The sequence below is a fragment of the Porphyromonas uenonis 60-3 genome (genome assembly GCF_000174775.1).
In the GTDB taxonomy this organism is placed as follows: Bacteria; Bacteroidota; Bacteroidia; order Bacteroidales; family Porphyromonadaceae; genus Porphyromonas; species Porphyromonas uenonis_A.
Genome location: NZ_ACLR01000111.1, coordinates 1 through 57,671, shown reverse-complemented (window position 1 = coordinate 57,671; position 57,671 = coordinate 1). Strand labels below are relative to the sequence as shown.

44 protein-coding genes and 3 tRNA genes (1 of these 47 running past the window's edge) are annotated in these 57,671 nt (G+C 54.6%); 37 read left to right on the top strand and 10 right to left on the bottom strand.

Going from position 1 to position 57,671, the window contains the following annotated elements; translation table 11 throughout:
- Nucleotides 1–139, bottom strand: partial view of an NADH:ubiquinone reductase (Na(+)-transporting) subunit B gene (locus PORUE0001_RS02975; RefSeq protein ID WP_007364978.1) — the beginning only. Its footprint begins 1,085 nt before the window's first position; only the first 139 of its 1,224 coding nucleotides appear in the window; it begins with the start codon at nucleotides 137–139; its stop codon lies off the left edge, out of view.
- Between the two features lie 71 nt (nucleotides 140–210).
- Entirely contained in the window at nucleotides 211–1,566 is a 1,356-nt protein-coding gene (locus tag PORUE0001_RS02970; RefSeq protein WP_007364958.1) for a Na(+)-translocating NADH-quinone reductase subunit A, read from the bottom strand.
- A gap of 348 nt (nucleotides 1,567–1,914) precedes the next feature.
- Between PORUE0001_RS02970 and PORUE0001_RS02965 the strand changes: the two genes are divergently transcribed.
- A tRNA-Met gene (locus tag PORUE0001_RS02965) sits at nucleotides 1,915–1,986 on the top strand.
- Nucleotides 1,987–2,207: 221 nt separating this feature from the next.
- Here the strand turns inward: PORUE0001_RS02965 and PORUE0001_RS02960 are convergent.
- Nucleotides 2,208–2,471 (bottom strand): type B 50S ribosomal protein L31, encoded by a 264-nt coding sequence (locus PORUE0001_RS02960; RefSeq protein WP_004330764.1) that lies wholly within the window; start codon nucleotides 2,469–2,471, stop codon nucleotides 2,208–2,210.
- Between the two features lie 237 nt (nucleotides 2,472–2,708).
- Nucleotides 2,709–4,637 (bottom strand): InlB B-repeat-containing protein, encoded by a 1,929-nt coding sequence (locus tag PORUE0001_RS02955; protein WP_007364971.1) that lies wholly within the window; start codon nucleotides 4,635–4,637, stop codon nucleotides 2,709–2,711.
- Between the two features lie 585 nt (nucleotides 4,638–5,222).
- On the opposite strand from PORUE0001_RS02955, the gene PORUE0001_RS02950 reads away from it, so the two are divergent.
- The 5 genes from PORUE0001_RS02950 (at nucleotide 5,223) to hemG (ending at nucleotide 12,262) form a co-directional block, all read left to right on the top strand.
- Complete coding sequence (locus PORUE0001_RS02950) at nucleotides 5,223–6,332, top strand: DUF4831 family protein (protein WP_232501404.1); 1,110 nt, start codon at nucleotides 5,223–5,225, stop codon at nucleotides 6,330–6,332.
- A gap of 39 nt (nucleotides 6,333–6,371) precedes the next feature.
- Nucleotides 6,372–8,411, top strand: a complete 2,040-nt coding sequence (locus PORUE0001_RS02945) for a peptide MFS transporter (RefSeq protein WP_007364995.1) — start codon at nucleotides 6,372–6,374, stop codon at nucleotides 8,409–8,411.
- 143 nt (nucleotides 8,412–8,554) lie between these two features.
- On the top strand, nucleotides 8,555–9,559 hold the full coding sequence (gene bioB, locus PORUE0001_RS02940) for a biotin synthase BioB (RefSeq protein ID WP_039865423.1): 1,005 nt from the start codon (nucleotides 8,555–8,557) through the stop codon (nucleotides 9,557–9,559).
- Between the two features lie 3 nt (nucleotides 9,560–9,562).
- Complete coding sequence (bioA, locus tag PORUE0001_RS02935) at nucleotides 9,563–10,876, top strand: adenosylmethionine--8-amino-7-oxononanoate transaminase (protein WP_007364976.1); 1,314 nt, start codon at nucleotides 9,563–9,565, stop codon at nucleotides 10,874–10,876.
- Nucleotides 10,877–10,888: 12 nt separating this feature from the next.
- Nucleotides 10,889–12,262, top strand: a complete 1,374-nt coding sequence (gene hemG, locus PORUE0001_RS02930; RefSeq protein WP_007364981.1) for a protoporphyrinogen oxidase — start codon at nucleotides 10,889–10,891, stop codon at nucleotides 12,260–12,262.
- Here hemG and aroC read toward each other — a convergent pair.
- The 3 genes from aroC to PORUE0001_RS02915 all read right to left on the bottom strand — a co-directional run bounded on the left by aroC (nucleotide 12,239) and on the right by PORUE0001_RS02915 (nucleotide 15,531).
- Nucleotides 12,239–13,327: a chorismate synthase gene (gene aroC, locus PORUE0001_RS02925; protein WP_007364959.1), complete on the bottom strand. Its 1,089-nt coding sequence runs from the start codon at nucleotides 13,325–13,327 to the stop codon at nucleotides 12,239–12,241. The genes hemG and aroC overlap by 24 nt on opposite strands.
- A gap of 9 nt (nucleotides 13,328–13,336) precedes the next feature.
- Nucleotides 13,337–13,903, bottom strand: a complete 567-nt coding sequence (locus tag PORUE0001_RS02920; protein ID WP_007364993.1) for a peptidylprolyl isomerase — start codon at nucleotides 13,901–13,903, stop codon at nucleotides 13,337–13,339.
- Between the two features lie 584 nt (nucleotides 13,904–14,487).
- Nucleotides 14,488–15,531: a virulence RhuM family protein gene (locus tag PORUE0001_RS02915; RefSeq protein ID WP_007364990.1), complete on the bottom strand. Its 1,044-nt coding sequence runs from the start codon at nucleotides 15,529–15,531 to the stop codon at nucleotides 14,488–14,490.
- Between the two features lie 381 nt (nucleotides 15,532–15,912).
- Between PORUE0001_RS02915 and PORUE0001_RS02910 the strand changes: the two genes are divergently transcribed.
- From PORUE0001_RS02910 to PORUE0001_RS02870, 9 genes are all read left to right on the top strand, one after another.
- Complete coding sequence (locus tag PORUE0001_RS02910; RefSeq protein WP_007364987.1) at nucleotides 15,913–17,373, top strand: hypothetical protein; 1,461 nt, start codon at nucleotides 15,913–15,915, stop codon at nucleotides 17,371–17,373.
- A 321-nt stretch (nucleotides 17,374–17,694) separates the two neighbouring features.
- Entirely contained in the window at nucleotides 17,695–19,005 is a 1,311-nt protein-coding gene (gene tyrS / locus PORUE0001_RS02905; RefSeq protein ID WP_007364969.1) for a tyrosine--tRNA ligase, read from the top strand.
- Nucleotides 19,006–19,023: 18 nt separating this feature from the next.
- Nucleotides 19,024–20,079, top strand: coding sequence for a glycosyltransferase family 2 protein (locus tag PORUE0001_RS02900; protein ID WP_007364988.1), 1,056 nt, complete (start codon nucleotides 19,024–19,026; stop codon nucleotides 20,077–20,079).
- Between the two features lie 18 nt (nucleotides 20,080–20,097).
- Nucleotides 20,098–20,733, top strand: coding sequence for a uridine kinase (udk, locus tag PORUE0001_RS02895; protein WP_007364973.1), 636 nt, complete (start codon nucleotides 20,098–20,100; stop codon nucleotides 20,731–20,733).
- 14 nt (nucleotides 20,734–20,747) lie between these two features.
- A complete protein-coding gene (locus PORUE0001_RS02890) occupies nucleotides 20,748–21,416 on the top strand; it encodes a trimeric intracellular cation channel family protein (protein ID WP_007364964.1) in 669 nt (222 codons plus the stop codon).
- 16 nt (nucleotides 21,417–21,432) lie between these two features.
- Complete coding sequence (locus PORUE0001_RS02885) at nucleotides 21,433–22,449, top strand: L,D-transpeptidase (RefSeq protein WP_007364992.1); 1,017 nt, start codon at nucleotides 21,433–21,435, stop codon at nucleotides 22,447–22,449.
- 148 nt (nucleotides 22,450–22,597) lie between these two features.
- Nucleotides 22,598–22,879, top strand: a complete 282-nt coding sequence (rpsO, locus tag PORUE0001_RS02880; protein WP_007364945.1) for a 30S ribosomal protein S15 — start codon at nucleotides 22,598–22,600, stop codon at nucleotides 22,877–22,879.
- Nucleotides 22,880–23,096: 217 nt separating this feature from the next.
- A tRNA-Gly gene (locus PORUE0001_RS02875) sits at nucleotides 23,097–23,169 on the top strand.
- 120 nt (nucleotides 23,170–23,289) lie between these two features.
- Complete coding sequence (locus PORUE0001_RS02870; protein WP_157750190.1) at nucleotides 23,290–23,799, top strand: DUF3828 domain-containing protein; 510 nt, start codon at nucleotides 23,290–23,292, stop codon at nucleotides 23,797–23,799.
- Between the two features lie 112 nt (nucleotides 23,800–23,911).
- On the opposite strand, the gene PORUE0001_RS02865 is transcribed toward PORUE0001_RS02870, so the two are convergent.
- Entirely contained in the window at nucleotides 23,912–24,676 is a 765-nt protein-coding gene (locus PORUE0001_RS02865; RefSeq protein WP_100067366.1) for a porin family protein, read from the bottom strand.
- Nucleotides 24,677–24,767: 91 nt separating this feature from the next.
- Here PORUE0001_RS02865 and upp point away from each other — a divergent pair, with 91 nt between their 5' ends.
- The 20 genes from upp (at nucleotide 24,768) to PORUE0001_RS02765 (ending at nucleotide 48,363) form a co-directional block, all read left to right on the top strand.
- Nucleotides 24,768–25,427, top strand: coding sequence for a uracil phosphoribosyltransferase (upp, locus tag PORUE0001_RS02860; protein ID WP_007364994.1), 660 nt, complete (start codon nucleotides 24,768–24,770; stop codon nucleotides 25,425–25,427).
- A 12-nt stretch (nucleotides 25,428–25,439) separates the two neighbouring features.
- Nucleotides 25,440–27,386 carry a peptidase U32 family protein gene (locus PORUE0001_RS02855; RefSeq protein ID WP_007364996.1) on the top strand — a complete coding sequence of 649 codons (1,947 nt, stop codon included), beginning with the start codon at nucleotides 25,440–25,442 and terminating at the stop codon, nucleotides 27,384–27,386.
- Nucleotides 27,387–27,822: 436 nt separating this feature from the next.
- Nucleotides 27,823–29,445 (top strand): ABC-F family ATP-binding cassette domain-containing protein, encoded by a 1,623-nt coding sequence (locus PORUE0001_RS02850; RefSeq protein ID WP_007364947.1) that lies wholly within the window; start codon nucleotides 27,823–27,825, stop codon nucleotides 29,443–29,445.
- Nucleotides 29,446–29,460: 15 nt separating this feature from the next.
- On the top strand, nucleotides 29,461–29,886 hold the full coding sequence (gene ruvX, locus PORUE0001_RS02845; RefSeq protein WP_039865429.1) for a Holliday junction resolvase RuvX: 426 nt from the start codon (nucleotides 29,461–29,463) through the stop codon (nucleotides 29,884–29,886).
- Nucleotides 29,887–29,911: 25 nt separating this feature from the next.
- Complete coding sequence (gene def / locus PORUE0001_RS02840) at nucleotides 29,912–30,478, top strand: peptide deformylase (protein WP_007364975.1); 567 nt, start codon at nucleotides 29,912–29,914, stop codon at nucleotides 30,476–30,478.
- A gap of 5 nt (nucleotides 30,479–30,483) precedes the next feature.
- The gene (locus PORUE0001_RS02835; protein WP_007364952.1) at nucleotides 30,484–32,463 is read left to right on the top strand and encodes a tetratricopeptide repeat protein; all 1,980 of its coding nucleotides are present in this window, start codon (nucleotides 30,484–30,486) and stop codon (nucleotides 32,461–32,463) included.
- Nucleotides 32,463–34,397 carry a ribosomal protection-like ABC-F family protein gene (abc-f, locus tag PORUE0001_RS02830; RefSeq protein ID WP_007364966.1) on the top strand — a complete coding sequence of 645 codons (1,935 nt, stop codon included), beginning with the start codon at nucleotides 32,463–32,465 and terminating at the stop codon, nucleotides 34,395–34,397. The genes PORUE0001_RS02835 and abc-f overlap by 1 nt, the downstream gene beginning before the upstream one ends.
- Before the next feature lie 22 nt (nucleotides 34,398–34,419).
- On the top strand, nucleotides 34,420–36,276 hold the full coding sequence (locus PORUE0001_RS02825) for an ABC transporter ATP-binding protein (RefSeq protein ID WP_007364960.1): 1,857 nt from the start codon (nucleotides 34,420–34,422) through the stop codon (nucleotides 36,274–36,276).
- Nucleotides 36,277–36,319: 43 nt separating this feature from the next.
- Nucleotides 36,320–38,785 (top strand): patatin-like phospholipase family protein, encoded by a 2,466-nt coding sequence (locus tag PORUE0001_RS02820; RefSeq protein WP_039865419.1) that lies wholly within the window; start codon nucleotides 36,320–36,322, stop codon nucleotides 38,783–38,785.
- Between the two features lie 600 nt (nucleotides 38,786–39,385).
- Nucleotides 39,386–39,458 (top strand) — tRNA-Gly (locus PORUE0001_RS02815).
- Between the two features lie 160 nt (nucleotides 39,459–39,618).
- A complete protein-coding gene (locus tag PORUE0001_RS02810; RefSeq protein ID WP_007364957.1) occupies nucleotides 39,619–39,816 on the top strand; it encodes a hypothetical protein in 198 nt (65 codons plus the stop codon).
- The gene (locus PORUE0001_RS02805; protein WP_007364951.1) at nucleotides 39,813–40,010 is read left to right on the top strand and encodes a hypothetical protein; all 198 of its coding nucleotides are present in this window, start codon (nucleotides 39,813–39,815) and stop codon (nucleotides 40,008–40,010) included. Before PORUE0001_RS02810 ends, PORUE0001_RS02805 begins: the two co-directional genes overlap by 4 nt.
- An 83-nt stretch (nucleotides 40,011–40,093) precedes the next feature.
- Nucleotides 40,094–40,489, top strand: coding sequence for a hypothetical protein (locus tag PORUE0001_RS02800; RefSeq protein ID WP_007364949.1), 396 nt, complete (start codon nucleotides 40,094–40,096; stop codon nucleotides 40,487–40,489).
- Nucleotides 40,490–40,705: 216 nt separating this feature from the next.
- Nucleotides 40,706–41,026, top strand: a complete 321-nt coding sequence (locus tag PORUE0001_RS02795; RefSeq protein ID WP_007364970.1) for a type II toxin-antitoxin system RelE/ParE family toxin — start codon at nucleotides 40,706–40,708, stop codon at nucleotides 41,024–41,026.
- Entirely contained in the window at nucleotides 41,019–41,336 is a 318-nt protein-coding gene (locus PORUE0001_RS02790) for a transcriptional regulator (protein WP_007364985.1), read from the top strand. The genes PORUE0001_RS02795 and PORUE0001_RS02790 overlap by 8 nt, the downstream gene beginning before the upstream one ends.
- Before the next feature lie 208 nt (nucleotides 41,337–41,544).
- Nucleotides 41,545–44,454, top strand: a complete 2,910-nt coding sequence (secDF, locus tag PORUE0001_RS02785) for a protein translocase subunit SecDF (RefSeq protein ID WP_039865415.1) — start codon at nucleotides 41,545–41,547, stop codon at nucleotides 44,452–44,454.
- Nucleotides 44,455–44,707: 253 nt separating this feature from the next.
- The gene (gene pyrE / locus PORUE0001_RS02780; RefSeq protein WP_007364977.1) at nucleotides 44,708–45,364 is read left to right on the top strand and encodes an orotate phosphoribosyltransferase; all 657 of its coding nucleotides are present in this window, start codon (nucleotides 44,708–44,710) and stop codon (nucleotides 45,362–45,364) included.
- Between the two features lie 33 nt (nucleotides 45,365–45,397).
- Nucleotides 45,398–45,820: a hypothetical protein gene (locus PORUE0001_RS02775; RefSeq protein ID WP_007364968.1), complete on the top strand. Its 423-nt coding sequence runs from the start codon at nucleotides 45,398–45,400 to the stop codon at nucleotides 45,818–45,820.
- Between the two features lie 42 nt (nucleotides 45,821–45,862).
- Complete coding sequence (locus PORUE0001_RS02770) at nucleotides 45,863–46,315, top strand: hypothetical protein (RefSeq protein WP_232501402.1); 453 nt, start codon at nucleotides 45,863–45,865, stop codon at nucleotides 46,313–46,315.
- Nucleotides 46,312–48,363, top strand: a complete 2,052-nt coding sequence (locus PORUE0001_RS02765) for a putative porin (protein WP_007364953.1) — start codon at nucleotides 46,312–46,314, stop codon at nucleotides 48,361–48,363. Before PORUE0001_RS02770 ends, PORUE0001_RS02765 begins: the two co-directional genes overlap by 4 nt.
- Nucleotides 48,364–48,404: 41 nt before the next feature.
- Here PORUE0001_RS02765 and mfd read toward each other — a convergent pair whose 3' ends face one another.
- Both mfd and folD read right to left on the bottom strand, forming a co-directional pair.
- Nucleotides 48,405–51,749, bottom strand: a complete 3,345-nt coding sequence (gene mfd / locus PORUE0001_RS02760; protein ID WP_007364979.1) for a transcription-repair coupling factor — start codon at nucleotides 51,747–51,749, stop codon at nucleotides 48,405–48,407.
- Nucleotides 51,750–51,759: 10 nt separating this feature from the next.
- On the bottom strand, nucleotides 51,760–52,653 hold the full coding sequence (gene folD / locus PORUE0001_RS02755) for a bifunctional methylenetetrahydrofolate dehydrogenase/methenyltetrahydrofolate cyclohydrolase FolD (protein ID WP_007364955.1): 894 nt from the start codon (nucleotides 52,651–52,653) through the stop codon (nucleotides 51,760–51,762).
- A gap of 520 nt (nucleotides 52,654–53,173) precedes the next feature.
- Between folD and PORUE0001_RS02750 the strand changes: the two genes are divergently transcribed.
- Together PORUE0001_RS02750 and PORUE0001_RS02745 are read left to right on the top strand one after the other, a co-directional pair.
- Nucleotides 53,174–55,582, top strand: coding sequence for a cation:proton antiporter (locus PORUE0001_RS02750; protein ID WP_007364948.1), 2,409 nt, complete (start codon nucleotides 53,174–53,176; stop codon nucleotides 55,580–55,582).
- A gap of 2 nt (nucleotides 55,583–55,584) precedes the next feature.
- Nucleotides 55,585–57,627: an alpha amylase C-terminal domain-containing protein gene (locus PORUE0001_RS02745; RefSeq protein WP_007364965.1), complete on the top strand. Its 2,043-nt coding sequence runs from the start codon at nucleotides 55,585–55,587 to the stop codon at nucleotides 57,625–57,627.
- The last annotated feature ends 44 nt before the right edge of the window (nucleotides 57,628–57,671 follow it).

Below are 57,671 nucleotides of genomic sequence, written 5' to 3'. Positions count from 1 at the left end.
CGCCCCCTCGTGGAGCCGCTGTCGTATGCGGCACATAGAGGAAGGTCTCAAACCCATCAAAGAGCGAGTGAAACGCATGCAGCTTACCCCCTGGCTCAAATAGGGAGCGTCGCTTATTGAATCTATCTTTTAGTGACATATAATATAGTAGTCATAGTCCTTAGCCCGACGGCGACGGTACCTTTCGCCCATCCCCGTGAGGCTACTCTTTTAGTTCATCTCCTTATATAGTTGGTCTAGACCTTGACGCACGATGCGCTGTAGCTCCATCTTGGAGGTGTCGACGAACTCGCACAGGGCGAAGTCCTCGGGTGCCACCTCGTAGATACCGAGCTCCTCCATCTTGTCAATGTCAAAAGCTATAATCGCCTTGAGCAGATACTCCGCATAAATGTCTAGCGGGAAGACACTCTGCAGCTCGTGACTCATGATCATCGCACGCTTGCCACCCTTGAGACGAGCGTCTAGCGTATAGCGCTTGCGAGGCATCAGCCAGCTCAGATAGGTACGGCTCTGGCTAAAGTCCCCTAGACGAGGCATAGCCCACCCAAGTAGCTCGTCACGATCAGAGCCGTCAGGGATGACCGTGATCTGGTCGCAACTCATCGGGAGGAAAGGTCGCTCCTCCGTTAGCTGAGTACCAGTCAGCACATCGCCAGCTATAACACGAGTCTTGCAGCTCTCCTGAGCCAACTTGCCGAGGCTCTCTATACGACAGCCAGGGAGTAGGTCCATGTAGCCATGCTCAGCGGCGTGACTACCCGTGATGGCAATGCGACGTGTGTAGTCCACATGCCCCGTCATCAAGAGACGACCTATGAGTACCACATCTGTAGCACGGAGCGTCCAGACCGTCTCGCCCTTATTGATCGGAGCTAGATGGTCTATTAGCACGCCCACATTACCAGCGGGGTGTGGACCTCGTACCTCTACAGCCTCCACCTCAGCGGGGAGTGTCAGAGGGCAGTCGTGAGCTACACCCACATAGACCTTGCCCTCAGTGAGTCGTGCTAGGGCACGGAGTCCTATACGTAGCTCCTCCTCACGACCCTCTAGTAGATAGTCTATCTCAGGCGCTAGCGGAGCTGTCAGATGTGCTGTGACAAATATATCTCGTGGAGCTATCGCAGGATCTGCGAGACGGTCATAAGGCCTTTGACGAATGAGCGTCCATAGACCCGACTGTAGGAGTAGCGTCTTGAGTTGGCTGGCATCACCCTCGAGTAGTCCATCTACAGAGAAGGTGTGCTGCGTCTGCGTCTCATCGGGGCGTATCTCTACGCTCATGATCTTGCGCTTGGCACCTCTATTGATGGCGACCAACTCGCCACTGACTGGTGCTGTGACCCATATATCTGGATACTGCTTGTCGTAGAGGATCGGATCCCCCGCCTCTACGTGATCTCCCACATGCACCTTCATCTTAGGGGTTAGTCCTGGCAGATCATCAGGGACCCACGCATAGGTCGATGTCTCGCCAGAAGAAGGAGTAGACAGGAGGGTGCGAGGCGCAGTCCCTTGGAGCTTGAGATCCAAGCCTCGCTTGATAGTTATCGTTCTTGACATGACGATCTCTCTTTAGTATCTAACAATCGGTGCAAAAGTACTCATTTTATTTGGGACTACCGCATTTTCGGTAGAAACCTCTAGGGACTCACCCCTCGCAACTCTATATCGCAGTGGCTCCGCCTGACAATAAGCAGGAAATATATGACTTACGCCTTGCCCCCCCCCCTTGTGTCGCTAGTGGGGAAGGATCTTATTCCGATGTGACGGACGCTCTCCGACTTGATACTATTCATGCGCTCTTACGGCGTATGGCTTGACTCATCGGATGATTGGTGCGCACCATTTGCAAAGCACGGAGGTTTGGTCATCTCAGATATTCTTCGTACCTTTGCGGATACAAACGATCGCGGAGTGGAGCAGTGGTAGCTCGTTGGGCTCATAACCCAAAGGTCACAGGTTCGAGTCCTGTCTCCGCAACTAATGATTAGTGAGATGTCTCTTCCTACTTGGAGTGAGACATCTTTTTTCTTTGTCTGAGACGTAGGTAGACTAGGTAAAGCGGGACAGATGACATGTTCTAGCGACACTATTATTATATGTAGAAAGCACGCTACGCACCGATGAGGGTGTGTAGCGTGCTTTGTAATTTGGGACTGGTCAAGAGGCGCAGACGGCGCACTCAGACCTAGATGTGTGGCTTACTTGTCAGCCTTCTTACCACGATTGCCGTAGCGGCTCATGAACTTATCAACACGTCCTGCTGTATCGACGAGCTTAGCCTTGCCCGTGTAGAAGGGGTGAGACGTGTTGGAGATCTCTATCTTGATGAGTGGGTAGGTCTCGCCATCGATCTCGATAGTCTCCTTTGCGTTGGCTGTGCTCTTCGTGATGAAGACTTCGTCGTTGGACATATCTTTGAATGCCACTGGACGGTAATTCTCAGGATGTAGATCCTTTTTCATTGCTTTGATGCGTTTAAGTAGTTAATAATCTTGCAGGAGCGTGGCTCTCCTTCCACCTAGTGGACAGAGGGCTAGCGAAGATCTAGGCTATCGTCTAGCACCACGTGGATACCGCAAGGGCTTGTCCCGATCAAGTAGCAATCGGTGAGCTGCTCACACTCGAGGAGACAAGCTTCGGGGGGCAAAGGTACAATAAATATCTGAATCCTCGCCCCCTGAGACTTTTTAAGTGTTGGGCTAGAGCGTCACCTTAACCCAGTCGTTGCCGATCTGTAGGAGGTAGATGCCAGCGGGGAGCTGTGAGATGGTGAGCGTTGCATCTCCCGTTGCCGTAGCTATGGGTGTACCTGTGAGCGTGTAGAGACGGATTGTCTCGCCTGCTGTGGCACCCAGCACGGTGAGTGTCTGAGCCGTCTGTGCGATCTGATAGCGTGTGCCTTGAAGCGCATCGATAGCGTTGTGGACCGCAAAGACTACCTTGACATCGCTCTTCTTGCCGACAGTCAGCGTGTAGCTTGCTTGCTCCTCGCCTGCGGGGATGGTTTTGCCATTGACTTGCCACTCCTTGACGATGTGGTTGGTGAAAGCTTTCGCCTCAAAGAGCACCTTCGTACCCTTGGCGAAAAAAGTGCCTGTCGTAAACTGCTTGCCCTCGACCGTAGCGATCAGATTGCCCTCGCCCTCCTTGGAGAAGGTGACGGGGTAGTTGTCTGCAGCATTGGCAAAGGTGACGGTCACCGTCATCGGCTCGCTGTACATATTGACCTCAATGGTAGCATCCGTGACAGGCTTCTTGTTAAGCCCTAGAGTCATCCGAACCTTGTCGTTGACGCGCCACTCGGTGATGATGTATCCCTCATGGGGTGTAGCGGTGAAGGTGAGCGGAGTGCCAGGCTCTACCTCGGCACCTGAGGTAAGCTTAGCGTCACCCGCCATAGCCTCGATCAAGCCTCCCTCACCAGCGGTAAAAGTAAGTTTTTGCTTCTCCTGAGGATAGACAGCACCCTCGCGAGTTATGTCTAGTATGAGCTCGGGGTCTCCATTTGAGCTCTTATAGTAGTCGGGGTAGTAAGCATTGGTGGCTTTGATGCTTAGTTGGATAGCGTCTAAGGTGTCCTTACCCAGGAGATAGCCACTCTTTAGGATGATAAGATCGCTACCCTTGCGGATGTAGTCCTGTCCCTCCGTGAGCGTGCGACCGTTCTTGTTGAGCTGCTTGACCTGCTTGATCGTAGTAGGCTGAGCTACGCCGTCGGCATCTTTTACATTCAGCATGTCGGCTAGATGGATGGTGTTTTTGTCCACACACTCGGGAGCTAGGCGTACACCCTCTTGCCGGTAGTCAAATTTGGCTAGCGCAGGACGCTTGAGTGGTAGCGAAGAGTAGGGGAGGTAGTTGCCCGAGAGGTTGACCTCAGTAAGCGCAGCTAGCTCCTTGATACCATCGATCTTATATAGGCTACCCTGATTGAGGATGAGCTTGGTCAGGGCGATCGCTCCTGTCAGATTGACCGTCTCCAGATTCGGTTGAAACGGTAAGTTCACCTCACTCAGTACGGTATAGCCAGATAGGTCTAAGTGCTTATTAGAGAGTATCGCATAGTTTCGATCCAAGGTATTCGCAGGGCTGATGATGGACACCTTCTTAAGCGCTGCATGCTCTGTAGGTAGCTTGATACCAGGGACATTGTGGAGGACGACCTCTTCGAGCTTAGGACAGCCAGAGAGATCTATCATCTTCTCGCGACTGTCTCGGAGCGTGTAGTTATTGCGAGCTAGGCGAAGCACCTGTAGCTCTGGAGCCACTATCTTGCCAAAGCCTGAGAAACCTGGAGCTAGATCGCGATAGTTTTGTTCGGCGTTACATAATTGAGTGAGCTTGGTGGCATCAATCTTGATAACCGTCTCCTCCGTTATCTTAGTGGCATACTTGTGATTGATAAGCTGCGTTTGTCCCTCGTACTGCTTTACGATGCCATCGCCGAAGTCGATGTCGCTCGCCTTGGCACCATCGAGGTAGCTCACCTCAAAGTTGACATACTGCGTACCCTTAGGTACGATTAGCTCGATCTGAGCGCCCTCAGCTGGAGCCTGAGCGGCGCAGACAGCCTGACCGAGTAGGAGGGCGGTCAGCACGAGTAGTAGATAGTGTAGTCGTTGTGTCATAGGGCTTGTATCTTTAGATGATTTATTCACACAAAAGTATAAAAAACATTGGTATAAATCAATCCTCCATCCTACCTCCTCACAAAGCCAAACGATAGAACGAGTGACTCGCAGGCAATAGGTCTCTCTCACCTCCTCAGACACCCTCCGAATCCTCCGATGAGCTCAGGCTTCCTCCTGAGGAAATTGAAAATCTCCAGCGAGCAAACGAAAATTCTCCACGGAGGGCCGAAATAAAAGTTCGGAAGAATGAAATGAAACTTCGGAAGAAGCAAATCAAAGTTCCGAAGATTTTTTTTGTTCCTCCATGGATATTCCGAAATCCCCACTGAGAGATTTTCGATTTCCTCGGAGGTGTGGTGTCAAGGGCTTCAAAGGGTATCGGAGTGCCTCGAGGGAGTTAGAGATTAGAAATGAGAGATTAGAGGTTAGAGATCGGAGTGTTTCGGAACTGTCGGGAGGATCGGATTTCTAACCTCTAATTACTAATCTCTAACCTCTAGCTTCTAATCTCTAACCCCTAATTTCTAAGCTCTAACTTCTTTTTCGTATCTTTGTCGCAAGTCTATTTTTCATTGGTAGATCATGCACAGACATAAGACCCCTAGCCGACTAACTTTATGGGCGCTTGCGATGACGATGGTGTGGCTCACGAGCTGCGCTAGTCGTCAGGCGACTGTGACTCCGTACGTGGCTGACGATCAGCCTACGAGCGGGGTCGTTTACTATCTACCGAAGACACAACTACGCATACACTTTGTCCTCTCGGAGGAACAGTTTGAGCCAGGTCCTCTAGTCGCTTACGCCTCTCGCTACTTGGGGGAGAACTATCCGACGCAGCCTGCGACGCGCTACCAGATAGAGCGTGTCGCAATGCACGCTCACGGTGTCCCGGATAAGGCGCAGGGCTTCCTGATTGAGTCGGTAGCGCTGCCTTCCGTCGAGCAGTTGGCCTCTCTGACACCCGATGGATTGCTTTATTCTCTCCACGGCAAGGCGTACCAGCCCGCTACAACCGACTACCTAGCTGACTACCCTAAGGCGGTGGCCAGTCAGGAGGCTAGCCAAGCTTTGCCTCAAGAGTATGCCCTAGCGACCTCACGTGCCAAGCAGGCGGAGGTGGCGGCAAATAGGCTCTTCGAGCTACGGGAGCGACGTGTGGAGCTACTATCGGGTCAAGTCGAGACGATGCCATGCGATGGCCCAGCGCTCAAGATGGTCCTAGACGGGCTCGACAAGGAGTTGGCAGCACTGCAAGCGCTCTTCGCAGGTCGTACTACGAGACGATACTATGAGGAGGTGGTAGATGTGCCGATCACGGAGCCAGCCACGCAGCAGGTGGTGGCTCGCTTCGCTCCGCAGTATGGTTTGGTCGACAAGGAGGATCTCTCCGGAGCTCCTATCTATATAGATGTTAAAGCGCTGAAGCGCCCTGCGCCACTGAGCGAATCGGAGCTACACAAGTTGATCAAGAGTAAGGCTCTCCGCTACATTGAGCCAGGGCGAGCACGTGTCTCTCTACAGCTCCCCGAGCGCAGTCAGGCGATCACGCTAGAGCTCTCGGTAGCGCAGTGGGGACGCCCAGCACTCCTAGAGCACAAGCTAGGCGCAGACAAGCTAGGACAGCTCCCCTACACGATCTACTTCGACCTCACGAGTGGCTCTATCGAGCTGATCGAGCTACCTCGGCAATGAATAACTTGAAAAATACTAATCTATAAACGAACCATTCATATGGAAAATAAACACCCCAAGGGGCTTATCGTATTAGCCCTAACGAACATGGGAGAGCGTTTCGGCTACTATACGATGCTAGCCATATTGACGCTCTACCTACAGGCGAAGTTCGGCTTCTCCTCGGCAACGACTAGTATGCTATATGGTACCTTCCTAGCGCTTGTCTACTTCCTTCCAATCTTCGGTGGTATCATAGCTGATAAATGGCTCGGATATGGTAAGACCATCTTTGCTGGTGTCACGATCATGTTCGCTGGTTACCTACTCCTGGGGCTACCTTTTGGCTCTGGGAGTGCGGGTATCACGATCATGCTCTTATCCCTCTTCCTGATTGCTGCTGGTACGGGACTCTTTAAGGGTAACCTACAGGCACTCGTGGGTAAGATATATGATGACCCTCGGTTCTCTAAAGGACGTGATATGGCGTTCTCCATCTTCTACATGTTCATCAATATTGGTGCCTTCTTTGCTCCTAGCATGGGTAACTGGATTACGAACAATGTACTAGCTAAGGAGAACTACTTCTACGATGCAACCATTCCCGCAAACTACAATAAGCTCAACGATGAGACAGTCGATGCCGATGCCTTTATCGCAGAGCTACAAGCTAAGCACCCTGAGTATGCTCAGCTGACGGCTGAAGAGCAGAGTCAAAAGGTTACAGCTGCTAAGAAGAAGGCTGGCGTCATGTTCCCCGAAGACGAGGCGCAAGTTCTTCACGACCTACGTATAGCAGCTCTCCGCCAGTATACTAAAGCTGGGCTAGTGAGTGATCCTCAACTTCAGATCACGGATGCCGACCATGAGATCCTCATCAGTCGCAATGCAAAGGACGAGCCGGCCAAATTTGCTATTAATGAGCGCGTGGCTATGCTGCAGATCCCAGCTGAGTGGACGGCTGATCTAAACAATAAACTCAATGCGGAGCGTAAAGACAGAGGTGAAGCAGCTCAAGAGTTAAGCTTCGAGCGTGCCTTCGGTGAGCACTATGTGTCGACGACCTTGTCACAGTCTTATAGTCTCTCGTTCTTTGTGGCTTGTATCAGCTTGATCATATCTATCTTGATCTTCGTACTCTGTCGTAAGACCTGGAAGGCAGCAGACGTAACCGTCAAGCAAGCTAAGGCTATGGCAGCACAGGGCGACAGCTCAGCGCATGTCGTCGAGATGTCTAAGGCTGAGGTTAAGGAGCGTCTCATCGCACTAGGACTGGTCTTCTTCGTTGTGATCTTCTTCTGGATGGCTTTCCATCAGAACGGTTTGACGATGACCTTCTTCGCACGAGACTATACCGTATCACGTGTAGACGCTGCGGGCTATATGCCGTTTAGTCTACTGATGCTGATACCTTTCATCTGCTTCATGTATGGTATCTACCTCTCTACCTTCGGGCTACTGGGCGGTAAGAAGAATGTCAAGACAGGCTTAATCCTCGTCGTGTTAGGTATCGCTGGTCTCGCTGGTGGATACTTTATAGACATCAAGCCTATCGCTGATGCTCTGAGAAACATTACACCTCAGATCTTCCAGCAGTTCAATCCATTCTTCATCATCCTGCTAACTCCTGTCACGGTAGGACTCTTTGGTTACCTGGCCAATCGTGGTAAGGAGCCCTCAGCTCCTCGCAAGATCGGTATCGGTATGCTCCTAGCAGCTGTCGGATTCTGCGTGCTACTGATCCCAACGATCATGTACGCACTACCCGCTCCTGCTCATATCCATGGTACCAGTGATACGCTCGTATCACCTAATTGGCTGATCGGTACTTACTTCGTGCTGACACTTGCTGAGCTCTTCCTTAGCCCGATGGGTCTCTCCTTCGTCTCTAAGGTAGCTCCTCCACAGTACGCTGGTCTTATGCAGGGTGGATGGCTCGCAGCAACCGCTATAGGTAACCTGCTTGTCGGCGTGATGGGCTCTCTCTGGGACAAGATGCCTATGGGCTGGTTCTGGGGCGTGCTAATCATCTGCTGTCTCCTCTCAGCTGCCTTTATATTTGCTGTCATGAAGCGCCTCGAACGCGCTACTGCAGACTAAGGAGACTGTACTATGAGATAATAGTCTCCAACAAAAGACTGTATCAATTCTCCACCAATAACGATGGACGTATCGCAGACTCCTTTGCTAAGCAAGGGGTGGGCGATGCGTCCATTCGATTATAGACCTTTAATAGAATGCTCATGAGACCTTTATCAGACATCGTTACCTCTCTCTGCTCTTCAGAACCTGTGGAGGTGACCCAGGAAGAAGCGCTGGACTTGGCGCAGCAGGCCGACTCGGAGGCGCTCTATGAGGCGGCGCACCGTGTGACGCGCCACTGTATGGGAGACGCCTTCGACACTTGCTCGATCATCAATGTCAAGAGCGGGCATTGCTCGGAGGACTGTCACTGGTGCGCTCAGAGTGCTCACTACCATACGCAGGCGGAGGCCTACCCGCTGCTGGATGTCGAGCCGTGCGTGGCAGAGTCACGCGCCAATCGCCAGGCGGGCATCGGGCGCATAGCACTCGTGGCTAGTGGACGAGGGCAGAGTGATCGGGAGATAGAGCGTATCGCTCAGCACTACGAGGCGATGCGTCAGGCGAGCGATATCAAGCTTTGCGCCTCTATGGGACTACTGACGAAGGAGCAACTCCGACGCCTTCACGAGGCGGGCGTCACCACCTATCACTGTAATATGGAGAGCGCTCCGTCACACTTCCCCAAGCTCTGCACGACTCACACGCAGGTGGAGAAAGAGCAGACCATTCGCTGGGCTCGGGAGGTAGGACTGCAGGTTTGCTCGGGAGGTATCATCGGCATGGGCGAGACGATGGCACAGCGCATCGAGTTCGCCTGCTATCTACGTTCGCTCGCCATACGCTCTATACCAATCAACATACTCCAGCCGATCGCTGGCACGCCACTCGCCAAGGAGCCTCGCCTGACAGACGAGGAGTACCTGCGCACGGTAGCACTCTTTCGCCTGATCAATCCGACAGCTTTCCTGCGCTTTAGTGGAGGACGGCTGAGGCTTTCGCCAGAGGTGATGCGACAAGCTATGTACATCGGCATCAATAGTGCCATCACAGGCGACATGCTGACAACCAGTGGCATGCAAGCTCGCGAAGATATGCAGCTCATCGCCGAGATGGGCTACCGCAATACCAATGAAAAGGACTGGCGTACCGAAGAAACCGCTTAACCTATGAAGCCATACGATCCAACAGTCCAGCAAGCCTTAGCGTGGGACCGCAAGCACCTGTGGCATCCCTACACTTCTACGGAAAATCCGCTACCAGTCTACCCCGTATCGCACGCCGAGGGGGTGCGCATCTACCTAGCCGACGGCACAGAGCTGATTGACGGCATGAGCTCCTGGTGGTGCGCTGTGCATGGGTACAATCACCCTGCGCTCAATGCTGCCGTGGAGACGCAGATCGGGAAGATGAGCCACGTCATGTTTGGCGGGCTAACGCATCAACCTGCCATAGCTCTAGGAGAGGAGCTCCTGAAGATGCTCCCCGAAGGGTTCGATTGGATCTTCTACGCCGACAGTGGTTCGGTCGCTGTCGAGGTAGCGCTCAAGATGGCGATCCAGTATCAGCAGTCGCTCGGGGAGACGCAGCGTGACCACTTCGTCACCATTCGTCGAGGCTACCACGGCGACACGTGGCACGCCATGAGTGTCTGCGACCCCGTCACCGGGATGCACAGTATCTTCGGCACGGCACTGCCGCAGCAACACTTCCTCGCACCGCCCTCCGTCAAGTGGGGCGAGCCGTGGCGCGACGATGCTATGGAGCCACTCCGCCAAGTGCTCGCTCAGCACGGCGAGCAGATCGCAGCGCTCATCCTAGAGCCTATCGTGCAGGGCGCTGGCGGTATGTACTTTTACCATCCTAACTACCTCGTAGAGGCGCGCAAGCTGTGCGATCAGTACGGCGTGTTGCTCATCTTTGACGAGATAGCCACAGGATTCGGACGTACGGGTCGTATGTTTGCGATGGAGCATGCGGGCGTCCTGCCCGACATCGTCACCCTCGGCAAGGCACTCACGGGAGGCTATATGACCCTCTCCGCCATCGTTACGACGCAGCGTGTCGCTGAGACCGTTTGCCGTGGCGAGGCAGGTTGCTTCATGCACGGTCCCACCTTTATGGCCAACCCCCTGGCCTGCTCCGTCGCCCTCGCCAGCCTGCAGCTCCTGCAGAGGGAGCCAACGCTAGAGCGTGTCGCCCGGATCGAGGCACAACTGAAGCAAGAGCTAGCACCCGCCAGCGCTTTCGCTGGGGTCACCGAGGTGCGCGTCCTCGGCACTATCGGCGTGATCGAACTAGACGAGCCAGTCGATATGGCCTTCATGCAGCGCCGCTTCGTAGAGCTCGGCATATGGGTACGCCCCTTCGGCCGGCTCTGCTACATCATGCCCCCATACATCATCCAGCCCGACGATCTCTCCCGCCTCACCGCTGGCCTGCTCACGGTCGTCCAGGAGATGGTCGCTAGACAATCACGATAACAGTCACTCAGTATGAAACAAACGATAGTCATCGGTGCCGGTATCACAGGTCTCACCACGGCACTCTACCTACGGAAAGCAGGATTGCCCATCCTCGTCCTCGAGGAGGCGGAGCGGGCTGGTGGACAAATCCGCACTTTGCGGGAAGGAGGCTACACCTTTGAGACGGGACCTAACACAGGGGCGATCTCTTTCCCCGAAGTTGCCGAGCTCTTTGCCCTTCTCCCCTCAGGCTACGAAGCCGCCACGCCAGAGGGCAACTGCCGATACATTTATAAGAAAGGAAAGCTTCACCGCCTCCCCTCGGGACCTTGGAGCGGGCTCACGACACCGCTCTTCACGCTGGGCGATAAGTTCCGTTTGCTAGGCGAGCCGTGGCGCAAGAAAGGCAACGATCCCTACGAATCTGTCGGCTCCCTGGCTCGTCGTCGCCTCGGCAAGAGCTTCCTGCAGTATGCCGTCGACCCCTTCATAGGGGGCATCTACGCTGGTGATCCGATGAAGCTGGAGACCCGCCACGCACTCCCCAAGCTTTACAACCTAGAGCAGGAGTACGGGAGCTTCATTCGTGGAGCTATGGCAAAAGCCAAAGAGCCCAAGAGCGACCGTGATCGCCTAGCTACCAAAGAGGTCTACTCAGCCCAGCACGGACTGGAGACGATGATCCACGAAATGGTCGAGCAGATCGGCCCAGACAATATCCGCACTGGCGCCTCCGTCACATCGGTCCGACAGGGGGCAGCGGGCGACTGGCTCGTTACTTACCAGCAAGGTGGAGAGCTCCACGAAGTTCCAGCCGAGCGTGTGGTCTCTACCGTAGGCGCACACACCTTGGCGAGCTTCCTCGGAGAGACGCTCCCCGACGAACTCTTATCTCCCATTACCAGTCTCTACTATGCGCCGATCGTGGAGGTAGCTGTCGGCTTTGACCGTAAGGTCAGCAACTATCGTGGCTTCGGTGCGCTCATGCCTTCGTCAGAGCCAGTGGATATCCTCGGTGTTCTCTTCCCGTCGGACTGCTTTGCTGACCGCACCCCGACTGCCGAAGGAGTTCTCTACAGCATCTTCATGGGCGGGACGCGCTACCCCGACTTGATCGATCAGGACGATGAAACGGTACGTGCGCTCGCGCTCCGAGACCTTTACAAAGTGCTCCGCATCGATCCACGCATCGCCCCCGACATGGTGCATATCTCGCGCCACCGCCATGCGATCCCGCAGTACGGTGCCGATAGTGAGAAGCGCTGCGCTGCTATTGCTGAGATAGAGCGTCGTTACCCTGGACTCATCATTGCGGGCAATTGTCGAGACGGCATCGGTATGGCGAACCGCATCACGCAGGCGACGCAAGTTGCCCAGCAGCTAATCGCCGAGAGCGACCAATAGATCCGCCAGAGTCAGCGCCACCATTGACTGCACGACAGGCACCGCCCGCAGTGCTATACACGGGTCGTGACGCCCCGTGAAGGTGAGTGTCACGCACTCGCCCTCAGTCGTGAGCGTCTGTTGCGGACGGGCTATCGTTGGGGTCGGCTTAAACGCTACGCTCAGGTTCAAGTCTTGTCCCGTCGTAATCCCGCCGAGTGCCCCGCCATTGTGATTACTTCCGAAGGTTACTGTGCCCTCATCGCTCATCGCGAGCAATTCGTCAAGCACGGCGCTACCCCGCAGTCCCGCTAGGTCAAAGCCATCCCCAAAGGCAAAGGCGCGACTCCCCGGAATGCTCATCACGGCATAACTCAGCAGGGCTGGTATGCGGTCAAAGATCGGCTCGCCCACGCCAGCCGGCATACCACGTACCACGCAGCCCACGACACCGCCCACGCTATCTCGGTCGGTTCGTACCTTAGTCAGGTAGGCTGCTATCTCCTCATCTAGTGTCGCATCGGGGCAGTAGCAGAGGCGGTCATAAGTATGTTCTAGCGGATAAGTCGTGTAGTCGCCAGCTAGCGACAGAGCGCCCACTTGTTGTATGAAAGCTTGCACCGTGACTCCCCACACCTGCTCTAACCATTGCTGAGCAACGGCTCCCGCCACCACACGAGCGACCGTCTCGCGACCACTTGACCGACCGCCACCAGGCTGAGGCTCTAGACCATACTTGAGCCAGTAAGTCAGGTCGGCATGATTTGCTCTAAAGGGCTTTCCGCCCAAGCTCGTAGCGGTGGCGTAGTCCTGCGAGCGAGCATCTTTGTTTTGTATCACGAAGGCTATCGGACTACCCAGCGTCCGCCCCTCGTCAGTCAAGCCTGAGAGCCAGACCACTTCGTCTGGCTCTCGGCGTTTTGTCGTAGATCGTGAATAGCCTGGACGACGCAAGTCGACAAAGCGTTGCACAGCCTCCCTATCTATCAGGAAGCCTGCAGGCATACCATCGAGGACACCCCCCAATGCGACTCCGTGCGACTCCCCAAAGGTGGTCAGTCGCAGCTTGCGTCCGAAGCTATTCATAGTGATGGCTTAGTGGCAGCCACTGCAGCAAGAGCAGCCCCCCTCGTGGTCATGGTCGTCTCCACAGCAACCGCCCGCATGTCCGGAGAACTGTGCCGTCAGTCTCTGACGATCCTCCTCAGTAGCCGGACGCGCCTCTAGGACAGACCCAACGAAGTGCAGTGTCTGACCAGCCAAGGGGTGGTTAAAGTTCATCGTCACCGTGTCATCGCCGACCTTCTCAACGATACCAACCAGCTGATTGCCTTGGTTGTCCAGCATTGGGACGGCATTGCCCTCGTAGACGACGTCCGAGTGGAACTCACCCTTATCGTTTTTGAAGAGCTCCTTCTCCAGCTCTAGGACGTAAGCGTCAGAGACCTCACCATACGCCTCCTCAGGCGTGAGGGTAAAGTCAAACTTGTCGCCAGCCTCTAGTCCCATCAGTTGCTTCTCAAAAGCCTCCAGTAGGAATCCCGCCCCGACGATCAGCGCTAGGGGCGCCTCGGGCGTTGCCTTCTCGACGATCTCTTCCTTGCCAGAGCCCGTGTAGAGCTCGTATTCGCAGGTTACGTAGCTATCCTTTGTAATCTTCATATTAGGTATAATTGTTTCGTGATAAAATGCAGTTTAAGCACCACCGCAAAGATAGACCTCGCAGGTGCTACCGCAAAGGTACGAATTTAGAGGTTAGAGATTAGAGGTTAGAAGCTAGATATTAGAAGTTAGATATTAGAGGTTAGAAATCCGATCATTCCGATAGTTCCGAAACACTCCGATCTCTAACCTCTAATCTCTCATTTCTAATCTCTAACTCCCTCGATGCACTCCGATACCTTTCAAAGCCCCCGACAGCACACCTCCGAGGAAATCGCAAATGCCTCGGTAGAAAACGAGAATCCTCCACGGAGGAACAAAAAAAATCTTCGGAACTTCGAAATCTTTCTTCCGAAGTTTCATTTCATTCTTCCGAACTTTTATTTCCCGGTTCCGTGGGGAAATTTCGTTTCCTCGTGAGCTATTTGGAAATTCCTCCCGAGAAGTCGGAAATGAGAAATTAGAGATTAGGAATTAGAGGTGAGAGGGGACTCGTTTCAGTGAGCGCCTTGACTTGTGAGATTGAGCGTAGATTTATTCTTAGCCAGAGTTGTTCTTTATCTTTACGAGAGAGAGGGGGGAGTCTAGTTCAAAGTGTTGTCACGTTGCGGACTTGACACATCCTCTTTAGTACGTGCTATAACGTTCTCCTCTAGTTGCTTTAATTCTTGAGCCTCTCGTAGCTCCTCTTCATGCAAACTCTCTAACTTACGCCTCTGGTCAAATTGTGCATATACCTTGCGCACTTGTAGCTCCATTTGCTTGTGCGTTACAGCTCCCTTGCCGAGAAGCAAATCCTTACCTTGGAATTGAAGCAATGCATCCACATTACTGCGCCAATAGTTGAGCGTGAGATCTCTCCGCTCCTTGACCCGTAGCTCTGCAGAGTCGAGAAAGAGTGTCGTCAGCCTATTGAGTTGATCAATCTCCTCTTGGCGTAAGTAGTTCTTTGCGATCAAGATGTCTTGCTTCCGCACTACATTCCCCTGCCAAGATGTCAATGCCATATTAGGCTTGCTAGCATCTGCTCGTGAGAGTATCAGTTCGGCTGCCGTCTGATGCGTCACAGCGTAGATTAGCTTATTCTGTATTTCGGCAAAGAACATTTGTGTCTTCTTGTCGCTAGCATCATAATCGCTACTGAGAGCGAGCAGGTCTCTCACCTTTTGGTAAAAGCGTTTTTCGCTCGCACGGATCTCTCGGATACGCTCCAAGAGTTCATCAAAGTAGTCAGGTCTACCATCGGGATTTTTCAGTCGCTCATCATCGATGACAAATCCTTTGACCATATACTCCCTCAGATTGCGCATCGCCCACTGTCTAAACTGTGTACCCCGTCTACTCCTGACCCTAAAGCCTATCGCTAGGATCATTTCCAAGGAGTAAAAGGCTACATTGTATTGCTTGCCATCTGAGGCAGTTGTCAAATAATCTTTGACAACTGAATTTGCGTCCAGCTCCTTATCTGCCAGGATGTTAGTTATATGGTAGCTGATTGATTGCTTGGAGGTGTCAAAAAGCTCCGCTAGTTGACTTTGGTTCAGCCATACGCTTCCATCTTGGGCGTATAGTGTGACCTTACTACGCCCGTCGTCGCTATTGTATATGATAATCCGTTGCTCGTCCATATCGTATCTCGCTTCTTATGCTAGTAAGTGCGGGGCAGTGCACATTTTGGTGTCAAGCGCAACACGCTTACAAATGTAGGTAAAAAGCTTCAGAGGAAGTTCTATAGCCACCTCTTTCTATGGAGCCGTACATTCCTCCCAAGAAGTCGGGAATGAGAAATTAGAGATTAGGATTTAGAGGAGAGAGGGGATTCGTTTCAACGGACTCTTCAGCTGTCGAGAGTAAGGTTTTACGATTGTTGAGTTGTCATAAGAAAATAATAAGTATATTTGCCTAGCGACAGTCACGTAAGAAGATTGTAGCGGATCCCCTATTGCGTTGATGATGCGTGGTAAGCGGACATGCACACTAAACAAGTTTAACTATAAAACGTTTTCCCTATGAAAAGAATCACATCAATCCTCCTGCTCCTGATAGCAGGGCTATGCACCTTCACGAGCTGTAGTGAGTGTAATTCGATCACGGAGCCTGACACGCCAGAGCAACCGCAACAGCCTCAGAAGATCTCGCAGTGGATGCTCCCCATCGAGCGTTACGGCATCACGCTCAATGAGGTGGCTCAGATCGAAAAAGAGCGTGGCAACAAGGTCGAGCGCTCAAACGAGCTGATGACTCTGACGGCTACGCCTCAGGACACCAAGGCGGTACGAGAGATCGTCTACTACTTTGACAAGAGCAGTCACTATCAGGTGGCTCGCGTACAGTTTGCTTCGCAGGAGAGTGCCAAGCAGTTCATCGACGAGTATCTGCTCAACAACGGCTTCGTCAAGAGTGGTCTCCGCACGGCTAAGGCTTCGGAGGAGATCTACGTCAGCGCTCCACGCGGTAGCCGTGTCTCCTCTGTCGTCCTCGTGGATGGCGAGCAGACCGAGCCTATCTTCTGGTGGGCTAACAATGACAACAAGAAGACCAACTGGCTACGCGTCGATCCTCTTCAGGACAAGGCTACTGGTATATGGACTCCTCTCCTACCTTACGGAGCTACACTAGAGATGGTTCAGCTCTTTGAGGCTCGTATGGGACATACATTTGATGCTGAGGCGAGCAAGCCTGACAAGGGTGTCTTCAAGTTCAAGACGGGTCATGAGATTTACACGGAAGTGACTTATTGGCTAGACCTTAAGACCAACCACTTCCTCGAGGAGAGCAAGATCTCTTGCGACACGCTCCACCGTCCTACGCCTGAGCAGCTTGATGCTTACCTCAGGTCTCAAGGCTTCAAGCCCACAGGTCTCAAGGATAAGGAGGGCAACCCCATCTACTACGACAAGAGCATCAAGCTCATTGCTAATGTAGATATGAATATCCCTAAGGACGCTAAGGCTAAAGAGACTTTCCGTCCAGGTATCCAGTACTACACCAATAGTCAAATAGAGCAACTTCTACCTTATGAGGAGGTAGACTTCCCGATGCCACTCTTTGGCTTTGAAAAGGATAAGCTGGAGGATGTCATGAAGAAGTATGCCAAGGAAGACTACACGGCTACGGTCCTCCCGATGCTTGCTAACGATATGCCATTCCCAGGAGTACAGACACGTAGCAAGTACTTCCCGACCATTATCCTGCTTCCAGCCGACAAGGACGAGAACCTCTACGGAGCTGCGATGGTCATCTGTACAGATCTCAAGGCACTCCGCTCTCCATCGCTCATCGATCGCTTGGAGCGTCGTGGATTTGTCTATGACAAGAAGAGATCTATCTCACTGCCCACCTATATCAACGAGCAGGAGGGCGTCATGGTTCAGATCGACGAGGGTACCGTTATCACGGGTCTCAGCTTCAGTCCTATTGAGGACTTCGGTAGCTCATCTGCTTCACTGGCACGACGCCTGAAGCGATAGCGTTAGACCGAGCGATATAACATCGACAATAATAGTACGGGCGGGCTCACCATGTAGTGAGTCCGCCCGTTGTCGTTCTTGAGGGGGGGAGGAAGATGTCTCGGCAGCTCGTGCTGTAACCCTAGCGGAGCTGACGTGTGGAAGAGGTCTGCCGAAGAAATCGTATCGTACTCTCTTTCTAGTATATACGAGTTCCAAAAAGAGTTCCCCTCTTGGAACTTTTTAGTTCCAACGGAGGAACCTTTCAGTTCCAATGGTGGAAACGTCTATTAACTAGCAAATTCGTATCTTTGTGACCTAAGAAACAGATAACGAATAACTATGAGCCACTCCTCACTGATTAGCGAACTGAAGGCGCGTGGGATGATTCATAACATCATGCCAGGCACCGAAGAGCAACTCACAGAGCATCTGACGACTGCCTACGTGGGCTTTGACCCGACGGCTGACTCGCTCCACATCGGTCACCTTGTCGGCGTGATGATGCTACGGCACCTGCAGCGTGCTGGGCACAAGCCGATAGCTCTACTGGGTGGAGCTACGGGTATGATCGGCGACCCCTCGATGAAGTCCCAGGAGCGTAACCTCCTAGACATGGACACGCTCCGACACAATCAGGAGTGCATCGGTCGGCAGCTGGGGCACTTCCTAGACTTTGAGTCGGACGCTCCCAATAAGGCGCTGCTGCTCAACAACTACGACTGGATGAAGGATTACAGCTTCCTCAACTTCATCCGAGACATCGGTAAGCATATTACGGTGAACTATATGATGGCGAAGGATAGCGTCAAGCGTCGTCTTGAGGCGAATGCCGAGGCGGGACTCTCCTTCACCGAGTTCTCCTACCAGCTCCTCCAGGGCTACGACTACCTGCACCTCTACCGTGAGTACGGCTGCCGTGTGCAGATGGGTGGCTCCGATCAGTGGGGTAACATTACGACTGGCACGGAGCTGATTCGTCGCATCGATGGTGGCGAAGCCTTTGGCGTGACTTGTCCGCTCATCAAGAAGGCGGACGGCACGAAGTTTGGCAAGACGGAGAAGGGCAATGTCTGGCTAGATCGTCGCTACACGTCGCCTTACACCTTTTGCCAGTTCTGGCTCAACGTCTCGGACGAGGACGCAGAGCGCTTTGTCAAGATCTTTACCAGCATACCACTAGAGGAGATTGATTCGCTCATAGAGCGTCATCGTCAGGCTCCACATGAGCGCCTGCTCCAGCATACGCTCGCAGAGGAGCTCACGGTCATGGTTCATGGACGTGAGGATTATGAGCAGAGCATGTCGGCTGGACAGATACTCTTTGGCAATAACACGCACGACCAGCTGCGCCAGATGCCCGAAGAGCTACTCGAGGAGGTGATGGCAGGCGTGCCACACTACAACGTCGGACGGACGCTCCTAGAGCAGGCGGGTGGCGTCAAGCTGCTAGACTTACTGGTGGAGCATGCTCCGATCTTTAAGTCCAAGGGCGAGCTACGCAAGCTGATTGATTCGAACGGCATAAGCCTTAACAAGGAGAAGGTGGCTGACCAAGACTGCGTAGTCACCACCGACGATCTAATCGCTGGTCGCTATCTACTGGTACAGCGAGGCAAGAAGAACTACTACCTCATCGTGGTCTCTGCCTAGCGCTAGCAGGGTAGTGCTATGCTCCTCTCGGTCATCCTCGTCAACTACAAGGTACCGCAGCTAACCATCGAGGCGGTTCGCTCGGTGCTGGCTAGCTGTCGTCTGATCGAGGGCGAGACTGAGGTGATCGTGCTGGACAATGCTTCGGGCGATGACTCGATGGATCGTCTCCGCACAGCTTTTGGCGGGGAGCCTAAGGTTAAGCTATTGGAGAGCCCGACGAATGGAGGCTTTGCTCGTGGCAATAACCAAGCCATTGCCGAGGCAAGTGGCGAATACCTCTTGTTGCTCAATCCTGATACGTTAGTGGGGGAGTCGACGCTGTCGTACTGCTTGGCCTTTCTTCGTACCCATCCCGAGGCGGGTGCTATAGGACCTCGCCTCATTAACCAGTCTGGGGTGATGCACCCCGAGAGCAAGCGGGGCGTGCCTACGCTGTGGCATAGCTTCTGTCGCTTGACACGTCTCTATCGCTTGGCACCTCGCTCTGCTTGGCTCAATGGCTACTACCAGGGTCATCTCTCGCCCGACGAAGTGCAGCAGGTGCCAGTGTTGACGGGCGCCTTCCTGATGATGAGACGGGTACTATATCAAGCGGTGGGCGGACTGGACGAGCGCTACTTCATGTATGGCGAGGACATTGATCTCTGCTATACGATAGAGCGAGCGGGCTACCATAACTACTACCTCCCCACGCCAGTACTACACTACAAGGGCGAGTCGGAGCAGGCGGCCGATAGGGTACGCTACGAGGAGAACTTCTACGGAGCGATGCGCCTCTTCTACCTCAAGCATCAGGGACGTAGCTGGTGGAGCCGACGCGTGACCATGCCATTGGTACTGGCTGCCATCAACCTGCAGCGTCGTCTGGCACGTTGTCGTCGCAAGGCGAAAGCTTCGCTACCGCCATCGCACACGGTGTCGCTGACGCTTGCCGAGCTGGTCGCAGATGTAGACGCTTTCCCTGAGGAAACTCACCTACAGCTCTCGCTAGCGGGGGCTTCGTACGACTCTTTGCTAGAGACTATGGAGCGCTGCGCTACGCGGAGATACCTATTTATAGTAAACGCATAAGACTATTTCGCTGAAGCTATGAAGCACAAACCGATTATCATAGGCGTAGCGGGTGGTACCGCTTCTGGCAAGAGTACCTTGGTGCGCCGTCTGCAAGAGACCTTTGTTGATGAGGATGTCGTAGTCCTCAGCCACGACTACTATTATAAGGCGCACGATGAGCTACCTCTGGAGCAACGTGCTAAGCTCAACTACGACCACCCCGACGCCTTCGACACGAAGCTAATGTGCGAGCAGATTAGCCAGCTCTGCGATGGACACAGCGTGGAGCGTCCCGTCTACTCCTTTGTCAATCACAACCGCATTCCCGAGACGGTCCCCATAGATCCGCCTTGCGTGCTGATCATTGACGGCATCTTGATCTTTGAGAATGAAGAGCTCCGCGACCTGATGGATGTCAAGATCTACGTGCAGACGGACGACGATGTGCGCCTGGCCCGTCGTATACAGCGCGACGTCAAGGAGCGGGGCCGCAGTGTCGACTCAGTTATCGAGCAGTACCTCACGACGGTCAAGCCGATGCACCAGCAGTTTGTCGAGCCCTCACGACGCTACGCCGACTTGATCATTCCCGAGGGAGGCTTCAACTCCGTTGCCGTACGTCTGCTCATAGACAATGTGCGCTCGCTCCTATCCTCAAGAGCTAAGCATTAGAGGTTAGAGATTAGATGTTGGATCAGATATTAGGCTTTGACCACTCAGCTCTCACGTGGTCTGAGGTGACGGTCACGAGTATTCTAGACTTCGTTGGGACCTTCGCCTTCGCCATCTCTGGAATCCGCTTGGCATCGACCAAGCAGATGGACTGGTTTGGCGCCTATGTGCTGGGTGTTACGACCGCTGTGGGCGGAGGTACGCTACGTGACCTATTCCTCGGGGCGACCCCCTTCTGGATGCTCCAGCCCTCCTATCTGATTATCACCTTTGTGGCGCTACTCTATGTATATATCTTTAGGAAGATCTTAATCCGCACAGCACCGACAGTCTTTGTCTTTGACGCTATCGGGCTAGGACTCTTTATGGTTGTGGGTGTGGACAAGACGCTCGCCATGGGCTTTCCCAGTTGGGTGGCGGTCATTATGGGTACGGTAACTGGCTCCTTCGGAGGACTACTGCGAGACATTATCCTCAACGTGACCCCACTCATCTGCCGCCAAGACATCTACGCCTTAGCTTGCATCGCTGGAGGCGTCATCTACACACTGATGCTTCACTTCGTACCTATAGATACGGTCTACGCACAGCTCATATCGGCTGGCATGGTCATCCTGATACGCATCCTAGCAGCGCACTATCATTGGCACCTACCTCAGCTCAAAGGGGTCGACGCCTCCTAGTAACTTAACCACTCTTATGAAAAACATTATGACCTTCTTACCGCTAGCTCTCACGCTCTTACTAGCTTGTCAACCCTCCACGGATAGCAGTGCCGAGGTTACGAATATGGACTCAATCATAGCCACAGATACGGTTGTGGCTGATTCACAGCCTGAGCTTACGGTAGAGCAGATTGTCATAGACCGAGAGCTCGCCTTTGACAAGTATACGCTCGAGGACTCTTACCAGTACCAAAAGGAGACCCGTACCATCCAGTGGAATAAGATACGAGAGCAGCTCCTCCGCATAGAGCAACTACAAGCTACGCCTCATCGGTGGGGCGTCTTGCAAAACTATAAGAACCTAAACGGCGAAGCTCCCCTCACGAAAGTGTGGTCTCGCGATAGCTACAAGCTAGTCTCCGACTCGCTCGGCGTGGAGCGCTATCAGGCGGTGCCACTCTACGCTTCCACAGACACTCTCACGCCAGAGCTTTATGGTCGAGACGGAACGCTTATAGCGATGACCGACACGCAGGGTAGCAACTTTTGGCAAGGACGAACCGAGTCCCCCGAAGCTGACTGGTATGTGCCAAAGCGCTACGTCAAGCTCCTGAAGCCCGATGTTACCTTCTCTCACGTTGTCGTAGTGGATCGCAAGAACCAATACATCATCACGCTGGAGCGTCAGGCACCAGCGCACTACCTCGTACGGAGCATCAACCCCGCCACTACGGGACGCCACAAGCCCCCTCACGCTAAGGAGACCCCTCTGGGCATCTTCCTCCTACAGGAGAAGAAGCCTAAGATGTTTTACACCAGTGACGGCTCAAGTCGTATCGCTGGCTTTGCCCCGTGGGCTAGTCGCTTCACTTGTGGAGCCTATATACATGGTGTCCCCGTAAACAATCCCAAGGGTAAGATCGTCGAGTACAGCCATTCGCTCGGCACGACACCCCGCTCCCACATGTGCGTCCGCAACGCCAGCTCACACGCTAAGTTTGTCTACGACAACTGCCCCACGCTCGCCACGCTCATCGTTGTGATCGAGTGACCCGAGGCGGGCGTGATGCTTGCGGGGTAAAAGATTATTTGTACCTTTGCAGGCGAAATACATCGTCGTACTCATTGTCGCCCCCATAGAGGTGGGGCATTGGGTGGCGAAGATGATATGAATGTCTCACAAATAACCTCATAACAAGATGTACCTAGACAGTACCAAGAAGCAAGAGATCTTCGCAAAGTACGGAACCTCTGCAAAAGACACCGGAAGTGTCGAGAGCCAGGTAGCTCTCTTTACCTATCGTATCCAGCACCTTACGGAGCACCTCAAGGAGAATAAGAAGGACTTCTCTACCTCACGTAGCTTGAAGATGCTCGTTGGTAAGCGTCGTCGTCTACTCGACTACCTCGCTAAGAAGGATATCGAGCGCTATCGTAAGCTCATCGCCGAGCTAGGCATTCGTCACACGACGAAGTTCTAAGGCGAGCTTCCTGTCAAGAGCCAAAAGAGGCAATTCGACAAATAAATCCTCCGAGGCTATTGCAGATTCAAAAAGTTTTCGTACCTTTGTACTCACAAATCGGAAGGGCACCCTTTATCACCCTTTGGTGGTTAGGAAGAGCGACGGCTCTGAATTAGTTTTGAGTCGGTAGACTCACGACACAAGGGAGACTGATACAAGAGGGGGTGTCCGATATGCGGAAGTAGCTCAGTTGGTAGAGCACAACCTTGCCAAGGTTGGGGTCGCGGGTTCGAGTCCCGTCTTCCGCTCTTCGATACGAAAGATATTGGTTTAGAGTAAGAACAGATAAGCGTAGTGAGCCTAGCTCCTACGCTTATCTTGTTTGGTATAGATACATTTACACCAACAATAAACTATACATGACCAACATGAAAAGACTTATTGCACTATTGGCAGTTGTCGCTCTCGTCTTGGCTGGATGTACCAGCAAGAAGGCAGAAAGCGATGAGACCACCGCAGCAGCAGACTCCACTCAAGAGGTCACCACGCAAGAAGAGACCACTCCAAGGGTTGACCCCGAGGAGGCTAAAGCTCTTATCAACAAGCTCTACACCGAGCTCTACGTCAATGACAACCACATAGGTTCCGATGTCGTCTCGGAGCTCCTTGGTGACAAGCTTAATGCAAAGCTAAATGAGAAGGATGGAGAGATGCCAGTAATCGACTACGATCCGTTTATCAATGCTCAGGACTGGGACACCAAGAGAGTCATGTCTTCACTAACCATCACGGAGCTGTCAGAGGACCTATACCAAGTGGAGGTAGAGCCTCTAAAGGGATCCAAGGAGACAATTCAGCTGACAGTGGGCTATGATGACAAGGGTGTGCTCAAGATCCTTGACATACCAAGCAACCCCGACATTTCAGTCTTGAAGTAAGACAGTAGATCTATCACTTAGCAAAAGAGGGTGTGCCGATTGCGACAATCGACACGCCCTCTTTTGGTATGTAAGTGGCGAAAGCCCGCCGCTAGCATCTGTGTAGCCTTGATTACTCAAAGCAGAAGGTGAGCATGATCATGCGCCCAGTGCCACGGCGTAGCGCATTGGTGTAGCGCAGGCTAGCACCATCGTCAAGGTCGGGACGGTGGTGGCGGATCAGGTCGGTCACGCCAAAGTCAAAGCGTAGCTCAGGCGAGAGCTTGAAGTAGCGCAGGTAAATGTCGCACCCTACGCCAAAGGTCCACCCCGCCGAGAGCGGAGCAAACTGCAGGGGGGCACCCTTCTTCTGCCCCATATTTAGCAAGCCGTAGACGCCCCCCACGAGGTATGGGCGGGTATCGTTGAAGCGTACGGAGCTGTACTTGACCAGCAGTGGTAGCTCGATCTGACTGGTGCGCATCGGTATGAACTCAAAGGTCTCCTCGCTCGTCTCGCCCCAGCTCTTAAAGAGCAGTCGCTGCTCCCCAAAGTGTAGTGTCGGCAAGACCCGTATGCTCCAGTCAATGTGTGGGTTGTAGTTGGCAATAACCCCTACGCTAAAGCCTGGACTGTAGCTCGGCACAGCCGCATAGAGTGTCTGCGCCTCTCCCTCCGTCGGGCCAAGGTTGTCAATGATCAGGTCCTCCACATGCGCTCCCACGTGAAATCCCCAGTTAAATCGTCTGTGATCCGCATAGGGACGCGTCATCGGTCGGGCCGTCTGCGCAGAGAGTGTGGTAGCCATCGGCACCCCCAGCAGCAGGAGCAGGAGCCCCACCAGCCAGTAGCGACGACCTAGTGAATAGGTGTGATATGTACTTATGACTTGCTTCACAAAATAGTAGTTGGCTACGTGATTCAAACGTCTATCCGACAAAGATATTGTATATTTGCCTGATTTAAGCACCCAAACCATAGTAAAGCTCATGCAGGTATACAATCTATCCGAGAGACCTTCACTCCTGACCCACTTCATCTCTGAGATACGAGACCGAGAGATCCAGAGAGATCCCCTACGCTTTAGAGCAAACATAGAGCGCATTGGCCACATCATGGCTTACGAACTGAGCAAGCATCTCCACTATCAGACCCGTCCCGTAGAGACCCCGCTCGGCACGGCACCCACAGCGGTTCTAGACGAACAGTTGGTCGTGGCAACGATCCTACGCGCTGGTCTGCCCCTCCATCACGGCTTCCTAGACTTCTTCGATCGTGCCGAAAACGCCTTCATCTCCGCCTATCGCAAAGTCAAGGATGACGAAGACTTTGACATACATGTCGAGTATGTCGCTGCACCAGACCTGACCGACAAAGAGCTACTCCTCGTCGACCCCATGCTCGCCACGGGAGGCTCTATGCACCTCTCCTGGCAGGCGCTCCTCAAGAGCTGTGGCACACCGCGACACACCCATATGGTCGCCATCGTGGCTAGCCAGCAGGCTATTGACTTCCTTCAGTCTCAGTTTGACGACAAGGCTCCCGTCACGCTATGGGTCGGTGTCATCGACCCAGCGCTCAACGAGCACGCCTACATCGTCCCCGGTCTAGGCGATGCGGGCGATCTAGCCTTCGGTGGTAAGCTCTAAGGCATCGCTTCATTGTCCACACTACGTGACATAGAGCTATTGGCTCCCGCCTCCTCACTAGAGGGTGGTCTGGTGGCGCTCTCGGCGGGTGCCGATGCGGTCTATGTAGGCGCTCCTCAGTATGGTGCTCGGAGTGCTGTCGGGGTCTCGCTGGAGGATATACGGCAACTCTGCGCAGCGGCTCACGCCTATGCCGCACGGGTCTATGTTGCCCTCAATACAATCCTCACAGATAGTCAGTTAGCTCACGCTGTGGAGCTGGCGCATCAGCTCTACGAGGCGGGTGCCGATGCGCTCATCATACAGGATCTCGGCCTACTCACGCAGGACCTTCCGCCCATCCCACTACATGCGAGCACGCAGTGCCACAACCATTCGCTAGAGCAGTTGCAGATGCTCTCGGATCTAGGCTTCGAGCAGGCTGTCCTGCCACGCGAGTGGAGCTGTCAGGACATTGCAGCGGTGCGGGACAAGACCCCGCTACGACTCGAGGCATTCGTCCATGGGGCGCTCTGCGTCTCCTATAGCGGTCGTTGCTTCATCTCCGAGGCGCTCTCACAGCGCAGCGCCAATAGAGGGCAATGCGCTCAGTACTGCCGCATGACTTACGATCTCGTTGATGCCCAGGGGCAAAAGCTTCGCCAGGGCGAGCATCTCCTCTCCCTGAGAGACCTCAACCGCACCGAAATCATCGAGGAGATGATCGATGCGGGTGTCAGCTCCTTCAAGGTGGAGGGACGACTCAAGGCACTCCCTTACGTGCGCAACGTCATCGCCCACTATCGTAAGGTACTAGACGAAATCTTGACCCGACGTAGTGACCAGTTGCGTCGTCCCTCCTGGGGCACGACGGAGTATACCTTTACGCCGTTGCCTGAGGCGACCTTTGCCCGCCCCTTTACCACTTACAATACGCCCCTCTGGGCGCCAATCCCTACCGACAGCATCACCCCGTATAGTAGCAAAAGCCTCGGCCAGCCGATCGGCACAGTGACCCGGAGCCGAGGACGGGAGCTTGAGATAGCGCTCCTGAGCGACGATATCGAGCTAGCTAATGGCGATGGGGTGGTTGCCTACACAATTGATAAGAAGCTCGTTGGAGCGCAGATCAATCAGGTAATGCCCGCTAAGCGAGCTGGGAGCTATCGCCTGAGACTATCTCAGGCGCTCGAACTACCGCAGGGGGCGACGCTCTGGCGCAATCTCAACCACCTCCTAGAGGCTCAGCTCCTCCGCCCCGACGCCTCTACCCGTACCATGCCCGTGACGCTACATCTAGAGGCGACACCCGATCAACTCACCCTAGAGATGCAACTCTCCGAGGCACCCGAGATGTCGGTCACACGTAGCCGTGCGGTCACGCTAGAGCCCGCACAGCGAGATAATACGGAGCATATAGAGCGCACCCTCCGCAAGCTTGGCGACACGCCATACCGAGCTAAACGAGTGATTTTGAGTCTTGACGGACTTTTCGTCCCGCCTTCGCTCGTTGCAGAGCTGCGACGAGAGCTCTCGGAGGAGCTACAGCGTCAATGCCTAGCGAAAGCTTTGCAGCGCAGAGATGCCATCGGCAAACCCCTACAGCAGAAGCGCATAGACCGACTTCACACGTCAGACCCTACGGCGCGTCAGCGGTATGGTCTGCCTGACACGCTGGACTTTACCTACAACGTGGCAAATGAATCGGCACGTAAGCTGTACCGTCAGCTAGGAGTCTCTGGGAGCATCGCCCCCGCCCTAGAGGTGGAGCGCCCCGAGGGGGCTATCCCAGTGATGTTTACCCGTCACTGCCTGCTGCATCAGCTCGGCTACTGCACACGTACGGGTCGCAAGCCCCCCTTTGCACTACCACTCTACCTAGTCCGTGGGCGAGACCGTCTGCGCATCGCCCACGACTGTCGCCACTGCATGATGACCCTTTGGTTAGACCCTCAAGGAAATCAGCCATTACCTCGCTAAGAATTTCTAATCCTCCACGGAGGAATAAAAAAATTCTTCGGAACTTTGAAATCTTTCTTCCGAAGTTTCATTTCATTCTTCCGAACTTTTATTTCCCGGTTCCGTGAAGAATTTTCATTTGCTCCCTGGAGTTTTCTGTTTTCCTACCGAGGAGAGAGATTAGAGGGTAGAAGTTAGAGATTAGAAGTTAGAGGTTAGAGAGGACTCCTAGTGACTAGGAGCTCTAGTGGCACTAGTAGTATTAGTGACCCTAGCTAACAGCCAATAGCCAACTGCTAATAGCCAAAGTGTGGCGCGCGTCAAAATTGTGTACCTTTGTGCAGATTAGCCCTCTTCTATACGGTTGAGGCCTGCGAGGAGGGTTGGTCTTGGGGGAGCGAAGGGTTCGCCTCCCGATTACACATTACAGACAGAAGATAGAAGACAGTATACCAAGATGATTATAGTCAACGACCTCACGATACAGTTTGGCAAGCGCGTGCTTTTTGCCGATGTCAATCTTAAGTTTACCCCGGGCAACTGCTACGGCATCATCGGTGCCAACGGTGCGGGTAAGTCAACGATGCTCCGTATGATCAGCGGTGAGCTAGAGCCGACGCGTGGCACCGTCACTTTCGGACCCGACGAGCGCCTCTCGGTGCTGAGTCAGGATCACTTCGCCTTTGATGAGTACACGGTCATCGACACCGTCCTAATGGGGCATGACAAGCTCTGGAAGATCATGAAGGAGAAGGACGCTATCTACGCTAAGGAAGACTTTTCCGATGAGGATGGTGTCAAAGCGGCTGAGCTGGAGGAGCAGTTTGCCAACCTCGACGGGTGGAACGCTGAGAGCGAGGCGGCAGCCCTCTTGAGCGGTCTCGGCATCAAGGAGGATCTGCACTACCGTCTGATGGGTGACATTAGCGGTAAGCAAAAGGTGCGTGTGCTACTAGCGCGCTGTCTCTTTGGCAAGCCAGACAACCTGCTCCTTGATGAGCCGACGAACGACCTAGACCTAGAGACTGTCTCTTGGCTTGAGGACTACCTCGCTGAGACTGAGAGCACGGTCCTCGTGGTGAGCCACGACCGACACTTCCTCGATGCTGTGTCGACCCATACGGTGGATATAGACTTTGGCAAGGTGAGACTCTTTGCGGGTAACTACAGCTACTGGTACGAGTCTAGCCAGTTGGCACTGCGCCAGCAACAGCAACAGAATAAGAAGCTTGAGGAGAAGAAGAAGGAGCTCGAGGAGTTCATCCGTCGCTTTAGTGCCAACGTGGCAAAGAGTAAGCAGACGACCAGCCGCAAGAAGATGCTGGAGCGTCTCGATATCAACGAGATCGAGCCGTCGTCGCGTCGCTACCCAGGGATCCTCTTCCAGCCAGATCGTGAGCCGGGCAACAAGGTGCTAGAGGTCAATGATCTCTCGGCCGTGACGGACGAGGGAGAGGTACTCTTCAAGGGGCTGACCTTCAATGTGGAGCGAAACGACAAGATCGTCTTCATCAGCCACGACCCACGTGCTATGACGGCACTCTTTGAGATCATCAATGGCAACCGTAAGGCGCAGCAGGGGAGCTACGAGTGGGGGCAGACGATCACGACTGCTTATCTACCTTTGGACAACAGCGCTTACTTTGACACCGATATGACGATCCTAGACTGGCTCGGACAGTTTGCCAAGGACACGAATGATGTCTACCTCAAGGGCTTCCTAGGTCGTATGCTCTTTAGCGGTGAGGAGGTGAATAAGCGCGCCTCGGTCCTTTCGGGAGGTGAGAAGATGCGCTGTATGATTAGCCGTATGATGCTTCCCCCAGGGGCTAATGTGCTGATCCTTGACACACCGACGAACCACCTGGATCTGGAGTCGATTCAGGCTTTCAACAACACGCTTATCTCCTTCAAGGGGAATGTCCTCTTCTCAAGCCACGACCACGAGTTCATCCGCACGGTGGCGAATCGTGTCATCGAGTTGACACCAAACGGGATCATCGATCGTATCATCAACTACGACGACTACATCTCCGACCCTAAGGTGGCTGAGCTACGCGAGAAGTACTACAACGCATAAAGAGAGCACATGCCTATGGCTCGTATCCTCGCTATTGACTACGGCACCAAGCGCACGGGGCTGGCGGTGACCGACTCGCTACAGATCACGCCTGGGGCGCTCGACACGGTGCCTACGCATCAGCTCCTCAACTACCTAGCGGACTACCTAGGGCGTGAGGAGGTGGAGACGATCGTCCTCGGCAAGCCAACACAGATGGATGCGACGCCCTCGGCGACGTGGCAGGCGATACAAGCTTTGGCTAAGAAGCTGCAACATCTCTATCCTCAGATACGTCTAGAGTATGTGGACGAGCGCTTTACCTCTGTCTTGGCACAGCAGACGATCCGTGAGGCGGGCATCGGCAAGCAGCGCCGCCGACAGGACAAAGGGTTGGTGGATCGTGTCAGTGCGACCATCATTTTGCAGAGCTATCTGGAGAGCTTGCGCATGCTTCACTAAAAGAAAGATTTAACTGTTTACTCTTATGGCTAAGACCTTACCTATATACCTTTACGGACAACCAGTGCTTCGCAACATGAGCGAGGACATAACGCCTGACTATCCGAACCTCTCGGAGCTGATCGCAGACATGTGGCAGACGATGTACGAGAGTGACGGCATCGGCTTGGCGGCTCCACAGATCGGGCGCAATATACGTCTGCAGGTGATCGATGCGACGCCTCTGGAGGATGAGTATCCTGAGTGTGCGACGCTCAAGCTGGTCATGATCAATGCGCATATGCAGTCCCTGAGCGAGGATACATGTTCGGAGGCTGAGGGTTGTCTGAGCTTGCCCGGCATTAACGAGCGGGTCGTGCGACCTAAGTCGATCGTGGTGGACTATATGAATGAGCAGTTTGAGCCACAGCGTCTCGAGCTCTCGGGTTATGCGGCTCGTGTGGTGCAGCATGAGTATGACCATCTAGACGGCAAGCTCTTTGTGGACCACATATCGGCGATGCGTAAGCGACTGATCAAGAAGAAGCTCCAGCATATAGTCGACGGTCGGATACGTGTCGGCTACCCCGTGATGCGTAATACGATACATTAGCCTGTATGCGTCCGCTCCTACGATCACTCTCTCTGTTGCTCTGCATGCTCTGCGTGTGGAGTGCTACGCTTTGGTCGCAGATAGATACGGAGCGGGTGATGACGATCGGGCGCAATGCGATTGGCTTCAAGGATTTCGTGGTCGCCATCGAGCACTTTAACCAAGTAATTGAGGTGTCTCCCACAATGGCTGAGCCGTACTACTACAGAGCTTTTGCGAAGCTTATGCTGGGTGACTATGCGGGTGCCGAGCGGGATGCGACGCTCTGCCTGGAGCGCAACCCTTTTCTCTCTAGAGCCTACATGGTACGGGGGGCGGCACGGCACAATCAGCAGCACTATGCGGAGGCGGCGACAGACTATGCGCAAGCGCTCAAGATTACGCCAGACGACTTTTACCTCTCGTTCAACCTCGCAGGCTCGCTCTACGGAGCCGAGCAGTATGAGCGGGCCGACTCGGCAGCGCTCGCCCTGACGCAGCGTCACCCGAAGGAGGCGCGGGGTTACTTCCTCGCAGCGGAGATAGCGTTGCGACGACAAGACACGGTCGCAGCGGAGGAGCGGATAGCCGAGGGCTTGGCGATAGACTCGCTGAGTGCTGCGCCTTATCGGATGCTCTCGGCGATTGCTTACCTGCGGGGTGACAACAAAGGAGCGCTACGCTACCACGACAAGAGCATAGAGCAGGATCCAAACCAAGCTAGCGACTACATCAACCGTGGACTGACACGCTACAAGCTAAAGGAGTACCGTGGCGCTATGGAGGACTACAATCAGGCGCTCCTCTTGACGCCTCACGATGCGGTCGCTCGCCACAACCGCGCCTTGCTCCGTATCGAGGTGGGCGACCTGCAGGGTGCTCGCGAAGATCTGCTAGAGGTGGTGCGTCTGCAACCGACCAACCTGACGGCACACTTTAACTTAGCCTTGGTCCAGACGCAGACGGGACGGTACCGTGATGCGATCGAGACGCTAGACTATATATTAGGTCGTCGACCAGAGTTCATCTCGGGTTACTATCAGCGCTCGGAGGTGAAGCGTCTGCTCGGTGACGCTGCTGGAGCCGACAGAGACTACTGGTTCGCCTACAAACTGGAGCGTGGACAGGTCAAAGCTCCTAAGCCGACCATCGCTGACAGCACTGGGTCAAGTGTGGCGAGCGACGAACTGTATGCGCTAGACCATCATGCGGAGCTGCAGTCTGCGAGTAGCGATGCGACTTCTGCTTCGCTTAGTGCAGGGAGCAATTCGCTACGCGGTTCGATCCAAGAGCAAGCCAGTTCGTCGGAGGCTTGCCCTGCTTACGAGCTCACTTACTTTGTGCAGAAGAGTCACGACAAGCTTTTGCCTCGCACCAACTTTTCCGCAGAGCTAGAGGCGTACAACGAGCGGACGGGTTACCAGCCTCGTCTCCTGCTTGCCGTCGGCGCGCAGTCGCTAGATAGCACGCAGCTCCATGTCGTGCTGGAGGATATAGCTCGTCTGCAGGCTCGTGACACAGAGCAGACGGCTGACTGGCACCTGCGTATGGGTATCGACAAGCTACTCTTGCGAGACATCGGCGAGGCGATCTCACAGTTCAACGCTTCTCTTGATCTAGCTCCTCAGCAACCGCTCGCTCTCTTGGTGCTTAGTACGGCGCGCCTCATGCAGGCGGAGACACTCACAGAGCCTAAGCAACAGAAGCTTATGTACAACTTAGCGATGCGTGAGCTCACCACAGCCATCAGTCACGCCCCGCAGATAGGCTATCTCTACTATAACCGTGCTCATCTGCACCAGACGCTGGGGCATACGGATCAAGCGATCGCAGACTACACCAAAGCGATCGAGCTCCTGCCCCAAGCTGGCGAAGCTTACTACAATCGTGCCCTGCTCCTCGAGCAGCAGGGACAGCATGAGCAGGCGATAGATGACTTGAGTCGTGCTGGCGAGCTGGGCATCTATCAGGCTTATTCTCTTATCCATACTATTCAGACACGCTGATGATATCCGTTCAAGACCTTACGGTAGACTTTGGTAAGCAACTCCTCTTTGACTCGATCAACTTTGTCATTAGCAAGGGCGAGCGGGTCGCTCTTGTCGGGCATAATGGGGCGGGGAAGTCGACCTTGATGAAGATCCTCGTCGGCATCGAGCAACCTACGAGTGGTACCGTGAGCCGTCCTCGCGACCTTTCGATAGGTTATCTGCCACAGGTCAAAGAGTTGGTCGATCACACCACGCTGCGGGCGGAGGTTGAGGAAGTCTTTAAGGATATGCAGTCGCTCAATGATCAGTACGACCGCCTGAGCGAAGAGCTAGCGACCCGCACGGACTACGACTCGCCTGAGTACTTAGAGTTGATCGAACGCCACGGACATCTCACCGATCTGATACAGATGCACCACCCGTCGCAGTACCTTGCCGAGATGGAGCGGACGCTCCTCGGACTAGGCTTCGAGCGAAGCGACTTCGACCGGCCGACCCGTGAGTTCTCCGGTGGGTGGCGTATGCGTATTGAGCTGGCGAAGGTGCTGCTGAGCAATCCCGATCTGCTCCTTCTCGATGAGCCAACGAACCACCTAGACATCGAGTCTATCGACTGGCTCGAGCACTTCCTCATCGCTCGTGGAGTCACGCTCCTCCTCGTCTCGCATGACCGTACCTTCCTCGACAACGTGACCAACCGCACCATAGAGATTGAGCTGGGGCGCATCTACGACTACAAGACTTCCTACAGTCACTACGTCACCCTGCGTGAGGAGCGTCTGGAGCAGCAGAAGCGAGCTTACGAGAATCAGCAGAAGAAGATCCAAGACATCGAGTCCTTCGTCGAGCGTTTCCGCTATAAGCCGACGAAGAGCGCACAGGTCCAGAGCCGTCTCAAGCAACTAGACAAGATCGAGGAGATTGAGCTCGACGAGATAGACACACGGCACATCAACTTTACCTTTCCGATGGCAGGGCGCAGTGGCGACTATCCCGTCATCATCGAGGACCTAGACAAGAGCTACGGTGCCCTCTCCGTGCTGCGCAACGTATCAATGACCATCAAGCGTGGCGAAAAGGTCGCCTTCGTCGGGAAGAACGGCTCCGGTAAGTCAACCCTCATGCGTTGTATCATGGGACAAGAGGAGTACACTGGCAAGCTCCAGATAGGGCACGGTGTAGAGATCGCATACTTCTCTCAGAATAGGGCGCAGGAGCTACCCGCTAATCAGACTATCCGTGACGCCATCGACAGCTTGGCGCGTGGCGACATGCGACTACATATCAATGATATGCTGGGGGCCTTCCTCTTTGGCGGGGAGGTGGCCGACAAGCCGATCAGCGTGCTCAGTGGTGGCGAGCGCGCTCGTGTCGCTATCATGCAGATGCTCCTAGAGCCTGCCAACCTGCTCATCCTCGATGAGCCGACCAACCACCTGGACATCCGAACCAAAGAGATCCTCAAGCGAGCCATCGCAGCCTTCCCTGGGACCGTCATCGTCGTCTCGCACGACCGCTACTTCCTCTCGGGGCTCGTCGACCGCATCTTCTCCTTTAGCCATGGCACCGTACGGGAGTGCATGAACGGCCTTGACGGCTACCTCGCCACCCTCCACGAAGAGCTCAGCCAATCGCCAACGGCTAACAGCCAACAGCCAACAGCTAGCGCCCAACAGCCAAAGCCCAAAGCCCAGCCCCTCGACTACCAGCAGCAGAAAGAGCAACAAAAGAAACTGCGCACCCTCCGTCGTACCTCCGAGACCCTCGGCGAGCAGGTCTCTAAGCTTCGTGAGCAACAGGCCGAACTGGAGAAAAAGATCGAGACCTCCCCGTCCCCTCAGCTTATCGAGCAGTACACCCTCGTCAATGGTCAACTTCAAGAGGTTACCAAGCAGTGGGAGGATGCCGAGTTTGCCCTTATGGAGTACGAGGAGGAGATCCAACAGTAGTAATTAGCCAGCCAACCAACCCGTGAGACAGTTCCTCAAGCTCTTCGGCAAGTACATCCGCCCCTACCGTCATTACATAACAGGTGGCATCATTGCCAATATCCTCTCGGCGCTGCTCAACCTGCTCGCCTTCTCGCTCATCATGCCCATCCTGCGCATCCTCTTCGGCATGGAGCGGACCACACCCGTCTACCATACGCTCGACAGCATCAACTGGTTACGCCCTTCAGACTGGAGCGTAGCCGTAGACTACATCGTGGGCAACTTCAACTACTACGTCTCCCAGCTTATCCAGCAGTACGGCCCCTCCCGCACGCTCCTTCTCCTCTGCATCTACCTCGTCGTCATGACGCTCATCAAGGTGGGCGTCACCTACGGTGGTATCTATATGCTCGTGCCGATCCGTACAGGCGTGGTCCGAGATCTGCGCAATGAGTTCAATGCCAAGCTCCTTCGGTTGCCTATTTCGTTGATTAGCGAAGAGCGCAAAGGCGACCTCCTCGCACGCTTCTCAGGAGATGTCGCCGAGATCGAGTACTCCATCATCAGCATCCTAGAGAGCCTCATCAAGAACCCCATCCTCATCGTCATCTACCTCATAGCGCTCTTTGCGATCAGCTGGGAGCTCACCCTCTTCGTCCTCTTCGTCCTACCGATAGCGGGCTACATCATGGGAGCCGTGGGCAAGCGCCTCAAGCGAGACAGTCTTGAGGGGCAGACACAGTGGGGACGACTCATGAGCATGGTCGAGGAGACCCTCTCGGGTCTGCGTATCATCAAGGCATTCAATGCGGAGCAACAGATCTCTCATCGCTTTACCTCCGCCAACGAGCACTATCGTCGTACCATAGCACAGGTCTACGCTCGGCAAGGCTTAGCGCACCCCATGAGCGAGTTCCTCGGCACCACCGCCATCGCCATCATCCTCTGGTATGGCGGTAACCTGATCTTTGCTGGTAGTAGCAGTATCACGGCCGACGCCTTTATCTACTACCTCGTCATCTTCTACAGCATCATCAATCCTGCCAAGGAGCTCAGCCGCGCCTCCTACTCTATCCAAAAGGGGCTAGCCTCCATGACGCGTATACAAACTATCCTTGACTACCCCGAGCGTGTCACAGACCCTGCGGAGCCTCTGCCCGTCACCTTTGACCAAGGCATCTCTTACGAAGATGTCTCCTTCCGCTACCAAGAACCCTGGATCATCCGCCACCTCAACCTCACCATACCTAAAGGTCAAATGATCGCACTCGTGGGAGCCTCTGGTGCAGGAAAGAGTACGCTTGTGGATCTCCTGCCTCGCTTTTACGACGTCACCTCAGGGCGCATCACCATTGACGGTACAGACATACGACAAGTCAAGGCGAGCGACCTGCGCGACCTGATAGGATATGTCAATCAGACACCGATCCTCTTCAACGACACGATCCGCAACAATATCACCTTTGGCATGGAGCGCCCCGTCAGCGACGAGGAGGTACGCACCGCTGCCGAGGCTGCCAATGCGACTGAGTTCATCGATCAGCTCCCCGAGGGGATGGAGTACAACATCGGCGACGGCGGTAGCAAGCTCAGTGGCGGGCAGCGCCAGCGACTCAGCATAGCGCGTGCCCTGCTCAAGGACTCGCCCATCCTCATCCTCGACGAGGCAACCTCGGCACTTGACAACGTCTCCGAGCAGCTAGTCCAGGAGGCCATCCAGCGCCTCGTCAGCGACCGCACCACCATCGTCATCGCCCACCGCCTCTCCACGATCATGCACGCCGACCTCATCTGCGTCATGCAGGAGGGGCAGATCGTCGAGCAGGGCACCCACGAGGAGCTACTTGGGCGTGGCGGGATCTACGCCCACCTCTACCAAATACAGTTTAAGGAGTAACAGCGCCCCTCCCTGTATCTAGAAAAGCCACCCCACATATCATATGAAACAACCATCGGCCCTCCTCGCCAGTTTGCTTCTATCTCTTGTCGCTCTCTGTACGCCCATTATGATGCAGGGGCAAAGCGACAATGCTAGCGACAGTCTCAAGATGCGCTGTGGTATCGTGCTGAGCGGGGGAGGCGCTAAGGGGTTAGCACATATAGCGCTCCTCGAGCTGATCGACTCTCTGCAGATACAGGTCGACTATATCTCTGGCACCTCCATGGGGGCTGTGGTCGCTGGACTCTACTCGGCTGGACATAGCGCCTCGCAGATCAAGGAGCTAACCCGTCAGGAGGACTGGGGACGCATCCTGAGCAATCGGTTGCCTTACGACAAGGTAGATATGTGTGAGAAGGAGGACTATGGGGCTTATGCGCTAGAGTTTCCCATGCGCCGAGGAATCCCCAAGCCACCCTCCTCAATCATCGAGGGGCAGTACCTGATGGAGGTTCTGATGCGCTACACCTTCCCCGTGCGACATATCACCGATTACGCTCAGATGCCGATACCGCTCCAGCTTGTAGCCTCGGACGTCGGAGCGGGAGGCGCCTGCGTGATGACCTCGGGGTCTATGCCACTCTCCATACGCGCCAGCCTAGCAATCCCAGCCTTTTTCGCACCCGCAGTGGTCGATGGTAAGCTACTCGTCGATGGAGGCTTGGATCGCAACTTCCCAGTCGAGGAGGTTCGCTCCATGGGAGCCAACTTCGTCATCGGCAGTTATACTGGAGCTAGACTGCGCAATGTGGAGGAGCTCGAGCATAGTCCGATTGATGTCATCCTGCAGTCCTATGCCCTCCTGACCAAAAAGGAGGTAGAGCGTCAAGCCAGTCAAGTCGATGTGATGCTAGACTTCTCCCAAGCGCTGAGAGACTACACCTCGGCAGACTTTAGCCAACGTGAGCGGATCATAGCGCTCGCAGAGATTGAGGCGCACAAGCTCTTGCCACAGCTCATTGCCCTCAAGGCTCGGCAAGTTGCTCAGGGCATCACTTATCAGAGGCGACAGATCGCCCCAGTCTCTATACCGATCCAGCAGGTCAAAATATCAGATCAGTGGGGAAGCCCCCTAGAGGAGTCAGAGACAAAGTTCATACAAAGTGTGATCGGCGACGATCTCTCTAGCCTAGACTCCTTGGAGCTTCTCCAGCAGCGCATTGAGATGCTGATGGGCTACAACCGCTATGCACAGGTCTACTACTCCTATGAGGCTGACTCAACTAGAGGAGGCCATGAGGTCAACACGATACACTTCTTTATCAAGAAAAAGCCACAAGCCCTCCTCCGACTAGGAGCTTACTACGACCCCTACGAGTCGGCAAACATCATCCTCAACACTTCACTCAGAGATCTACTCCTCCCCAACTCACGACTCTCCGCCAAGCTCGCTATATCTCAGCTTCCCAAGCTACGCGCTAGCTACTACAAGTGGCTCGACAACGGTTACTCCTACTGGCTCAGTCCTTACATCGCCCTCCGCCTAGACCGCTGTGACAACATCCATCTGCGTTACCTCTCACAGATAGAGGACCACACGGAGGCCACTTTCTACCAGGCATCCCTAGTCAGTGGTCTGAAGATGGGCTACACCCTGTCGCCACAGTCTCAGGTAACGCTCGGCATCCAGTACGGCTCTATGTATGTGTGGCAACCACGCCCACCCTTTGACCAAGAGATGAAGGCTTCTGCACAGGCACCCTCCTCTGACTGGGTGCCTATGAATCAGTTCAACCAGTTGATGCAGACCAACCGCACACCTAAGCTAAGCTACCGCCACGGCACCTGGACGATGAGTCTAGTTTACCTGCAAAATAGCTTGAATCGGAAGGCCTTTGCCACACGAGGTAACCACTTCACACTAGCCGCAGAGCTTACGCTAAAGAACTCCTACGCCCTCTCACCACTCCCCGCAGATGCCTCGGAGAGCCAGAAGCAGATCCACAACTTGCTCAATCCCGAGGAGAGCATATCCCCACAGCGGGGACCCCTCTTGCATCTCTCTGTCTATGAGCATCTAGTCACCCCCCTGAGTCGGAGGGTAGCGCTACACGGACGACTCTTTGGCGGGGTCAATCTAGACCTCGGCAAGCCTTGGCGAGAGAGCTTTCACTTCGACAGTTACCTCTTCTTAAGTCAGAAGTTTCACCTCGGGGGCTTTGCCAATGTCGGCCTAGACGATCAACCCATCTTCTCTGGACTACGATACCGAGAGTATCCGGTCAATAACTTAGCAGCGCTCTACCTCGGTGTACAGTACACCCCAATCAAGAATCTCTACATCACCCCGCACATCAGCGTCGGTGCAGACATCCAGGCGCCCAACCTGCAGGACAGTGACCTCCTCTACGGTGCTGGCATCGATCTAGACTACGACTCCCTGATAGGACCTATCAAGCTCTCGTTCAGTCGCTCCAACGTCCTACGAGCCTCACGCTTCTTCTTTAGTATCGGCTACGCTTTCTGACACCATCGCTAGGACCTTCAGAGCCTAGATTTCCGATGATTCGGTGCTCATTTGAGGAATTTCAAAATCTCTCAGTGGAGATCTTCGATTATCCAGTGAGGAATAAAAAAAATCATCGGAACTTCGAAATCTTTCTTCCGAAGTTTCATTTCATTCTTCCGAACTTTTATTCCCTGGTTCCGTGGAGAAATTTCGTTTTCTCACTGGCTGTCTCCGATTTCCTCGTGAGAGATTGCATTAGCGGGTGGAATGTACGAAGCGAGACTTGGATGAATTCATTATATAGTATTGCTGTCCGACTACTCGACTTCGACCAATCTACAGTTTTCTTCGTAGGAAACTCTAGTTTCACCCCGTATGGAACTTTAGTTTCACCCAAGTGGTACTGATAGTTAGCTCATTTCTGCAGAACGATCTACCCGATGCCCCCTCAAAAAGCTTTCACTGGACAGCAATAACTAGATATAATGCGTCAGCCCTGTTAGTGAGTGGAGGAGCGTGCGTTGGTTTCAAAAAATATTGTACCTTTGCTCCTGCAATCTGAGGGGGCTGGTGACTAGGTAATCGTGGTCGCTGGATAGTCACCCGAGGGGACACTATGCGGAAATAGCTCAGTTGGTAGAGCATCAGCTTCCCAAGCTGAGGGTCGCGAGTTCGAGCCTCGTTTTCCGCTCTAAGTAGATAAAACGATTAACAGAGCGGCACGTGTCGCTCTGTTTTTGTGTTTAGAGAGCTACCCTCGGCATTAAACATTTTACTAATTTAGCGGAGCAACAATCCCCAACAACATGTGCAGAAGGAAAAGACAACAGAAGCACCTCTTCGCAAATACGATGTATAAAGGGTTCGTAAGGCGTGGCGCTGTCGTGATTCCCGACACTATTGAAGAGGGCCCCGACTTAGAAGAGGTCAAGCGTGAGCTCCTAGCGCGTATGCGTGCTATACAAGCGAAGACAAGAAAGCGGGCAAGAGTGAAGAGCTGTGGTATACGATACAAGGCGACCAAGATGGTATCTGGCATGGCTGTATGACTAAAAAGGGTGGTTACTACGAGAGCAACAACGACCGCATACCGTGGTGGGCTTGGATACTTATGATACCTGGCTTCATACTTGCCCCCGTCTTTTGGTTTATCCATGATCTCATAAACCCGAACAAGCTCAAGCGAGACCGAGAGGCTTACTGGAAGAAGCGAGGCGACGGCTCCACCTCCCCGACAGCTTAAGAGCCACGAGGAGTAGGCGGGGAATCCCCCGCCTCTTGCATGAAACATTTCACTAACATAGCGGAGCAGTAATCCCCAAAAACATGTGTAGGAAGAAAAGAGAACAGAAGCTTCCCGAGCAAGAGAATACGATATATACCGGCTTTGTGCGGCGCGGCGCCACTGTCGTCAGTGCGACAGAGGTAAAGGGTGAGGATTTCGACGAGCTGAAGGCACAACTACTTCAGAAGATGCAAGAGCTACATCACCCAGGAGAAGACATTTACTATACAATAGTAGGGGATAAGCAGGGGCAGTGGCACGGCCATATCGATAAGAAAGGAGACTACGAGGAGCTAAGCAACAGCACCCCACCGTGGTATCTGTGGATTATATTTTTCCCGATTGCTGCTAGATCGTGGGTATACCTTACTATCTACTACTGGATATGCCCCAAAGCACTAGATCGAGATAGGAAGCAAATGGGTATAAACGATTAGCCCTGCACTCTGCCTATCTGAGGAGCAACTATCGAGAGGAAGCGAGCGTGTTGTCCTGCAATTGGAAAAGATAAGTCTATCTACTTAGTACTAGGGGCCTGCCACATCCCGTCTTGTCTCCTGACACAGTGAGCTACAATGGTACGAAGGTGATTATCGTTATTGATAATTTCCAGAGTTGTTGTATCTTTGCTGTGCACTAGCTGGCATACATCTATGAATGTAACGACTGATGATGAAGCTTTGATAGAGCTGTATTTGAGAGGTAAGACCGCCGACAAGCGGTATAAGAAAGTCCCAGTACAAGCGATCAAAGGGTTCAAGAAGGCGGTGGATATAATGAAAGCAGTAAATCGGATCGAAGATCTCTTTCGGTTCAATGGCTTGCGCTACGAGCGGTTGGTAGGAGATCGTAAGGGGCAAGAGTCAGTTCGGTGTAATGACACTTGGCGTCTGATCTTTAAGAGCTACCCTCAGGAGGGCAGTGTAGTTATCACAGAAATATGTCTAATTGAAATATCACATCACTATGGCTAAGTTTAGTTTGAATCAAGCCGTCCCCTTTGAGTCTACTCAAGTGGGAGAGGTAATCCGCGATGAGCTGGAGGCACGTGATATGAAGCAGAGTGAGCTGTCGGATATTACGGGAATACAGCGCTCTATCTTGAATAATGTAATCAAAGGAAAGCGAGCCTTGACGCCAGAGATGGCTGTCCTGATAGAGGCTGCGCTAGATATACCCGCCTATGTGCTGATGAACATCCAAAGTCAGGATGGACTGAATAAAGCGAGAGCGAGTGAGCGGGTTGTCCTGCAATTGGAAAAGATAAGTCTATCTACCCTTTAGCCTCAGAGGTTATAGCTCTAGTTGAGACTGCTACGAGTGTAGTGGTCTGAGAGAAGCCATTTATAGTTACGTTTGGGGGCTCTGTAGGGGCGGATGGGAGGACTTTTTCGGGTAATCGGAGAGGTATCTGTTTGTCAGTAGTATATTTTAGCGTAACTTTGTGGCAATCTAGACTACGTGAAATAATAACGATATATCAAATATACTCATGCAGAACAAAGGATTTGTGATCCTCTTCGCCGCTCTACTGACGATTATCTGCGCTTTCTATATCTCCTTTACCCCCGTGGTAAGGCACTACGATCAGAAGGCGCTGGCGATGACCGCAGCTGGCGAGGATGGCAAAGCGTATCTCGACTCAATGGCCAACGAGAAGGTGTGGTTTGGCTACACGCTCAAGAAAGCCCGCAACCAGCAGATAGGCCTCGGACTAGACCTCAAGGGCGGTATGAACGTCGTCCTCAAGGTCAACGGTCGTGACCTCTTGCGCAACCTCTCGGGACATAACCAGTCGCCAGCTTTCATCGAGGCTATCGATAGAGCTGCTAAGGAGGGCGCTAATGACTTCGTCGGGACTTTCGTCGAGGCTTACAAGGAGCTTGAGCCCTCGGGGTCGCTCGCTGTCATCTTTAGCAATGGTCCCCTCCGTGATGTCATCTCGCCTAAGTCGAGCGATCAGGAGGTCATCAAGGAGCTTCAGGAGAAGTATAGCAGTGCTATCGACGCTGCTATCAACGTCCTCAAGACTCGTATCGACCGCTTTGGTGTCGTCGCTCCAAACGTACAGCGCATCGAGGGGCAGGGTCGTATCCTAGTCGAGCTACCTGGTGTCACCGAGCCACAGCGTGTTCGTGAGCTACTGCAGCGCAGTGCGAACCTCCAGTTCTGGCGCACCTATACTTACGACGAAATCGCTAGTGATCTCAATGATGCTAACGATCGTCTCACCGCTATGGCGAATGGCAAAGACCTAACGCCTGCTGACACGACTGCTACCGAGGCTGACTCGACAGCTGTACAGAAACCAGCCACAGGAGGTGTGGAGAATGTCCTCTTTAGCAAGCTCAACATTACCAATCGCGGTACCATCGTTGGCTACGCTCGTCGTGCTGATCTAGACAAGATCGATGAGATGCTCGAGCAGGCTCAGAAGCAAAAGATGATCCGTGAGGATCTGATGCTCCTCTGGGGTAACTCGCCTATCAAGGATCCACAGACGGGCAAGGAGACGGACATCTACGAGCTATACGCTATCCGTGGTAACCGTAATGCGCTCCCCGATCTAGGTGGTGAGGTGGTCACCTCGGCACGTAGTGAGGTGCGTAATGACCTAGGTCAGAACCGTCCCGTCGTCACCATGACTATGAACGATGAGGGCGCTCGCAAGTGGGCACGCCTGACGGGTGACAACATTGGTCGAAGCATCGCTATCGTCCTCGATGGTGTCGTCTACTCTGCTCCTAATGTCAATTCGGAGATTACAGGCGGACGCTCTGAGATCTCAGGTCACTTTACTGTTGACGAGACAACCGACCTTGCCAACGTCCTCAACTCTGGACGTATGGAGGCTTCTGTCGAGATCGAGCAGGAGAGTGTCGTCGGTCCTACCCTCGGTAGCGAGTCTATCCAGGCTGGTATCATCTCCTTTGCGATAGCTATCATCCTACTGATGATCTACATGTGCCTCGCTTACGGCCTCATCCCAGGTCTCATCGCCGATGGCGCTCTGATCCTCAACAGCTTCTTCACGCTCGGTGTCTTAGCCTCTTTCCACAGTGTCTTGACGCTGTCCGGTATTGCGGGACTTGTGCTAACGCTCGGTATGGCGGTGGATGCAAACATCCTGATCTTCGAGCGTATCAAGGAGGAGCTACGTGCTGGCAAGTCTATGACTCGTGCTATCCAGGACGGTTATGGCAACGCTTTCTCAGCAATCTTTGACTCCAACCTCACGACCGTCATCACGGGTGGTGTGCTCTATGCCTTTGGTACTGGACCTATCCGTGGTTTTGCTACGACGCTCATCATCGGTGTCATCGCTTCCTTTATCACAGCCGTCTTCCTGACGCGTATCGTCGTTGAGGCGCTTGATAAGAAGGGTCGCATGGACAAGGTTACTTATACGACCTTCCTCACACGCAACCTGCTAAATAACCCAAGCTTCAAGATCCTCGAGAACCGCAACAAGGGCTTCATCATCTTTGGCTCTATCCTAGTGCTCGGTCTCATCGGTTCATTCGTATGGGGTCTCAATAGAGGTATCGAGTTCTCCGGAGGTCGCAACTATATCGTCGCCTTCGAGCAGCCCGTCTCTTCGGCTGAGGTGCGTGAGGCTCTCACGAAGCCTCTTGAGGAGCATGTCCTCGTCACTTCAATCGGTACGGAGGGCAACCAGGTGCGTATCTCAACCAACTATGGTATCGGCATGGCTCAGGAGAGCGAAGACGAGGAGCTACTCGTCATCGGTAAGGTCTTCGAGGGCGTACAGAAGTTCCTCCCACAGGGTACCACCCAGCAGCAGTTTGTCGACAACTATGTCGTCAGCTCACAGCGCGTTAGCCCGAGTATGTCTAAGGACATCTCTCGTCAGGCTATCATAGCGGTGATTCTCTCCCTGATCTTCATGGGACTGTACATCTTGCTCCGCTTCCGCAACTGGGCCTTCTCGCTAGGAGCCTTCGCCTCTGTGGCTACCACCACGCTACTTATCGTGGCGAGCTACATACTCCTCTGGCAGATCATGCCCTTTACGATGGAGCTGGATCAAAACTTCATCGCAGCGCTACTAGCGATCATCGGATACTCGATCAACGACGTGGTCGTCGTCTTCGACCGTGTCCGTGAGACGCTACACAACTATCCGAACCGTGAGGAGAAGCTTGTGATGAATGAGGCTCTCAACAGTACGCTAGCTCGTACGGTGCAGACCTCCTTCTCGACCTTCCTAGTGGTCTTCATCATCTTCCTACTCGGTGGAGCCTCTATGCGTAGCTTTACCTTTGCGCTACTCATAGGTATCGTCTATGGTATCTTCTGTACGCTCTTCGTCGCATCGCCTATCGCTTACCTAGTACGCAGTAAGCAGCAACGTAAGAAGCTCGCAGCAGCGAAGAAGTAAGCACATCTACTCGCTCTCCTCTCAGAGAGAGCTGTAAAACAAAAGTCGGAGTCTACCCACACTACGTGGATAGGCTCCGACTGTTTGTTGAGGTGCTAGGGTAGGGGGGCACTACAGTTGCCGATAAACTAGGCTCCTCCGCCTAGAAATGCCAACCTCTCTACCCTCTAATCTCTAACTTCTCACCTCTAATCTCTAACATCTAACCTCTAAATTCGTACCTTTGCGGTATATCTAAGATACTTATCCTCTTATGACCTCAAAAGATTCAGTTCAGAAGCTCTCTATCGCCCAGTCGGTAGCTCATCGTTTGCTCGCTATACAGGCTGTCGAGCTTCGTCCAGACGCCCCCTTTACCTGGGCTTCTGGTTGGCTTAGCCCCATCTACTGCGACAACCGCAAGACGCTCTCCTATCCCGAGCATCGTAGCTACATCAAGCAAGCCTTTGCCCTCCAGGTGAGCGACCTCTATCCCGAGGCTGAGGTGGTGGCTGGCGTTGCCACGGGTGCTATCTCGTGGGGAGCCTTAGTCGCAGACGAGCTGGGACTGCCCTTCGTCTATGTACGCTCCTCCGCTAAGGATCATGGCAAGCAAAACCTCATCGAGGGGTACCTACCCGAGGGAGCGCGTGTCGTAGTCATCGAGGATCTGATCTCTACGGGTGGCAGTAGTATGAAGGCTGTCGAGGCGCTGCAAGCAGCAGGTGCACAGGTCGAGGGACTCATGGCGGTCTATACGCACGGCTTCGCCGAGGCTGAGGAGCTCTTCGCCAAGGCAGGCGTGGAGATGCGTACCCTGACCGATTACAATGAAGTCATTCGCCAGGCTGTCTCGGCTGGTTATGTCTCTGAGAGCGACCTTGAGATGCTCGCTCAGTGGCGACAGAACCCGAGCCAGTGGGGACGCTAGCATTACCACACATTAGCTTATACGAGCACTCCTATGACGATACAAAGCCAACCCGTCGCCTCTACTTATAGTTGTGAGGCGATCTACCGTAAGATCAGTGACCTGACCAATCTAGAGGAGCTACATCAGCTACTAGAGGAAAAGCAGGTCAAGGTCTCCTCGCTCACTAGCGACCGCTGCGAAGTACAAGCGCAGGTGATGAAGTTCTCGGCAGACCTTGCGCTCGTTGTCTCCGAGCGTATCCCCACCGAGGAGGTGCGCTATCAGATCGAGCACGACATGCTCCCCGCTAAGGTCTCCATACGGCTCACCCCTCAGGAGAGCGAAGGTAGCACCTTGGTCGTCTCCATGGAGGCAAAGCTCAACCCCTTTATCGCTGGCATGGTACAGCCTCGCCTAGAGGAGGCGGTCCAGTACATTGCCAATATGCTGGGGCAGATACGCTACGACGCATAGTCCAAAGCTAGAACGAAGACCAGGATGAAGGGTGCTCGCACAATGCTTTTATCGCTCATGACGCTCCTACTGCTGGGGTGTCAAGGCGAGGTGCAGTACGCCACGCCCCTGCGTCCAGTGCACTATCCGATCTACTTCGCCAGTGCCGAGGGTCGTGCGCTCATACTCGTCGGGGGTTACCTACGCATCACCAAGCCCTCCACGGCGATCTCCGCCATCGGCTTCGGAGGCATCCTCGTCATTCACGGCTTCGCTGGGAGTGGCACGGCCGATTACTACTACGCTTACGACCTTGCCTGCCCTAAGGAGCTGGATCCGACGAACGCTTTGCTGGTCAATGACAAGCTCGAGGCGGTCTGTCCGAAGTGTCACAGCCGCTTTAGCATCGTCTATGGTGGCGGCACGCCAGTCCAAGGACCTGCGCAGAGTCCCCTCTTGCCTTACCGTGTATTACCCATTGATGGGGGACTATTGATTACAACGCCTGAGCTATGAATAAGCTAGTCCGATACGCCCTCTGCCTCCTCAGCCTATGGAGCCTCCTAGCGACAGCCCTTCAGGCGCAGTCACGCTACGATTACGACATACCGCTACCCGCCTTTGACAAGGATCCCCACGAGCTCCTCTACCGTGGCGAGACGCTCCACAGCTTTCTGATCAATCCCTACACGGGTGCGCTCTATGAGTCGCGTCCCGACACGCTGAGCACGCTCTTTCACGATCAGGTGAAAGCGGAGAGTCGCTCCATCGTGATGGCTTACCTCGGCAACTTGAGGTCTCCGTGGATTGACATGGACTACTTCAACCGCTTGCGCCCGCAGCATCGCTTCCTCTTCGATCAGACGCTCTCGGGCTTCGTATGGGACGAGTCTAGGCGGCTCTTTTATCGGACGAAGACTCCTTTCTCCAAGCTCTTCTATCAGCGCAATGGTGATGCGCAAAGGAGGGAAGAGCAGTTTGACGGAACGATAGCGTTCAACCTCGGCAAGCGCCTAGCGATGGGAGCCGACTTCAACTACACCTACTCTCCTGGCTACTACATAGGCAATCGTACGAAGAGCTCCGACTACCGTCTCTTTGCCGCACTAACTCTGGATCGCTACGAGGCGTATCTCTCGGGCGGAGGCAACTTCGCACGCATTACTGAGAATGGCGGTATCATGGAGGACGGTTATGTCAACGACCCGACACGGGGCAACTCTGGCAGGCGTACGCTGGAGAGCCACGAGATACCCGTTCGTCAGGCGGAGCGTGTCTGGAACGGTATCGACGATGCCCACGTCTTCCTCTCGCAGCGCTACAACTTCGGCTCCTATCGTCCGCGCAGTGCTAGCGATACGCTGACGATCTTTGGCGAGCGTCGCACCGATGCCGACACCACGCGCTTCGTGCCGATAGCCAGTGTGGGGCATATCTTGAGCTTTAGGCAGGGCGTGCATCAATATGTGAACCGCAACCAAGCCACCTGGGAGCAGTACCCCAACCACTACGCCTACATGCACAAAGGTCCCTCGGGTGCGCTCGACTCGCTCTACGTCTTGCCCGAAGATAGCACACGCAGGTGGCAGCTGGACAATAGCTTCATTGTCTCGCTTCGTGAGGGCTTCAGACCGTGGGTTAAGTTTGGTCTAGAGGCGTATGTGCGGCTGGAAAACAAATACTACTACACCCCCGATTCGATCTATCGGGAGCGACCGGGGCACAGCACCATGGATGTAGTCGTAGGCGGACGTATAGCGCGTACCTCAGGGCACTTGCTCAACTTCGATGCGCAGCTCGAGAGCACCCTCATAGGCGAAAACATTGGCTCCATACTGGCGCAGGGCGGTATCGCCACTTCGTTTCGTCTCTGGAGCTTCCCCGTGGGGTTGCGCGCCTGGGGCAACTTTGAGAACCGCCGTCCGGACTACTTCATCCGGCACTTCCACGGCACCTTCCACCGCTGGGACGTGGACTTCGGCTATGAGCGCCGACTAGCCTTCGGAGGGCGACTCACGCTCGACAAGCTAGGCACCTCGCTGAGCGTCGAGACAGCTACCCTGCAAAACCAGCTCTACTGGACTTCGCAAGGGATCGTCCAGCAATGCGCCGACCCGATACAGATCCTCTCGGCACGGCTCCTACATGACTACAAGTGGGGCTGGCTCGCCTGGAGACTGCAAGCTCTCTACCAGCTCTCCACACGTCAGGAGGTGATGCCCCTGCCGACGCTGAGCCTATACGGATCGCTCTACACAGACTTCTTCTACGCTCGCGTCCTGCGCATCATGCTCGGCGTGGACTGTCGCTGGCATACACGATACTACGCCCCTTACTACGAGCCAGCGGTCATGCAGTTTGTCAATCAGACGAAGACGAAGTATGGCAACTTCCCCCATCTGAACGCTTTCGTCAGCTTCCAGCTCAAGCGGGCTCGCTTCTTTGTCGAGTACTACAACCTCGGCGATCTCTTTATCTCACCCTCGGAGCGCTTCTCCGCAGCGCACTACCCGATCAATCCGCCCGTCCTCCGTCTCGGTATCTCCCTCGACCTAAACAAGTAGTACGCTGGGTGCGTCCATTGCGTCACGACAGCGAGGCTCTGTCAAGCGGGATGGGCGAAGAGCGCTTTGTAGAGTGTGGAGAGGATTTTGTCGGCTTGGTAGACGGTGGCAACGTGATGCCACTTGACGCTACGGTGTCCCTCACGGGTCTCGCGCACTTCGCACGCTTTGCCGTAGCTAGCCACGCTCTTGAGTAGTATGTCGAAGGCTTTGCTCTGATAGTACGCCGAGCCACTGGGCGGGAGGAAGAGGATCATCTGCTCACGACGTAGCGAGACCTTGACGATGCCTAGGTGGCTGGCCAACCGTCGCAGACGTGGCACCATGAGAAGCCCCTGTGTCTGCGGTGGCAGGGCGCCAAAGCGGTCGCGCAAGCGATCGGCAAAATCTTTTAGTTCGCGGTCACTCGCCAGCTCGTCTAGCTCACGGTAGAGCAAGATGCGCTCGCTGTCTTGCGGTATGTATTCGTGGGGCAGGGAGAGGTCGAGGTCGGTATCGATCGTGGTGTCGGTGAGGGCATTGCCCAGCTCCGCCTGCTGCTCCGTCTGAGCGGCAAAGAGCGCTGCAAAGTCCTCTTGCTTGACCTCGCGCACCGCTTCCTCAAAGACTTTGCGGTAAGTCTCGAAGCCTAGATCAGCGATGAAGCCACTTTGCTCGGTACCTAATATATTGCCAGCACCTCGTATGTCTAGATCCTGCAAGGCGATACGCATACCACTACCTAGGTCGGAGAGACTCTCGATCGCCTTGACACGCCGTGCAGCAGCCTCCGTGAGGGTGCCCAGGGGCGGGGTGATCAGGTAGCAGTAGGCACGCTGGCTACCACGCCCCACACGGCCACGAAGCTGGTGCAGGTCGCTCAGTCCATAGCGATGGGCGGAGTTGATGATGATCGTATTGACACTAGGCATGTCGATGCCGTTCTCGATGATCGTCGTAGCTAGGAGCAGATCGTACTTGCGCTCGGCAAAGTCTAGGAGTATCCGCTCCGTCTCGCTCGGGGTCAAGCGCCCGTGAGCGATCGCTATGCGAATGCCTGGGACGCACTCCTGGATCTGTCCCGCCACGCCGTGGATCGACTCGATGCGGTTGTGGACAAAGAAGACTTGCCCGTGCCTTGCCAACTCGTAACCGATAGCGTCGGCGATGGTCTCTTGCGACCAGCGAATGAGGCGTGTCGTGACGGGCTGACGATTCCGCGGAGGCGTATTGATATTGGAGAGGTCACGAGCACCCATCAGGGAGAACTGCAGGGTGCGGGGTATCGGTGTCGCCGAGAGCGTGAGCGTATCCACGTTGACCTGTAGCTTGCGGAGCTGCTCCTTAGCCTTGACGCCAAACTTCTGCTCCTCGTCTATGATGAGCAACCCGAGCGACTTGAAGGCGACCCCTTTGCTTAGCAGTCGGTGCGTGCCGATCAATATGTCGACCTGTCCCTCGGCTAGGTCCGCTAGGATGGCTTTCGTCTGCTTGTCGCTCTTAGCTCTCGAGAGGTATTCGATGCGGCAGGGCAAACCCTCTAGCCTCTGGCTAAAGGTCTGGTAATGCTGGTAAGCGAGGATCGTCGTCGGCACCAAGACCGCCACCTGCTTGCTGTCGGCCACCGCCTTGAAGGCAGCTCGTATCGCTACCTCCGTCTTGCCAAAGCCCACGTCCCCGCAGACCAATCGATCCATCGGACGGTTACTCTCCATGTCCGCCTTGATCTGCTCGATCGCTTTCAGTTGGTCGGGCGTCTCCTCATAAGCAAAGGAAGCCTCCATCTCGTGCTGCAGGTAACTATCGGGCGAAAAGGCAAAGCCTGGTTGCTCTTTGCGCGCTGCATAGAGTGCAATGAGGTCACGAGCGATCGACTTGATCTTGGTCTTCGCACGCTCCTTGAGCTTTGTCCAGGCACCCGTGCCTAGTTTGCTGAGTTGTGGCGAACCCTCCTCTTGTGCCTGATACTTCGAGAGCTTGTGCAGGCTATGGATGCTGACGAGGAGCACATCTTTGTTTTGGTAAACCAGCTTAACCACCTCACGTGGCTTGCCGTCTACCTCCGTGGTGAGAAGCCCGTCAAACTGCCCCACGCCGTGGTCGCTGTGGACGATGTAGTCGCCTGGCGAGATGGCGTGTAGCTCCTTGAGCGAGATGGCCGCATCGGCATTGCGTATGCGGTCGCTCTTGAGCTGGTAGTGGTGGTAGCGGTCGAAGATCTGGTGGTCGGTCAGGAGTAAGACATCCAAGTCCTTGTCCTCAAAGCCCTCGTGAACGACCAGCGGCACCCACTCGGGGAGGAGCTCCTCGGCTTCGCGCTCGATGAGTATCTCCTTGAGGCGCTGCGCCTGTGCGGACGACTCGGAGAGGAAGAAGCTCTTGAAGAAGCCCCGCTTGCGCACCTGCAGCTCCTCGACCAATAGGTCAAAGTGGCGATGGATCAAGATCTGAGGCTTCGTCGCAAAGGTGATCCGCTGGTCAACGATCGACAGCCCTTTCGTCGGAGTGCCTAGGATCTTCGTGCGCTGCGCCACCTCAGCCGAGAGTTTGTCTGGGGGGAGTAACAGCTCGCGCATCTCCTCTTGTGTGGCAAAAGCACCTTCGTACTCTACCGCTAGCTCCGCATCGTAAAGCCCTTTCCACTGCTCAGCGAGCGACTCGTAGCGACTGATCCAGAGTTGGTAGTCAGAGGATAGGAGCGTCAGGAGCGAAGTCTCTCCGCCAGAGGCATCGCCTTTGACCTGTAGTGCAGGGGCTATCTCGGCCCGCTCGCACTGATCCACAGAGAGCTGGCTCTCGATGTCAAAGCGCCGTATGCTATCGATCTCATCGTCAAAGAAGTCAATGCGGTACGGGTAGGTGCTCCCGTAAGAGAAGATGTCCACAAGACTACCTCGGTAGACCACTTGACCAGGACTGTAGACGTAGTCCACCTCTTCGAAGCCCTCCTCAAGTAGTCGCTCTCGTAGCTTATCTCGAGAGATCACATCGCCCACGCTGAGCGTGAAGCAACTCTGCGCCACCTCCTGCTGGGAGGGTATCGCCTCGGCAAGAGCTTCGGGGTAAGAGACGATCAGCGGTGTATCGCCCACAGCAAGGCAGGCGAGCAATTCGGCACGCAAGACCTCCTGCGCTGGCTCTCGCTGACCATACTTAATATGTCTATTGAAGGCTGAGGGGTAGTAGTAAGCTTTGACCCCCAGAGCCTCTAGGTCGCCCAGCATATAGCCCGCACTGTCGGCATCCTCGGCAATCACCAGATAAGGGTGTTCACGCGCCAAGGTGGCGAGGATAAAGGCGGGCGCCGAAGCGGTCACCCCCTCGAGCTCTACACACTGATCCTGCTGTAGGGCTTGGCGAAGCTCTACAATGCGCGGATGATCGTGCCAGAGATCGAGGAGGGACATAGGGGAGAGATTACTTCTGGCGCAGTTGGCGAGCCAGGATCGTATTGCGCATCAGCGTGATGATGGTCATAGGACCTACACCGCCAGGCACAGGCGTGATGTAAGAGCAGTGCGGAGCCACCTCGTCAAAGTCGACGTCGCCCACGATGCGCGAGCCACTCTTCTTCGTTGCGTCGGGGACACGTGTGATGCCCACATCGATGACGATGGCGCCCTCCTTGACCATCTCCTTCTTGACAAAGAGGGGGATACCGATCGCAGCGACGACGATATCAGCCTGACGGCAAATGGAGGCAATGTCTTTCGTACGGCTGTGGCAGATCGTTACGGTCGCATTGCCCTGCGCACCCTTCTGGAGGAAAAGCTGAGCGATCGGCTTGCCGACGATGTTGCTACGTCCGAGGACCACCACATGCTTGCCCTCCGTGCTGAGGTTGTAGTGCTTGAGGAGCTCGATAACCCCCTTCGGCGTGGCAGGTACGAGGCAAGGCTCGCCAAGACTTAGGAGTCCCACGTTGATCGGGTGGAATCCATCCACATCCTTGCGGTAGTCTACAGCGTGAATGACCGCCTGCTCGTCAATATGCTTCGGTAGCGGTAGCTGGACGATGAAGCCATCGACCTCGGGATCTTTATTGAGCTGCTCGATCTCAGCGATGAGCTCTTCCTGCGTGATGGACTCATCAAAGCGCTTCGTCAGAGAGATGAAGCCGACCTCCTCGCAAGCCTTGATCTTGCTCGCTATGTAGGTCTCACTGGCACCGTCATGCCCCACGATAATAGCGCCCAGACAAGGCGGGCGCTGCCCAGCAGCGACCATCTGCTGTACCTCCTGTGCGATCTCCTTCTTGATCTCGGTCGCAGTGGTCTTGCCATCTAGGCGAATGAATGATTCTTGTGTCATAGAGTTGTATCTGTATAGATGAATTGCATTGTGCTGCTCGTGCTAGCAAGGTGGCAAAGCCCTCGTCGTGACCTCCACCTCTGCCGAGAGGTCGTACAAAGATACCGAAATCTGAGGGATTAACTCAGACGTAGTGCAACCGCCAACAGTTTCATACGGAAGAAACGCCATGTCTTACCCTGAAAAAGGAGACGTAAAGGTCTAAATCCTTTCGCTCCCGAGGGGCGCTCGGTAGTGCCTGCCGTGTGGCACTGTAGTTTCCTCTCCATGAAACTGTAGTTTCCTCCGTAGGAAACTAGAGTTTCTCCCGAATGAAACTACAGTGCCAAGGAGAAGAAACTACATCTCTCCGCTAAGAAATAACAAAGGCACCCCAAACGGCTTCTCCTAGATCATATCGGTTTCAACGGAGGAATCGCCCAGCGGACTGCTGTGATTTCGTATCTTTGTTCCGTAGGAAGAGACTGCGGGCGTAGTCTTATTGCTACATTTACTGCATAACGAAATAGACGTATCCTCGATGAATACACAACAACGACAGCAAGCGTGGTGGCTCTACGGTGGGCTAATGCTCATCTTCGTGGCGCTCTTGTGGTGGGTTGCTGCGACTGACGGGGCGATGAGTGGCTCCTCGGAGTCTCTCGTCACGGCTCCCGTAGCTACTGCGACAGAGTCCTGGGGCGAAGCGTCCGAAGGGGCTGTGGTAGCACTTGACTTGACCACACCCTCGTCTGCGATGGAGGCCACGCCGTGGCAATCGTTTGTTGGTTCGGTCCGTGCTCATGCTGCTTCAGACATAGGGATGCTACTGATCCAGCTGGTGGTCATCCTGCTCGTGGTACGTGTCGTGGGGTGGCTCTTCGCACGATTGCATCAGCCGACGGTCATTGGGGAGATCCTTGCTGGTATATTGCTCGGACCGAGCTTGCTGGGAGCCGTTTGGCCAGAAGCGATGGAGACGCTCTTTCCGGTGCACAGCTTGGGCAATCTAGAGTTGCTCAGCCAGTTCGGACTGATCCTCTTTATGTTTACCATCGGTATGGAGCTGCGGATGAAAGACCTCAAGGGTCAGGCGCAGCAAGCGTTCGTCATCAGCCAGTCGGGGATTATCTTTCCATTTATCCTAGGCATCCTTCTCACCTATGGGCTGTACAGTCGCCCTGAGCTACTGAGCGAGGGGAGTAGCTTCTTGTCGCTCGCCCTCTTTGTGGGCATCTCGCTCAGCATCACCGCCTTCCCCGTCTTGGCTCGTATCATCCAGGAGCGCTCGCTCTCGCATAGTCACCTGGGGCGCTTGGCGCTCTCGACCGCAGCTATGGGAGACATCGTGGCATGGCTCATGCTGGCTGCCATCATGGCGGTCAGTCAGGGGGGGAGCTTCACGAGCGCTCTCTACAATATGCTCTTCCTCGCGCTTTACTTGGCGGTTATCTTTGGCATCTTGCGACCACTCTTCGGACTCCTCGGTCGACGTGTGAGACATCGTGAGGTACTCTCCAAGTCGCTCATGGGACTCATCTTCATCCTCCTCATGGCGAGTGCTTACTTCACCGAGATCATGAGTATGCATGCGCTCTTTGGTGCCTTCATGCTGGGACTGGTTATGCCGGAGAACCTAGACTTCCGAGTGATTGTCAAGGAGAAGGTCGAGGACTTGGCGCTCCTGCTCCTCCTGCCGCTCTTCTTCGTGAGCTCAGGCTTGCGCACGGAGCTGGGATTGGTCAATACACCTGAGCTGTGGGCGCTCTTCGGCATCTTTACCCTTGTGGCAGTTGTGGGCAAAATGGGCGGTACTTACCTAGCTGCGCGAAGCTGTGGCATACAGCGCCGCGAAAGCCTTTACCTAGGCGCTTATATGAACACCCGAGGGCTGATGGAGCTGGTCGTGCTACGCATCGGACTAGACCTGGGAGTCCTCTCGACGGTCCTCTTTACCATCCTCGTGATGATGACGCTCGTGACGACGATCATGACGGCTCCGACGCTACAACTGATCGACTGGCTCCTCAAGAAGAAGAAAACGCCACAGAGTCTGGAGCACGCAACGGGACAAGTGCTCATCTCCTTTGGTCGTGCCGAGACGGGCGTCACGCTCCTCGAGTTCTTCCATAGGTTGTGCGGAGGTACCGCTCCACAGGTGGCTTGTACGCTGATGCACGTAACCACTGATACGGACATTAGTACCATTGATGCGGAGCACTACTACGCCAGTAGCTTCGCAGCTCCGATGGAGATGGCTAAGCAGCTAGACCTTTCTGTGCAGCGTAAGTATGAGATTGCCGAATCGGTCCCCGAGGCGGTCCTTTCGCACGCCAATCATATCCAGAGCAACCTGCTCCTCCTCGGAGCTAGTGTCAACCTTTCGCAAGACAAGAAAGACCGCGACCTAGTCGCCTATAGCAATAAGTTGACCCGCAGGTGGGGTCTGCTGACTGGTCGCCGTCGCAAAGCTAAGAAAGAGCAGAGCTCGCACTCCTTTGAGGAGCTGATCGCTACCTTTGCTCAGGAGGCGCCTTGCTCTGTCGGCATCTATGTGGACAATGGTCAGACGCCGATAGCGCATCCGCTCGTGCTGATGCAGCGACCTGAGGACCAAAAGCTACTACTCGTTGCCGAGCAGGTGACGCAAAGTGCGGATAGTCCGATCACGCTGATGCCGCTCTCGTTGCATCTCGCCAAGCCTACGGCAGAGCTCTCGGCTCGTGTGTCGTGGAGCGGAGAGACTTTTGCTGAGCAGGTCGACCTGAGCGCTTACGACTTCGCCTTCATCGCTTACGATGCGTGGGCTGCCCTCACGCCAGCACAGCAAGAGCTGCTAGAGCAACTGCCCTCTTACCTTATTCTAGACATTGACGAGGCGACCATTGAGTTGCCGACGATACATCGTCCGACTACAGAGGCCGTCTCTTACCTTGGTAAAGCGTCTTAACTATGAAACGTGAGAAAGACTCTCCTCGCCAAGCTAAGCCGAAGCCGAGCACCCCGCTCTGGGCTCGGCAAGATCCGTGGCTTGCTCCCTACTACGAGACGATAGAGGCGTGGCAAAGCTACGTCGCAGCGCGTCGGCAGCTCTTCGTTGGCTCGCAAAGCCTCTCGAGCTGGGCGTGCGGACACCTTTACTTTGGGCTGCATCGCACCGACGATGGCTGGACAGCGCGCGAATATGCGCCAGCGGCTCAGGCGGTATACCTGCTTTGCGACGCTAACCAGTGGCGCAAAGATCCGAACTATCGATTTGTTGTCAATGAGGAGCGACCAGGCGAATGGCTCCTTGAGCTTCCCGCCACAGCGCTACACCATCTGGACTACTACAAGCTACTTATCTGTACGGACCACGAGGAGCTAGAGCGCATCCCCGCCTACGCTCATTATGTCGTGCAGGACCCGCAAGACTACACCTTCTGCGCTCGTGTCTGGGCTCCCGAAGAACCGTACCTTGTCCAGGCGCCAGCACCTCAACGTCCCGATACCTTGCTTATCTATGAGTGCCACATAGGGATGAGTGGCGAGGAGATGGGCGTGGCGAGCTACGAGCAGTTTCGCACGGAGCGACTGCCCTACATCGTCTCGGCAGGGTACAATACGCTCCAGATCATGGCGGTCCAGGAGCACCCGTACTACGGTTCGTACGGCTATCACGTCTCCAACTTCTTCGCTCCGTCCAGTCGCTTCGGCACGCCCGACGATCTCAAGCGTTTAGTCGATGAGGCGCACGCCTTAGGTCTGTACGTCATCATGGACTTGGTCCACTCGCACGCCGTGCGCAACGAAGCCGAGGGCTTGGCCCGCTACGATGGCACACGGACGCTCTTCTTCCACGAGGGGAGCCGTGGCGAGCACCCGCAGTGGGACTCGCTCTGCTTTGACTACGGCCGTGGCGAGGTGGTCCACTTCCTCCTCTCCAATTGCCACTACTGGCTCACGGAGTACGGCTTCGACGGCTTCCGCTTCGACGGGGTCACCTCGATGCTTTACGAAGACCACGGCTTGGGGCGACCTTTCCTCACTTATGCGGACTACTACAATGGCAATGTAGACCGAGATGCGCTGACCTATCTGACGCTTGCCAACGAACTAATCCACGCTGTCAAGCCCTCGGCGACGACTATTGCCGAGGAAGTGAGCGGACTGCCAGGACTGTGCGAAAGCCAAGCCACCGAAGGCTACGGATTTGACTACCGCCTGGCGATGAATGTGCCGGACTACTGGATCAAACTGATCAAAGAGCAGCCTGACGAAGCGTGGAATCCCGAGAATATGTGGTACGAGCTGCGCAATCATCGTCCCTCGGAGCGAACTATCTCCTACGCTGAGAGCCACGACCAAGCACTCGTCGGAGACAAGACCATCATCTTCCGACTCATTGACAGCGATATGTATTGGCATATGCAGCAGAGCGACTACAACGATCGGGTGATGCGTGGCATAGCGCTCTGCAATATGATCCGTCTGATGACCTTCGCCACGATGTGCGGCGGTTATCTCACCTTCATGGGCAATGAGTTTGGTCATCCCGAGTGGATCGACTTCCCACGTGAGGGCAATGGTTACTCCTACCAGTACGCTCGTCGTCAGTGGTCGCTACAGGCTAATGGCTTACTGCGCTACAAGCAGCTCGCACACTTTGACAAAGGGATGCTTTCGCTCTGCCGCTTGACGCCCCGCTTTGCAGAGCTCTCTGACTACTGCTACCATAGCCATACGGAGCGACAGGTTATCGCTTTCATGCGAGGTGACGGCTACCTCTTTGCCTTCAACTTTAGCCCCACCGAGAGCTACACCGACTACCTCATCGAGGGCGTGCCAGCGGGACAATACGAACTACTCCTCGACAGCGATGCGGTGGCCTGCGGAGGCTTCGGACGTATCGATGCCAGCGTCCTGCACCACACCCGCGCCACCGCTGAGGGAGGCACCGAGCTACGACTCTATCTGCCCTCCCGCTCAGCGCAAGTCTACCAGCGCAAGCGGTGATAGCGGCAAAACAATACGAGTAACCCTTTGTAGGGACGCACGCT

What these genes read in the sequence shown, in the direction of transcription:
- PORUE0001_RS02970 (WP_007364958.1), bottom strand. Translation starts at nt 1,566, where the DNA reads ATGTCAAGAACGATAACTATCAAGCGAGGCTTGGATCTCAAGCTCCAA.
- PORUE0001_RS02960 (WP_004330764.1), bottom strand. Translation starts at nt 2,471, where the DNA reads ATGAAAAAGGATCTACATCCTGAGAATTACCGTCCAGTGGCATTCAAA.
- PORUE0001_RS02955 (WP_007364971.1), bottom strand. Translation starts at nt 4,637, where the DNA reads ATGACACAACGACTACACTATCTACTACTCGTGCTGACCGCCCTCCTA.
- PORUE0001_RS02950 (WP_232501404.1), top strand. Translation starts at nt 5,223, where the DNA reads ATGCACAGACATAAGACCCCTAGCCGACTAACTTTATGGGCGCTTGCG.
- PORUE0001_RS02945 (WP_007364995.1), top strand. Translation starts at nt 6,372, where the DNA reads ATGGAAAATAAACACCCCAAGGGGCTTATCGTATTAGCCCTAACGAAC.
- bioB (WP_039865423.1), top strand. Translation starts at nt 8,555, where the DNA reads ATGAGACCTTTATCAGACATCGTTACCTCTCTCTGCTCTTCAGAACCT.
- bioA (WP_007364976.1), top strand. Translation starts at nt 9,563, where the DNA reads ATGAAGCCATACGATCCAACAGTCCAGCAAGCCTTAGCGTGGGACCGC.
- hemG (WP_007364981.1), top strand. Translation starts at nt 10,889, where the DNA reads ATGAAACAAACGATAGTCATCGGTGCCGGTATCACAGGTCTCACCACG.
- aroC (WP_007364959.1), bottom strand. Translation starts at nt 13,327, where the DNA reads ATGAATAGCTTCGGACGCAAGCTGCGACTGACCACCTTTGGGGAGTCG.
- PORUE0001_RS02920 (WP_007364993.1), bottom strand. Translation starts at nt 13,903, where the DNA reads ATGAAGATTACAAAGGATAGCTACGTAACCTGCGAATACGAGCTCTAC.
- PORUE0001_RS02915 (WP_007364990.1), bottom strand. Translation starts at nt 15,531, where the DNA reads ATGGACGAGCAACGGATTATCATATACAATAGCGACGACGGGCGTAGT.
- PORUE0001_RS02910 (WP_007364987.1), top strand. Translation starts at nt 15,913, where the DNA reads ATGAAAAGAATCACATCAATCCTCCTGCTCCTGATAGCAGGGCTATGC.
- tyrS (WP_007364969.1), top strand. Translation starts at nt 17,695, where the DNA reads ATGAGCCACTCCTCACTGATTAGCGAACTGAAGGCGCGTGGGATGATT.
- PORUE0001_RS02900 (WP_007364988.1), top strand. Translation starts at nt 19,024, where the DNA reads ATGCTCCTCTCGGTCATCCTCGTCAACTACAAGGTACCGCAGCTAACC.
- udk (WP_007364973.1), top strand. Translation starts at nt 20,098, where the DNA reads ATGAAGCACAAACCGATTATCATAGGCGTAGCGGGTGGTACCGCTTCT.
- PORUE0001_RS02890 (WP_007364964.1), top strand. Translation starts at nt 20,748, where the DNA reads ATGTTGGATCAGATATTAGGCTTTGACCACTCAGCTCTCACGTGGTCT.
- PORUE0001_RS02885 (WP_007364992.1), top strand. Translation starts at nt 21,433, where the DNA reads ATGAAAAACATTATGACCTTCTTACCGCTAGCTCTCACGCTCTTACTA.
- rpsO (WP_007364945.1), top strand. Translation starts at nt 22,598, where the DNA reads ATGTACCTAGACAGTACCAAGAAGCAAGAGATCTTCGCAAAGTACGGA.
- PORUE0001_RS02870 (WP_157750190.1), top strand. Translation starts at nt 23,290, where the DNA reads ATGAAAAGACTTATTGCACTATTGGCAGTTGTCGCTCTCGTCTTGGCT.
- upp (WP_007364994.1), top strand. Translation starts at nt 24,768, where the DNA reads ATGCAGGTATACAATCTATCCGAGAGACCTTCACTCCTGACCCACTTC.
- PORUE0001_RS02850 (WP_007364947.1), top strand. Translation starts at nt 27,823, where the DNA reads ATGATTATAGTCAACGACCTCACGATACAGTTTGGCAAGCGCGTGCTT.
- ruvX (WP_039865429.1), top strand. Translation starts at nt 29,461, where the DNA reads ATGGCTCGTATCCTCGCTATTGACTACGGCACCAAGCGCACGGGGCTG.
- def (WP_007364975.1), top strand. Translation starts at nt 29,912, where the DNA reads ATGGCTAAGACCTTACCTATATACCTTTACGGACAACCAGTGCTTCGC.
- PORUE0001_RS02835 (WP_007364952.1), top strand. Translation starts at nt 30,484, where the DNA reads ATGCGTCCGCTCCTACGATCACTCTCTCTGTTGCTCTGCATGCTCTGC.
- abc-f (WP_007364966.1), top strand. Translation starts at nt 32,463, where the DNA reads ATGATATCCGTTCAAGACCTTACGGTAGACTTTGGTAAGCAACTCCTC.
- PORUE0001_RS02820 (WP_039865419.1), top strand. Translation starts at nt 36,320, where the DNA reads ATGAAACAACCATCGGCCCTCCTCGCCAGTTTGCTTCTATCTCTTGTC.
- PORUE0001_RS02810 (WP_007364957.1), top strand. Translation starts at nt 39,619, where the DNA reads ATGTATAAAGGGTTCGTAAGGCGTGGCGCTGTCGTGATTCCCGACACT.
- PORUE0001_RS02805 (WP_007364951.1), top strand. Translation starts at nt 39,813, where the DNA reads ATGACTAAAAAGGGTGGTTACTACGAGAGCAACAACGACCGCATACCG.
- PORUE0001_RS02800 (WP_007364949.1), top strand. Translation starts at nt 40,094, where the DNA reads ATGTGTAGGAAGAAAAGAGAACAGAAGCTTCCCGAGCAAGAGAATACG.
- PORUE0001_RS02795 (WP_007364970.1), top strand. Translation starts at nt 40,706, where the DNA reads ATGAATGTAACGACTGATGATGAAGCTTTGATAGAGCTGTATTTGAGA.
- PORUE0001_RS02790 (WP_007364985.1), top strand. Translation starts at nt 41,019, where the DNA reads ATGGCTAAGTTTAGTTTGAATCAAGCCGTCCCCTTTGAGTCTACTCAA.
- secDF (WP_039865415.1), top strand. Translation starts at nt 41,545, where the DNA reads ATGCAGAACAAAGGATTTGTGATCCTCTTCGCCGCTCTACTGACGATT.
- pyrE (WP_007364977.1), top strand. Translation starts at nt 44,708, where the DNA reads ATGACCTCAAAAGATTCAGTTCAGAAGCTCTCTATCGCCCAGTCGGTA.
- PORUE0001_RS02775 (WP_007364968.1), top strand. Translation starts at nt 45,398, where the DNA reads ATGACGATACAAAGCCAACCCGTCGCCTCTACTTATAGTTGTGAGGCG.
- PORUE0001_RS02770 (WP_232501402.1), top strand. Translation starts at nt 45,863, where the DNA reads ATGCTTTTATCGCTCATGACGCTCCTACTGCTGGGGTGTCAAGGCGAG.
- PORUE0001_RS02765 (WP_007364953.1), top strand. Translation starts at nt 46,312, where the DNA reads ATGAATAAGCTAGTCCGATACGCCCTCTGCCTCCTCAGCCTATGGAGC.
- mfd (WP_007364979.1), bottom strand. Translation starts at nt 51,749, where the DNA reads ATGTCCCTCCTCGATCTCTGGCACGATCATCCGCGCATTGTAGAGCTT.
- folD (WP_007364955.1), bottom strand. Translation starts at nt 52,653, where the DNA reads ATGACACAAGAATCATTCATTCGCCTAGATGGCAAGACCACTGCGACC.
- PORUE0001_RS02750 (WP_007364948.1), top strand. Translation starts at nt 53,174, where the DNA reads ATGAATACACAACAACGACAGCAAGCGTGGTGGCTCTACGGTGGGCTA.
- PORUE0001_RS02745 (WP_007364965.1), top strand. Translation starts at nt 55,585, where the DNA reads ATGAAACGTGAGAAAGACTCTCCTCGCCAAGCTAAGCCGAAGCCGAGC.